The 54,830-nt window shown below is 46.9% G+C and carries 45 protein-coding genes; 43 read left to right on the forward strand and 2 right to left on the reverse strand.

Annotated elements, in window-relative coordinates:
• Positions 1 to 536 precede the first annotated feature (536 nt).
• The 24 genes from B5F27_RS07565 (at position 537) to B5F27_RS07675 (ending at position 31,305) form a co-directional block, all read left to right on the forward strand.
• Positions 537 to 962, forward strand: a complete 426-nt coding sequence (locus B5F27_RS07565; RefSeq protein ID WP_087365992.1) for a helix-turn-helix transcriptional regulator — start codon at positions 537 to 539, stop codon at positions 960 to 962.
• Between the two features lie 478 nt (positions 963 to 1,440).
• A complete protein-coding gene (locus B5F27_RS07570) occupies positions 1,441 to 2,136 on the forward strand; it encodes a sigma-70 family RNA polymerase sigma factor (protein WP_087365995.1) in 696 nt (231 codons plus the stop codon).
• Between the two features lie 4 nt (positions 2,137 to 2,140).
• Complete coding sequence (locus B5F27_RS07575; protein ID WP_087365998.1) at positions 2,141 to 2,365, forward strand: DUF6870 family protein; 225 nt, start codon at positions 2,141 to 2,143, stop codon at positions 2,363 to 2,365.
• A gap of 463 nt (positions 2,366 to 2,828) precedes the next feature.
• Entirely contained in the window at positions 2,829 to 2,981 is a 153-nt protein-coding gene (locus B5F27_RS16785; protein WP_158098209.1) for a hypothetical protein, read from the forward strand.
• A 20-nt stretch (positions 2,982 to 3,001) separates the two neighbouring features.
• Entirely contained in the window at positions 3,002 to 3,913 is a 912-nt protein-coding gene (locus tag B5F27_RS07580; RefSeq protein WP_087366001.1) for a DUF6017 domain-containing protein, read from the forward strand.
• An 81-nt stretch (positions 3,914 to 3,994) separates the two neighbouring features.
• Positions 3,995 to 4,495 carry a PcfB family protein gene (locus tag B5F27_RS07585; RefSeq protein WP_087366004.1) on the forward strand — a complete coding sequence of 167 codons (501 nt, stop codon included), beginning with the start codon at positions 3,995 to 3,997 and terminating at the stop codon, positions 4,493 to 4,495.
• Complete coding sequence (locus B5F27_RS07590; RefSeq protein ID WP_242962123.1) at positions 4,492 to 6,402, forward strand: type IV secretory system conjugative DNA transfer family protein; 1,911 nt, start codon at positions 4,492 to 4,494, stop codon at positions 6,400 to 6,402. The genes B5F27_RS07585 and B5F27_RS07590 overlap by 4 nt, the downstream gene beginning before the upstream one ends.
• 26 nt (positions 6,403 to 6,428) lie before the next feature.
• Positions 6,429 to 7,100 (forward strand): sigma factor-like helix-turn-helix DNA-binding protein, encoded by a 672-nt coding sequence (locus B5F27_RS07595; RefSeq protein WP_087366009.1) that lies wholly within the window; start codon positions 6,429 to 6,431, stop codon positions 7,098 to 7,100.
• Positions 7,101 to 7,355: 255 nt separating this feature from the next.
• Positions 7,356 to 7,568, forward strand: coding sequence for a Maff2 family protein (locus B5F27_RS07600; protein WP_087366012.1), 213 nt, complete (start codon positions 7,356 to 7,358; stop codon positions 7,566 to 7,568).
• 20 nt (positions 7,569 to 7,588) lie between these two features.
• The gene (locus B5F27_RS07605) at positions 7,589 to 8,461 is read left to right on the forward strand and encodes a CD0415/CD1112 family protein (RefSeq protein ID WP_087366016.1); all 873 of its coding nucleotides are present in this window, start codon (positions 7,589 to 7,591) and stop codon (positions 8,459 to 8,461) included.
• Positions 8,462 to 8,544: 83 nt separating this feature from the next.
• Entirely contained in the window at positions 8,545 to 8,946 is a 402-nt protein-coding gene (locus B5F27_RS07610) for a PrgI family protein (protein WP_087366019.1), read from the forward strand.
• Positions 8,849 to 11,344, forward strand: a complete 2,496-nt coding sequence (locus B5F27_RS07615; RefSeq protein ID WP_087366022.1) for a conjugal transfer protein TraE — start codon at positions 8,849 to 8,851, stop codon at positions 11,342 to 11,344. Before B5F27_RS07610 ends, B5F27_RS07615 begins: the two co-directional genes overlap by 98 nt.
• Positions 11,345 to 11,355: 11 nt before the next feature.
• Positions 11,356 to 11,934, forward strand: coding sequence for a hypothetical protein (locus B5F27_RS07620; RefSeq protein ID WP_087366024.1), 579 nt, complete (start codon positions 11,356 to 11,358; stop codon positions 11,932 to 11,934).
• 31 nt (positions 11,935 to 11,965) lie between these two features.
• A complete protein-coding gene (locus B5F27_RS07625; RefSeq protein ID WP_087366027.1) occupies positions 11,966 to 15,016 on the forward strand; it encodes an NlpC/P60 family protein in 3,051 nt (1,016 codons plus the stop codon).
• 19 nt (positions 15,017 to 15,035) lie between these two features.
• A complete protein-coding gene (locus B5F27_RS07630; RefSeq protein ID WP_087366030.1) occupies positions 15,036 to 15,377 on the forward strand; it encodes a DUF4315 family protein in 342 nt (113 codons plus the stop codon).
• Between the two features lie 4 nt (positions 15,378 to 15,381).
• Positions 15,382 to 16,041 (forward strand): DUF4366 domain-containing protein, encoded by a 660-nt coding sequence (locus B5F27_RS07635; protein WP_087366033.1) that lies wholly within the window; start codon positions 15,382 to 15,384, stop codon positions 16,039 to 16,041.
• Positions 16,042 to 16,124: 83 nt separating this feature from the next.
• Positions 16,125 to 18,233, forward strand: a complete 2,109-nt coding sequence (locus B5F27_RS07640) for a DNA topoisomerase 3 (RefSeq protein ID WP_087366037.1) — start codon at positions 16,125 to 16,127, stop codon at positions 18,231 to 18,233.
• Positions 18,234 to 19,175: 942 nt separating this feature from the next.
• Positions 19,176 to 19,517 carry a TnpV protein gene (locus B5F27_RS07645; RefSeq protein WP_242962124.1) on the forward strand — a complete coding sequence of 114 codons (342 nt, stop codon included), beginning with the start codon at positions 19,176 to 19,178 and terminating at the stop codon, positions 19,515 to 19,517.
• 1,736 nt (positions 19,518 to 21,253) lie between these two features.
• Positions 21,254 to 27,166 carry a helicase-related protein gene (locus B5F27_RS07650; protein ID WP_242962126.1) on the forward strand — a complete coding sequence of 1,971 codons (5,913 nt, stop codon included), beginning with the start codon at positions 21,254 to 21,256 and terminating at the stop codon, positions 27,164 to 27,166.
• 81 nt (positions 27,167 to 27,247) lie between these two features.
• Positions 27,248 to 27,736, forward strand: a complete 489-nt coding sequence (locus tag B5F27_RS07655; protein WP_087366125.1) for an XF1762 family protein — start codon at positions 27,248 to 27,250, stop codon at positions 27,734 to 27,736.
• Positions 27,702 to 28,970: a YodL domain-containing protein gene (locus B5F27_RS07660; RefSeq protein ID WP_087366046.1), complete on the forward strand. Its 1,269-nt coding sequence runs from the start codon at positions 27,702 to 27,704 to the stop codon at positions 28,968 to 28,970. The genes B5F27_RS07655 and B5F27_RS07660 overlap by 35 nt, the downstream gene beginning before the upstream one ends.
• Entirely contained in the window at positions 28,967 to 29,197 is a 231-nt protein-coding gene (locus tag B5F27_RS07665) for a transposon-transfer assisting family protein (protein ID WP_087366049.1), read from the forward strand. The genes B5F27_RS07660 and B5F27_RS07665 overlap by 4 nt, the downstream gene beginning before the upstream one ends.
• The gene (locus tag B5F27_RS07670) at positions 29,194 to 30,042 is read left to right on the forward strand and encodes a YodL domain-containing protein (protein WP_087366052.1); all 849 of its coding nucleotides are present in this window, start codon (positions 29,194 to 29,196) and stop codon (positions 30,040 to 30,042) included. Before B5F27_RS07665 ends, B5F27_RS07670 begins: the two co-directional genes overlap by 4 nt.
• Before the next feature lie 270 nt (positions 30,043 to 30,312).
• Positions 30,313 to 31,305, forward strand: coding sequence for a hypothetical protein (locus B5F27_RS07675; RefSeq protein WP_087366055.1), 993 nt, complete (start codon positions 30,313 to 30,315; stop codon positions 31,303 to 31,305).
• A gap of 88 nt (positions 31,306 to 31,393) precedes the next feature.
• On the opposite strand, the gene B5F27_RS07680 is transcribed toward B5F27_RS07675, so the two are convergent.
• Together B5F27_RS07680 and mobC are read right to left on the reverse strand one after the other, a co-directional pair.
• On the reverse strand, positions 31,394 to 33,037 hold the full coding sequence (locus B5F27_RS07680; protein ID WP_087366058.1) for a relaxase/mobilization nuclease domain-containing protein: 1,644 nt from the start codon (positions 33,035 to 33,037) through the stop codon (positions 31,394 to 31,396).
• Positions 33,009 to 33,413: a plasmid mobilization relaxosome protein MobC gene (gene mobC, locus B5F27_RS07685; RefSeq protein WP_087366061.1), complete on the reverse strand. Its 405-nt coding sequence runs from the start codon at positions 33,411 to 33,413 to the stop codon at positions 33,009 to 33,011. Before mobC ends, B5F27_RS07680 begins: the two co-directional genes overlap by 29 nt.
• A 435-nt stretch (positions 33,414 to 33,848) precedes the next feature.
• On the opposite strand from mobC, the gene B5F27_RS07695 reads away from it, so the two are divergent.
• From B5F27_RS07695 to B5F27_RS16790, 19 genes are all read left to right on the forward strand, one after another.
• Positions 33,849 to 34,154: a DUF6870 family protein gene (locus B5F27_RS07695; protein ID WP_242962125.1), complete on the forward strand. Its 306-nt coding sequence runs from the start codon at positions 33,849 to 33,851 to the stop codon at positions 34,152 to 34,154.
• A gap of 131 nt (positions 34,155 to 34,285) precedes the next feature.
• The gene (locus tag B5F27_RS07700; protein WP_087366068.1) at positions 34,286 to 36,007 is read left to right on the forward strand and encodes a recombinase family protein; all 1,722 of its coding nucleotides are present in this window, start codon (positions 34,286 to 34,288) and stop codon (positions 36,005 to 36,007) included.
• Positions 35,997 to 37,610 (forward strand): recombinase family protein, encoded by a 1,614-nt coding sequence (locus tag B5F27_RS07705; RefSeq protein ID WP_087366071.1) that lies wholly within the window; start codon positions 35,997 to 35,999, stop codon positions 37,608 to 37,610. The genes B5F27_RS07700 and B5F27_RS07705 overlap by 11 nt, the downstream gene beginning before the upstream one ends.
• Before the next feature lie 29 nt (positions 37,611 to 37,639).
• A complete protein-coding gene (locus tag B5F27_RS07710) occupies positions 37,640 to 39,277 on the forward strand; it encodes a recombinase family protein (RefSeq protein WP_158098211.1) in 1,638 nt (545 codons plus the stop codon).
• Entirely contained in the window at positions 39,274 to 40,914 is a 1,641-nt protein-coding gene (locus B5F27_RS07715) for a recombinase family protein (RefSeq protein WP_158098212.1), read from the forward strand. The genes B5F27_RS07710 and B5F27_RS07715 overlap by 4 nt, the downstream gene beginning before the upstream one ends.
• Positions 40,915 to 41,106: 192 nt before the next feature.
• Positions 41,107 to 41,610 (forward strand): glycosyltransferase, encoded by a 504-nt coding sequence (locus B5F27_RS07720; RefSeq protein WP_343214635.1) that lies wholly within the window; start codon positions 41,107 to 41,109, stop codon positions 41,608 to 41,610.
• A 35-nt stretch (positions 41,611 to 41,645) separates the two neighbouring features.
• The gene (locus B5F27_RS07725) at positions 41,646 to 42,833 is read left to right on the forward strand and encodes a glycosyltransferase (protein WP_343214636.1); all 1,188 of its coding nucleotides are present in this window, start codon (positions 41,646 to 41,648) and stop codon (positions 42,831 to 42,833) included.
• A gap of 28 nt (positions 42,834 to 42,861) precedes the next feature.
• On the forward strand, positions 42,862 to 44,049 hold the full coding sequence (locus B5F27_RS07730; protein WP_087366085.1) for a radical SAM protein: 1,188 nt from the start codon (positions 42,862 to 42,864) through the stop codon (positions 44,047 to 44,049).
• A complete protein-coding gene (locus tag B5F27_RS07735) occupies positions 44,049 to 44,636 on the forward strand; it encodes a hypothetical protein (RefSeq protein ID WP_087366088.1) in 588 nt (195 codons plus the stop codon). Before B5F27_RS07730 ends, B5F27_RS07735 begins: the two co-directional genes overlap by 1 nt.
• A gap of 64 nt (positions 44,637 to 44,700) precedes the next feature.
• Positions 44,701 to 45,348, forward strand: coding sequence for a glycosyltransferase family 4 protein (locus tag B5F27_RS07740; RefSeq protein ID WP_087366091.1), 648 nt, complete (start codon positions 44,701 to 44,703; stop codon positions 45,346 to 45,348).
• A 26-nt stretch (positions 45,349 to 45,374) separates the two neighbouring features.
• On the forward strand, positions 45,375 to 46,544 hold the full coding sequence (locus tag B5F27_RS07745; RefSeq protein ID WP_087366095.1) for a polysaccharide pyruvyl transferase family protein: 1,170 nt from the start codon (positions 45,375 to 45,377) through the stop codon (positions 46,542 to 46,544).
• Between the two features lie 15 nt (positions 46,545 to 46,559).
• A complete protein-coding gene (locus B5F27_RS07750; protein WP_087366098.1) occupies positions 46,560 to 47,594 on the forward strand; it encodes an acyltransferase in 1,035 nt (344 codons plus the stop codon).
• A gap of 202 nt (positions 47,595 to 47,796) precedes the next feature.
• Positions 47,797 to 48,795, forward strand: a complete 999-nt coding sequence (locus B5F27_RS07760; protein ID WP_144066495.1) for a Coenzyme F420 hydrogenase/dehydrogenase, beta subunit C-terminal domain — start codon at positions 47,797 to 47,799, stop codon at positions 48,793 to 48,795.
• Positions 48,796 to 48,891: 96 nt separating this feature from the next.
• On the forward strand, positions 48,892 to 50,223 hold the full coding sequence (locus tag B5F27_RS16515; protein WP_144066496.1) for a hypothetical protein: 1,332 nt from the start codon (positions 48,892 to 48,894) through the stop codon (positions 50,221 to 50,223).
• Positions 50,189 to 51,094, forward strand: a complete 906-nt coding sequence (locus B5F27_RS07765) for a glycosyltransferase family 2 protein (protein WP_158098214.1) — start codon at positions 50,189 to 50,191, stop codon at positions 51,092 to 51,094. Before B5F27_RS16515 ends, B5F27_RS07765 begins: the two co-directional genes overlap by 35 nt.
• Positions 51,091 to 52,086 (forward strand): DUF6625 family protein, encoded by a 996-nt coding sequence (locus tag B5F27_RS07770; RefSeq protein WP_087366114.1) that lies wholly within the window; start codon positions 51,091 to 51,093, stop codon positions 52,084 to 52,086. Before B5F27_RS07765 ends, B5F27_RS07770 begins: the two co-directional genes overlap by 4 nt.
• Positions 52,087 to 53,634, forward strand: a complete 1,548-nt coding sequence (gene murJ / locus B5F27_RS07775; protein ID WP_087366117.1) for a murein biosynthesis integral membrane protein MurJ — start codon at positions 52,087 to 52,089, stop codon at positions 53,632 to 53,634.
• Between the two features lie 90 nt (positions 53,635 to 53,724).
• Complete coding sequence (locus B5F27_RS07780; protein ID WP_158098215.1) at positions 53,725 to 54,270, forward strand: acyltransferase family protein; 546 nt, start codon at positions 53,725 to 53,727, stop codon at positions 54,268 to 54,270.
• 56 nt (positions 54,271 to 54,326) lie between these two features.
• On the forward strand, positions 54,327 to 54,731 hold the full coding sequence (locus B5F27_RS16790; RefSeq protein ID WP_158098216.1) for a hypothetical protein: 405 nt from the start codon (positions 54,327 to 54,329) through the stop codon (positions 54,729 to 54,731).
• The last annotated feature ends 99 nt before the right edge of the window (positions 54,732 to 54,830 follow it).

Genomic DNA, 54,830 nt, shown 5'->3' on the forward strand with positions numbered 1-54,830 from the left:
AGATGGTGCGCGTAACCATTATAGAGGAATTTCCCTGAGATGTCGCTTTACAGCGTGAAAGTGTCGCTAAAACTCCGTGCAGGTGTCGCTCAGCGTCCGATTTTTGCATATGATATAATAAAAAATACACACATCCTCAATATGATGTGAAGGACACATTCGCTATATCAGATTTTACCAGTTATGCACACATGTAAAACGCGATAAATTTACAAGACGGGAAGTGAAACCGAACAAACAGTTAAAAAAATAGAAAATACAGAATAGAATTTATACTAGCAATCGTTACATAGAGTACGGTATTTGATTTTATTGTTGGGGCGAATGTAAGCATTTTTGGAGTATTTCGACCAATGGTAGAATTATGCCTATTTTAGTGTAACCTTTGCTTTTTTGATGAACATTATACATCATTTTAGAGCCAAGGCTTATAGAAGTTTCGTTGCAGAAAGAAATGAATGCAGAAACTACCTATTTGTTTTGACTCTTTTTGTTTATTGGAAAAGCCTCCAAGGGCGGGAAGGAGGTGACGGTATTTGAAACAGACAAAGAATCCTGATCTGGAAGAGACAGGAAAAAAGATGAAGAAACTGCGGAAACAAGCCGGTCTGACACAAGAACAACTGGCTGAAAAGGTTGGCGGCACCTGTACAAATACCGTTATCTCCCGCTATGAGCGGGGCATTGTCGAAATGGGTATCCAGACAATGTACGACATAGCGGAGGCGCTAAAGGTAACCCCAGAGCAATTGATGCCGGAACGGCTCATACATAGGCTAGGCAACGCTTGCAGCGGTTCGCTAGATCCACCATGCGCATATCAGCCACCGACATTACAGCATCTATCAGATGACGATTTCAATGAATTGCTATCCCAGCTTGATAGCGAAAACAAGGAGAAAGTAAGAGAATATATGAAAATGTTGCTATTTTGTCAGCAGCATACCACACAAACTGCGTGAGCCACACTTAGAAGCAATTTCTTGGTATGGCTCTTTTTTGTTGCCATTTTTCGTGACTGTCAAATCTTTATCTTCAAATTAGACATATATGTCCAGCGCTAATTTCAAATTAGACATATCGGTTGAGGCAATCCTTTCGTGCCATTGATACAATATCTTTGTAAAGAGCCAGCTTGACCTGTTTGGCTCACAATAGCTTGTAAAAGTAAGTCGAAATATCTGGTGCATGAAAGGGGATGGTTCCCATGATGATTTAAGGCTCCGCTTGGAGCAACATCGGACAAGTTAGTTTACAAATACAAACAGTGAGCCTCTTTATGTAGAGGAAAGCATCGCTGGTATAAGGCAGCAAGAGGAGTTCTTAGGCTCCCGTTAAAAAAAACGGGCGCGCCTGAGATCATTCTTGCTGCCTTTCTTCGTTTGCGATCAACGTAAGCACCAGGCCGCCCGTGCCGCAAGGCAGGAAGGATGGTCTTTTATGCTTACACTGAAAAATCTGAAGTCTATGGTAGAGAATGTACCTAGCAAGAAGGCTGCTGTGCCGGGCATCCGGCAGTTGGAGGAATCCGAGGCAAGAATCCTTGTCCGGGAGATGGTTTCAGATATGCTGATCACGGTTTATCAGAACGGGTATGTAGCTTGCCGCAGAGGCCGGGAATCAACCGTGTTCCGGCTCCATGACTGTGGCGGCTATACATACTGTGGTGCATTGGCAGAGAATGAAGAAACGGTGGCCCAGGATGTTTTTGAGAACGAAAACTGGTATATCCGCCTGTATCTGGAAGCAGAAGATCGCCTGAATGCCAACTATGAGAGGAAACAGCGTTACCATCAGATTTCGCTGGATGGCCTATATGCTGACCGTTGCAGCAATATGGGTGATTTCACCTGGGACGGTCTGACTGACCTGATCGAGCGGGAGAATGTGAGGCAGGTTAAGAAGTTTCTGGGTCACATGACGCCGAAGCAGCGGCATGTAATCATCCTCTATTTTATCGAGCAAAGGGGCACGAAGGACATCGCGTCCGAACTTGGCGTTTCCTACCAGGCGGTCAGCGACATGATTAAGAAAGCCATTACCCGTGTTCGCCGGAGAGAAGGAATCAATGCGGTTGGCATCCCGCGTGGGGTCTATAACCGCTGTGCCAGGAAGTGGGGTGAGGAGGATGACTAGCAACATGAAGCCTGCGGATGCTGAAAAACTGGTGGACATCAGCAGCATCCGGGTCGATCTAGGCATGCCCTATGAGGAACGGGTCAAATCCTATCTCAGCCAGATCGGCAATCCCTACCGCTACTTGGATCACGGTTTTACCGTTACCTGTTCGTTTGCCGGGGAATGCTCACTTGAGGACTGCCTGACCAGCTACCTCAGTGAAAAGTACGGGATGCAGAAAGCCTGATATTCCTTTATCCAGCCTGCCGCCTGTGAGTGAAATCATCACTTGCAGGCGGCTTTTTTTCATTTGGCAGCGGATATAGGCGTCTAAAAGCTCTTTTGCAAGTTTTCAAATTTATCTGACGCAGATAGCTTGAAAAACTCCATTAAAGAATCCGAGAAGTGAAGGGAAAGGCATTAAGCCACTCCCTTCACAGTACCTTGAAAATTGAATAGCCTGCCCAGATAGATACCTGGCACTGAATATGCATTCTGCGTGTCTTGCCAGGAAAATACGTCGCGGGAATCGGGATAGGAACGGGTCTGGGATGAGCACAGGCAAACACCCAAATGTAAACTACTGACAACAGTAGATACCATGTGGCGGGGAGGTTCATTTTGCCGGCCCCGCCATATGAATGTGCCGTTGTCATTCCGGCAGGAGCATTTGCCGGAAACTGCCATGACACAAAATCAAAGGAAGGGATGTGAACGATATGGTGAAATGGATGATCGGCCTGGCGGTTCTGCTGCTGGTGTTGGTCATGTTTTGCTGTGTCCGCGCTGCGACACTGGCGGACGGCCAGATGAAACAGATCATGCAGGGCAGAAAAAAGAGGGAGGACCAGGATTATGAGTAACATGGAATTTTGGCGATAAAATGGATCGCGTAAGAAAACTGCCGGATTTGCCCTATTTCTATGGCGCAGGTGCAGAGCAGTTTGCGTTTTACCGCATCCCGAAGGCTTTCTTTACAGAGCCGGCGTTGTGCGAAATCTCCCTGGAAGCCAAACTCCTGTATGGCCTGATGCTGGACAGGCTTGCCCTCTCGGCCAGGAATGGCTGGGTGGATGAGGAAAACCGTGTGTTTATCTACTACACGGTGGACAGCATTATGGAAGATTTGAACTGCGGCAACAAGAAGGCGGTGAAGCTGCTCAATGAACTGGACAGTGAATATGGCCTGATTGAGCGCAAACGCCAGGGACAGGGCAAACCGACGCGCATCTATGTGAAGAACTTTTCAACACTGCTCCAGAACCGACATTTCCAGAAGTGTCAAAATGACACTTCTAAAAGTGTTAAAACGACATCTCTAGATATGTTAGAACGACATTCTAATAAGACTAATATAAATAATACTGAGTTTAACAAGATCAATCCTATCTATCCGCCGGAAAGCGACGATGGATATGATGGATTGGATGAGTACAAACAGTATCGGGATTATTTTTTGGATCAGTTGGAGTTTGATGTTCTGTTGGCCAACCACCCATATGATGGAGAGGTGCTCAACGAAATTCTGGAGCTGCTTGTGGAGACGGTCTGCTCCAAGCGACAGTATCTTCATGTCTGCGGCGAGGACAAGCCCGCTGAAGTGGTAAAAAGCCGTCTGATGAAATTGACCAGCGACCATATTGAGTACGTTTTAGATTGTCTCAAATCAAACACCACGGCGATCAAAAACATCAAACGCTACTTACTGGCTACCCTGTACAATGCGCCGGTTACCATCAGCAGCTATTACAGCGCCCTTGTCAACCATGATCTCTACGGCAGAAAAGAGGAATAGTAGTCAAGGTCATATCATGAGTTTGCAGCTTTTATTCAGGTAAACAGGAAAAATTCCCGGAACGAGGAGGTGATAAACCAAATGCAGGAGGAAACCACGGAAAAAACCATCTCTCTTTGTATCAAGGGGGCAAAGGTGACAGAGGGCGTTCTGAAGGCGGTGCTTAAAAAGCTGGTTTCGGAAATGAATCAGCAGAAATCGTCGATCAGACGGTGCAGCTCGGTCACCCGGCGGGGCAAGCAGAGCCTGAAACAGATGATGAAGGAGGGAAGTCAGCTTACCAACATTGAGATTACGGACAACAATATCAAATCCTTTGAGCGCGTGGCCCGAAAATACGGCATTGACTACAGCCTGAAAAAAGACAGTTCCACATCCCCGCCCCGGTATTTGGTCTTTTTCCGCGCCAGGGATGTGGATGTTATGACCGCTGCCTTTAAGGAGTATGCGGGCATCTCGGCAGAAAAGGAGAAAAAGCCGAAGATGTCCATCCGCAAGAAACTTCAGATTGCCAAAGACCGCGTCGCGAAGCACCGTGAACGCGAAAAATCTCACAAGAAAGAGAGGGGACAGGAACGATGAGCAGGAAAATCAGGCGGGGGGCTATGCCGGCTCGCAAGCCGCGTAAAAAAGCACCCTCCAACCAGACCGGGGGCAGCGCCTGGGGGCAGAAACTGGCATCCGCTGTCCGGGAAAAGTTACAGGGCGTTCAGGTCAAAAAGCTGCTTCCCAAACTTATCCCATTTGCGATTGTGTTCTATCTGATCGACAAAAGCGCATGGCTGTACCGTCACTGTACAGGGGATTCTGCTATTACCCGGCTGATGGTTCTGCTTCAGAACTTTGGCCTGGCGTTCCAAAACCCGCTACCCAGTATCCACCTGATGGACATGGGAGCCGGCGTGATCGCCGCAGCCGCATTTTATGCGATCCTTTACTTCCGGCATAAAAACGCCAAAAAATACCGTCCCGGTGAGGAATACGGCTCCGCCCGATGGGGCGGGCCGAAGGACATTGAGCCGTACATTGACCCAGTGTTTGAGAATAACATCATCCTGACCCAGACGGAACGACTGACCATGAGCAGCCGCCCGAAGAATCCGAAATACGCCAGGAACAAAAACGTGATTGTGATCGGTGGTTCCGGTTCTGGCAAGACGCGCTTCTATGTGAAGCCGAATTTGATGCAGATGCCGAAAAACGTGTCCTATGTGGTCACGGACCCGAAAGGCACCATCATCATCGAGTGCGGGAAAATGCTGGTCAATGAGGGGTATGTGGTAAAAGTCCTGAATACCATCAACTTCCGTAAATCCATGCACTATAACCCCTTCCACTATATCCGCAGTGAGAAGGATATTCTCAAACTGGTCAACACCATCATTGCCAACACCAAGGGGGAGGGTGAAAAATCTTCCGAGGATTTCTGGATCAAGGCAGAGCGGCTGCTGTATACGGCGCTCATCGGCTATATTTGGTATGAGGCCCCGGAGGAGGAGCAGAACTTCTCCACGCTGCTGGAATTCATCAATGCGTCTGAAACCCGTGAGGATGATGAATCGTTCAAAAATGCTGTAGATGAGTTGTTTGAGGAATTGGAGGCAGACAACCCGGAGCATTTTGCTGTCAGGCAGTATAAGAAATATAAACTGGCTGCCGGCAAGACGGCGAAATCCATCCTGATTTCCTGCGGTGCCAGGTTGGCCCCATTTGATATCCAGGAACTGCGTGACCTGATGTCCTACGATGAATTGGAGCTGGATATGCTGGGGGAGCGACGAACAGCGATGTTCGTCATTATCAGCGATACGGACGATACCTTCAATTTTGTGGTCGCCATCATGTACACCCAGCTTTTCAACCTTCTGTGTGATAAGGCGGATGATGAGCACGGCGGCCGGCTTCCGTACCATGTCCGGCTCCTGCTCGATGAGTTTGCCAATATTGGCTCAATCCCGAAATTTGATAAGTTGATTGCCACCATCCGAAGCCGTGAAATATCGGCTTCTATTATTTTGCAGTCTCAGAGCCAGCTCAAGACGATCTATAAGGACGCCGCGGAAACCATCACCGGCAACTGCGACACCATGTTGTTTTTGGGCGGCAAGGAAAGCTCGACCCTGAAGGAAATCAGCGAGACGCTGGGCAAGGAAACCATAGATTTGCTCAACACATCGGATACCCGCGGGCAGAGCCAGTCGTATGGCATGAATTATCAAAAAACCGGGAAAGAGCTGATGAGTCGAGATGAACTTTCGGTTATGGATGGAAACAAGTGCATCCTGCAACTGCGCGGCGTCCGGCCTTTCCTGAGCAATAAGTACGACATCACACAGCATAAACGATACAGGGAATTGTCCGATTATGACAAGAAAAACGCCTTTGACGTGGAACAGTATCTGAAACACACGCTGCGGATGGGCGTGGAGGAAGAATTTGAAGTCTTTGACGTGGAGGTGACACAGACTGATCTGGATTCTGCCGGTTGACGGCAGTGAAAAGGAGGAACTTCGCGATGAAACGTCCGTATCCGGTAAATTTGTTATCGGCAATCAGATTAAATGAAATCTGCGGCACAGCGATGGATTATGCCACGCTTATCGCAGACCAGCAGGCAGGGTTGGCCAATCTGCTGGATCAGCTCACCGAGCGGGAACGCTTTGTCCTGGACAAGCATTACCGCGAAGGCGCTTCCATGAAAGCGCTGGCTGACCAACACCATGTCAACGAGAACCGCATCCGGCAGATTATTCGCCATGCGGTCAAGAAATGCCAGGTGAAGGAACTGCTTCTCTATGTGGCAGACGGCTTTGCGGCCAGGACAAACGCCCTCACAGAGCAGGCCGCACAGGCGGAACGGCTTTATTGCCAGCATTTGAGCATGGAAGGAGTCCATCTCTATCGGCTGGAAGCCGGCGCATTGGATTTGCCTGTCAAGGTTTTGCACACACTGGACCGCGCCAGCGTTCACGCAATCCGCGATCTGGTGATCCTGTCCCAGTACGAAGCCGGTTTGTGCCGGATTCGTATGCTGGGGGCAGCCTCGGAGAGGCAGATCATAACGCGCCTGCAATCGGCAGGACTGTTGCCAGCGCAGTATGAAAGAATCCCTGGCTGTCCCTGCTGTATGAAACCTGACCGGGAACTTGCGGCTTTTCGCAATCTCACCCGGTTTGCCGACAACTGAAAAATCTTCATCCATCTGACCGTCTGCTTACCAGGCGGTCTTTTCTTTTGAGCGGGAGGAAGATATGACTACTATCTATCCGGCGCGGGCACCGCCTGCATACTCTGCAAACACAAAACCAGAACACCACCAATAAAAAACAAAGAAAGGGGAAATCGGAACGCGGGGCCGCTTGGCAAACAAGCGGAAATGCTGGTTTTGTGCGATGAATAACTGAAGATCTCATCCCCGACCTTATGTTCCGATAAACAAATTATGGAATTCTTTAGCTCTGCTGTTACGATTCTCCAGACCCTGGTGGTCGCCATCGGTGCCGGCCTCGGCGTGTGGGGCGTTATCAACCTGATGGAAGGTTACGGAAACGACAACCCTGGTGCAAAAAGCCAGGGTATGAAACAACTCATGGCCGGCGGTGGCGTGATTCTCATCGGCACCCAGTTGATCCCGCTTCTGGGCAGCCTGTTCTGATGATGTAAGGGGGACAGTCCATGTTCGATAGCATTTTTGATGCAATCGAAGAATGGATGCGGGATCTCCTGACGGGTATGGTGACTTCCAACCTGACCACCATGTTCACCGATGTCAATGAAAAGACCGGCGAAATTGCCACGCAGGTGGGAATGACACCACAAGGGTGGAACAGCAGCATATACAACATGGTACAAAGCCTGTCCAATTCGGTGATCGTACCCATAGCCGGGATCATCATTACGATGGTCCTGTGCTATGAATTGATTTCCATGCTGACGGAACGGAACAACCTGCACGATGTGGATACCTGGATGTTTTTCAAGTATTTCTTCAAAATGTGGGTCGCGGTGTTTCTGGTCAGCAATACCTGGACAATCACGATGGCAGTCTTTGATGTGGGACAAAGCGTGGTCAACAGCGCCGCGGGGACAATCAGCGGCAGCACGGCCATTGATATATCGTCCTTTACATCCACCATCAGCACCACGATGGAATCGATGGAACTGGGCGAACTATTTGTCTTGATGCTGGAAACCTTTATCCTCAGCTTCTGTATGAAGGTCATGTCCGTCCTCATCATGGTGATCATGTTCGGGCGTATGATCGAGATTTACCTTTACACTTCGGTTGCACCCATTCCATTTGCCACCATGTCCAACCGGGAATGGGGACAGATGGGAACCAATTATTTCCGGGGGCTTTTCGCCCTGGCGTTTCAAGCGTTCCTGATGATGGTCTGCGTGGGTATCTATGCCGCGCTGGTCGCCTCCATTGAGCTGACCGACAATGTTCACTCGGCCCTGTTTGGGGTTGCGGCCTATACCATCATCCTGTGTTTCAGCCTTCTGAAAACCGGATCGTTAAGTAAGCAAATTTTCAACACCCACTAGACGGGAAAAACTCAAAGGAAAGGAGCGGGTTACAGGGGCGGCTCATTCCCGGCAAAAAACGCCCGCTGTTACCCCAATTGATTATGGCCTATGTAACAGTCCCCAAAGACCTGGCAAGGGTCAAAAATAAGGTGGCCTTTAACCTGACGCTGCGCCAGATCATCTGCATTGTGATTGGTGCTGCGCTGGGGCTGCCGTTTTATTTCCTGACGCGGGACACCATCGGAACCAGCGGCGCGGCCACCGGGATGGTGCTGCTCATGCTGCCGGAATTTCTCTTTGCCATGTATGAAAAAGACGGGATGCACATGGAAAAGATTCTCCAGAACTACATCCGGGTTCGGTTCCAGCGTCCGGCCATCCGCCAGTATGAGACAGCCAATCTGTATGAGGAGGCGGCCTATCCGTACAAGGTGCCGGAGAACAAGCCGCAAACGAAAGGAGGGCTGCACCGTGGTAAAAAAGAAAAAGTCCCGCCCCGCTAAACCGGTAAGGGCAGATGCAAAAAGCGCCCGGTTTCCGCTGAAAGGCAAGGCAAAGCGGATTTCCGTCCAGGATTCCATTGCCTATAAGGAAATGGGCAAGGACGGTATCTGCCGTATGGCCGACCATATCTACTCCAAGACCATCCGCTTTTACGACATCAACTACCAGTTGGCCCAGAATGACGATAAGAGCGCCATTTTTGAAAACTGGTGTGATTTCCTCAATTACTTCGACAGCAGCATCCAGTTCCAACTGTCCTTTATCAACCAGAAGAGCAGCATGAAGGAGTATGAGAAGGTCATCCAGATCGAACCGCAGAACGACGCCTTCGATGATGTGCGCATGGAATACGCGCAGATGCTGCATAACCAGTTGGCAAAAGGAAACAATGGTCTGCTTAAATCTAAGTATATCACATTTTCCATTGAAGCGGACAACCTGGCAATGGCCAGGCCGAAACTGGAGCGCATCGAGACGGATATTCTGAACAACTTCAAGGTCTTGGGCGTGACCGCCTATCCCCTGAATGGGGTGGAACGTCTGAAAGTCCTGTATGAGACGTTGAACCCGGAAACCGAAACGCCGTTTACCTTCACCTACGACCAGGTTTTGAAAACCGGCCTGGGGACAAAGGATTTCATTGCACCGACCAGTTTCCTGTTCAAATCCGGCAAGGATTTCATGATGGGCGATACCTATGGCGCAGTATCCTATCTTCAAATTCTGGCCCCGGAACTGACCGACAAAATGCTGGCCGAGTTTTTGGATGTTGACAAAAACCTGATTGTCACCATGCACGTTCAATCCCTGGATCAGTTGAAGGCGATCAAATTGATCAAGAGCAAAGTGACCGACATCAACCGCATGAAGATCGAGGAGCAGAAGAAAGCCGTCCGCTCCGGGTATGATATGGAAATTATTCCGTCCGACCTGGCTACCTATGGCGGCGACGCCAAGAAACTGCTGGATGATCTTCAGTCCCGCAATGAGCGGATGTTCCTGGTCACGGTGCTGTTTTTGAATACAGCCAAGACCCGGCAGGAACTGGACAACGCGGTGTTCCAGGTGGCGGGCATTGCGCAGAAATACAACTGCGCGCTGCGCCGGCTGGACTATATGCAGGAAGATGGCCTGATGAGCAGCCTGCCGCTGGGGTTCAACCACATCCCGATCAGGCGGGCACTGACCACCACGGCCGCGGCCATTTTTGTCCCGTTCACCACCCAGGAACTGTTCATGGGCGGCGAATCGCTCTACTACGGCCTGAACGCCTTGTCCAACAACATCATCATGGTGGATCGCAAAAAGCTGAAGAACCCCAACGGCCTGATTCTCGGCACACCCGGTTCGGGCAAATCCTTCGCGGCAAAGCGGGAAATCACCAATGCGTTCTTTGTGACAAAGGACGATATTATCATCGGAGACCCGGAGGGAGAATATTTCCCGCTGGTTCATGCGTTGGGCGGACAGGTTATCCATATTTCTGCCACCAGCCACGACTACATCAACCCGATGGACATCAACATGGATTATTCGGATGACGATAACCCGCTGGGTGTGAAGTCCGACTTCATCCTGTCCCTGTGCGAGCTAATTATGGGATCGCGCAATGGGATTGAGGCGGAGGAAAAATCGGTCATTGACCGCTGCCTGCCGCTGGTGTACCAAAAATACTTTGAGAACCCGGTGCCGGAGAATATGCCGGTGCTTGGTGATTTGTATGCCTGCCTGCGCAGCCAGAAGGAGCCGCAGGCACAGCGGATTGCCACGGCGCTGGAAATCTACGTCAATGGCTCGCTGAAAGTGTTCAATCACCAGACCAACGTAAAGCTGGATAACCGGATTGTCTGCTATGACATCAAGGAACTGGGCAAGCAGTTGAAAAAACTGGGAATGCTCATTATTCAGGACCAGGTGTGGAACCGTGTCACCATCAACCGTTCGGAGCACAGAGCAACGCGGTATTACATTGACGAGTTCCACCTTTTGCTGAAGGAGGAGCAGACGGCGGCCTATTCGGTAGAGATCTGGAAGCGGTTCCGTAAATGGGGCGGGATTCCGACCGGCATCACGCAGAACATCAAGGATTTGCTGGCCAGCCGAGAAATTGAGAACATCATGGAAAACAGCGATTTTATCCTGATGCTCAACCAGGCGGCCGGTGACCGGCAGGTTCTCGCCAAGCAGTTGAATATCAGCCCGTACCAGCTCTCCTATGTGACCAACAGCGGTGCGGGTGAGGGGCTTCTGTTCTATGGCAATACCATCATCCCGTTCAAAGATCACTTCGATAAGACGCTCAAACTCTATGCGATCATGTCCACCCGTCCAGAGGACGTCGCCGCAAGGCAGATGGCCGAATCCAAAGAGGAGGTGTCAGTACGGATACCAATGTAAGGTGCCGGGTGATGGAGTTGATTTTCGTTTTCTCTATTACCCTGTTTACAATCCGCCTGTATTTCTTGATGGGAATGTTCCAATACAGATTGGGCGGAAAAATCAGTTGTCGGCCTCTCGGAAGCCTGTATTCGCAGGCCGATGGGAGGCTTTTTTCAAAAAGTTTAGGAGGTTATTACACGATGAGCAAAAATAAAAAACCGAGACCCATGCCGGGCAATAAAAACCGGAAGCCCTGTGTGCGCGCAGCCCGTATGTCCAATGATGAATCGGACGCCCGGCTGGAAGAAGCCCTGGCTCAACTGTATGCAGCGGCACATCGCACCGAGCCGTTCGATACGGGACAGGCAAGGCAGCCTGAAAAAATCCCGATCCCCACACTGGAGGGGGATGGCGAAGAAGTTTTCGGTCAGATGGTGGACGATCTGCTCTGCATGGCGTCTCTGGCGGATGGACTGTACAGCGTTCTGGTTTCCCTTGCCGACAGACGGGTATGCCAGAAACTGGCGCTGAACCAGGGCGGTGAACTGCTTCGGGAAGCGGCTGCAATCCTGGAAAAATGGCAGCGGTATTCGCTGCCGGAAGCGTAAGAGGAAGCCGGCGGCGAGGAGGTGAGAAATAATGCCAGGAAAACGCTATGAAGCGCAAGATAAGCGTGTCCAGAAAATGACCCGTGACGGCTTAACGGAAGAAAACCTGCATAGTGGCGAGCGCAAACGGATCAGCAGCCGCACACAAGATGCCCCACTTGTGCGGGATGTCGCAAATGCCCCAGTAAGGCCCATGCTGGACAGTGGGCAGACCCACGCCCAGCAAGACAAAAAGCAGCCATCTCATCCGTATACCCAGGATGAAGCGGGTTACGCACAGCCGGGTGGCACCACATATCAAATGCGGCAAGATACCGGTCAGCCTGTAGTGGACGCGGTTCAGAATGAGGCGCGTTTGTCTCCAGAGCCCCCGGGTGATGACTTTGGGCGTTCAACTCATGAAATCCTCGGACGAGATGACCAGCCAACGTCTGTAAATCACGCCCGCGCCCAGCTTTATCGTGAAGGCACCGCAAATGCTGCGGTGGAAACCGCTGGAAGGAAGCAGAACGCAACCAATTCTACAAAAAGGGATTCTGCTCCATTCAGAGTTGATGCAGGTCAACCGCATTCAGCGATTGATGGCGGCATAACAGTGGGCGCTGAAAATGCCGATCGTACCGCCCTGCCCCCATCGCAGATGCAGCAAACTCAAGTGCCAGATGGCTTCATGCAGATAGAAGCGGAAACGGTACAAAATCAGGCAGTTACCCCTATTGCCATTCCCGCTGTACAAGGTGTTGATACCGAACAACCCAAGGCGGTTTACAGTCAGGATGCGCAGGAGCCGGATGGCAATGAACCAATTGACCAGTCCGATCTGGGCCAAGGCAATCATGCGGGTCGGCTAACAGAACATTCTGCCAGAATGGCAGAGGTTCGGGGGAGTTCCACAGGCCGGGCTGCTTTGCAGACGGCGGCTGAAATGCGGCACAATCGCAGGAAAAAGCAGGTACAGGATGGATACCGCAAATACCATGATGAGGGTGTAAAGCAGGATGACGTCGAGGATGATGTCAAGCCTGCTCAGGACAATCCCTCCAATGCGGGTGAGGAATCGTCCCCCAAAGTGCAGGACGCAGAAAATTCCACAACCCAAGCTACCCATGAGCCGGAAACAAAGGCTGCTGAATCTGATGGTGCTGCACAAACTGCGGATATTCCACCGCCGGACAGTGCAACGCCAGACGATGCGTCCAAACCCAAGCACCGTGTTGATGAAAACCCGTATAAAGCTGCAGTTCACCAGGATACCCACCATCTGACAGATGAACCCGGTGCCGATGTCGGCGGGGATTTCAGGCCAAAGGCAAAAGGACAGCGCGTTACCCGGGAATCCCAGCAAAAGTATGGCGCACCAAATCGTGATGCTTCAGATTCGTCTCCCAATGAAGATACTAGCCAGCAAAAGGTAAAAAGGGACGGGGGCAATCGGGAACACCCAAACTCGCAAAGAGGAAAGCGGACAAACCAGTCTGAATCCCAGGAAGCGCCAGGGTCAGTCAAGAAAAAGTCCAGCCGTTTATCCTTTGATGATGAGGAAAACGGGATGGTTCGCGGTGCTGGCATGGGCATTGGCCGCAAGGCTGCTTCTGCTGCCGCCGGTGCGGTGGCTGGCTACGCCCACACCAAAGTTCACAGTGTTGAACGGGAAAACAGCGCGGTGGAGGGCGCACACAAAGCCGAGATTCTTGGGGAGAGCGGTATCCATAAGGTGGTGAGCCGGGTCAGTCAACACCGTAAGGATCAAAAGTCAAAACGACACAAAGAAATTAACTCTGCCAGGAAGGAAAAACGGCTGCATTTTACCCCTACGGATTCGGCGGCTGCCACCGGCGAAAAGGCGGCGCAGACAGCCGCGGCAAAGACTGCGGCGAAGGAGGCACAAGACAAGACATCCATCCTGAACCGCTTTTGGCAGAAAAAACGGTATAAGGAAGCCTACGCCGCCGCCAGAAATGGCAAAACGGCGGCCGGTGCTGCCGTAAAAGCTACGCAGGCAGCGGGCAGTAAGGCCAAGGCGACCATTCAGACCTTCTTCCGCAAAAACAAAGGCATTTTTATTGGGGCCGGTGTCATTGCGCTATTCGTGCTGATCTTCGGTGCCATCCTGTCCAGTTGTACCGCGATGATGCAGGGGACGCAGAACACGTTCATTTCTTCCACCTATCCCAGCCAGGATGCGGACATCTATGCCGCTGAAAATGCGTATTTGGCTCTGGAAGAAGAACTCAACGAGCAGATCAACAATATGGAATCGACCCATCCCGGTTACGATGAGTACAACTATCAGATTGATGAAATCTCGCACAACCCGTATCAACTGATTTCCTATCTGACGGCCAAGTATGAGGAATTTACCTATGCCCAGGTGGCCGGTGAGGTGGAGAGCCTGTTCACCCAGCAATATGAGCTGATTGTCGATGAGGTCATTGAAATCCGCACCCGCACCGTAACTGACCCAGAGACGGGGGAAGAGACAGAGGAGGAGTATGAATACCGCATTTTAAACATTACCCTGATCAACCACGGGTTTGATGCCGTCGCCCGCGGCAATATGGACAGCGACCAGTCCGGCCGCTATACCTTATATAATGCGACCTATGGCAACAGAAATTATCTGTTCGATACGGCCACACTGCCAACCTATACGGGAGACGAAGGCGGGTTCGGCTATGAAATCCCGGCAGAAGCCCTGACGGATGAGAGATTTGCGCGGATGATTGCTGAAGCGGAAAAGTATCTTGGCTACCCGTATGTTTGGGGCGGCAGTTCGCCCTCCACCAGTTTTGATTGCAGCGGCTTTGTCTGCTGGGTCATCAATAACTGTGGGAATGGCTGGAATGTGGGGCGGACAACGGCCAATGGCCTGCGCTCCTACTGTGCGTATGTCTCGCCAGAGGAGGCAAAACCGGGCGACCTGATCTTTTTCCAGGGCACCTACAACACAACCGGCGCATCCCATGTGGGCATCTATGTGGGCAACGGGATGATGATTCATTGTGGAGATCCGGTGCAGTACACAAGCGTTCAAACTTCCTACTGGCAGAGCCATTTCCTTGCCTACGGCAGAATTCAATGAGTAAAGGAGTGACGATGATATGAGCAAAAAATTGAGCCGTTATCTCGAGGATATTGAGAAAACGGAAAAGAAAATGGCGGAACTGAAAGCGCACCTGGAGGCGGTGCGCCAGTCCCAGAAGGCGGACGAGGACGCCGAGATTGTCCGCAGCATCCGCAGCATGAATGTGAAGGGCTGGGATTTGCTCCGCCTTCTGGACAGCATTCAGAACGGCACGGTGGAGCTGCGGCCGGTGGAACCTGCGGGCAATTCCGGTGCGCTGAATGAGGACGATACACCTGAAACCTTGCCGGATTTCGATGAAGAAGACACCGGCCTTGACAACCAGACGCCGGATGAGGCGTTAGAAAGTGAGGAATGAAACCATGAAAAAGATGAAACTGCTGACGCTGCTGACCACCCTGTGTATGGCGCTGACGCTTTTCCCGGTGACGGCGTTTGCCTATGCGGAGCCGGAACCGACCCCCACGCCGGAAGCAACCCCGGAGCCGGTGATCGAGGAAACGACGCCGGAGGGCACCCCGTTTTCGATCCCCGGCAACGGGGAAATCCTGGACGATATTACCGATGATCACACCAAGGATTTTCTGACCGTGACAACGGCCAACGGCAATACATTCTTCCTGGTCATTGATCGCAGCCAAAATACAGAAAATGTGTATATGCTCTCGATGATCGACGAGCTTGACCTTCAGGATTTCATTGAAGAAAGTGAACAGGAAGAACCCGCGCAGGCCGGCGTGGTGCTGGAGGAACCTGTGCCCACGCCGGAACCGGTCCCGACAGAGGAGCCGGAAGAAGTGGAAGAACCCGCGTCCAATGGGATGCCGGTTTTTCTCATCGTTATCATGCTGACCGCCGTGGCCGGTGTGGGGGCATATTTCTACTTTAAGATTTATAAACCCCAGCACGAGCAGGACAATTCCGAAAGCGAGAATATGGAGATCAGCGACGGCCTGGAAACCGTCAACGAGGATGAACCGGCAGACACCGATGAGGATGCCGGTTCGGATGAAACCCAGTAATATATAAGCGTGAACACAGCGTAAACACCTGGAGGGCGGCCCGCTTTTGGGCTGCCCTCCTTCCATTTTAGGAGGATGAGACTATGATTTTAGTGATCGCGGAAAAGCCCAGTGTATCGGGCAGCCTGTCCAAAGTGATCGGCGCGGCCAACCGTAAAAAGGGCTATTTTGAGGGCAACGGGTATCTGGTCAGTTGGTGCCTGGGCCACCTGGCAGAATATGTGGAACCCCAGGTCTATGACAAAAAGTATGAGCGTTGGCACTATGAAGATTTGCCCATCTTCCCGGATCATTGGCAGCTTGCGGTAGCAGAAGCGAAAAAAGAGCAATTTGAGGTGCTTTCCATCCTGATGAACCGGCCTGATCTTGAATACATCATCAATGCCTGCGATGCCGGACGCGAAGGTGAATCCATCTTCCGCAGGGTATATACCCTGGCGGGGAGTAAAGCCCCTGTCAAACGGCTTTGGATTTCCAGCATGGAGGATGCAGCCATCCGGGAAGGGTTTGCACACCTGAAGGACAGTAGGGCTTATGACAATCTCTTCCAGGCGGCGGAGTGCCGCGTCCGCGCCGATTGGCTGGTGGGAATGAACGCCACACGGGCCTATACCACCAAATACTTTAAGCGGCTGGTGATCGGGCGGGTGCAGACTCCGACCCTGGCTATGCTGGTGGAACGCCAGCATAAAATCGACGGTTTTTTGCGGGAACCCTATTATAAGGTATCGCTGAGCAGTGACGGGCTGACGGTCGCTTCGGACATAATCAAGGAAGAAGCCGATGCAGAAAACCTTGTACAGATCTGCCAGGGCAAACCGGCCACTGTGACCAAACTGGAGAAAACAAAGAAAACAGCCAAACCGCCCCGGCTCTATGACCTGACCACCCTGCAAAGGGAGGCAAACCGCTATTTTGGCTACACGGCCCAGGAAACGCTGGACGCCCTTCAGGAACTGTATGAGGGTAAACTCGTGACCTACCCCCGGACAGACAGCCAGTATATCACGGAGGATATGGCAAGTACAGTTCAGACGCTGCTTGCTGATCTGCCGGAAGTTTTGCCCTTTCTCTCCAATGCACCTGACGGGGCGCGAGTCAGCTGTCTGGTGGACAATGCCAAGGTGACCGACCACCACGCGATTTTGCCGACCCAGGAGGCGGTACGGGCTGACCTTTCCCAACTGGCCGAAAAACAGAAAAATATCTTCTATCTGGTGTGCCAGCGGCTCGCCCAGGCAGTTTTACCCGACTGCATCTATGAGGAGACGGATGTCGAAGTGCTGTGTGCGGAAACTACGTTTAAGGCCAAAGGCAAGATTGTGTTGGAGCCTGGGTATCAGGCCATCGAGGATGCGTTCCGTACCTATTATAATAAGGTAGGGGAAAATAAAGAGAACGCGAAAATTCCCGCTTCTCTGACCGAGGGTATGGAACTTGCATCGGTACAGGCCGGTAAGAGCCGGCACTTCACCTCTCCGCCCAAGGCATACACCGAAGATACTCTGCTCTCGGCTATGGAGACAGCCGGCAACAAAGAGTTTGACGCCGACACCGAGAAGAAGGGTCTGGGTACGCCTGCTACGCGGGCCAACATCATCGAAAAGCTGGTACATTCCGGCTACGCAGCCCGGAAAGGCAAACAGATCGTTCCCACTAAAGACGGCATGGAGATGATCGCCGTGATCCCGGACTATCTGAAATCGGCGGCGCTGACAGCCGAGTGGGAGAACCGCCTACTGGGTGTTGAGCGGGGGAAAATGTCGGCGGACGCTTTCTTGCACGACATCTGTAAACTGGTGTCAAAGGTGCTGGAGGGATGCGACGCCATCCCGGAAGCGGAACGCCAGCGGTTTGATGCGCGGGTCAGTGTTGGCAACTGCCCACTCTGCGGCAAGCCGGTGTATGAGAGCGTGAAAAACTTCTACTGCTCCGACAAATCCTGCCGCTTTGCGCTCTGGAAGGAGAATCGTTTCCTCGCCAACATGAAAAAGACCATCGACAAAAAGATGGCGGCCGATCTGCTGAAAACCGGCAAAACCCATGTCACTGACCTCTATTCGGCCAAGAAAAATGCTACCTTCGCCGCTGATCTGGTCATGCAGATGGAAAACGGCCGGCCCGCATTTTCTCTTTCGTTCCCGAAACCCTACTCCAGCAAGAAAGGAAAAGCGGCGGGCCAAAAGAAGTAACCTTGCATACTCCCGGTGGGCGGTAGGATGGCCTGCCGGGATTTCTTTTTTGCATAAGACAGGAGGCAACTATGGCACAAATACAATCCATTCAGGCGTTGGCTGAATCCCACGCCCAGGAAGTCAGCCGGTCGCCCCGCGACTGGATGGGGTATCTGGATACCGCCGCAAGGCTGTACCGTTACTCGTTCCAGGAAAATCTCCTGATCCACGCCCAGCGCCCCGGTGCAACCGCCTGTGCGGAGTTGGAGCTGTGGAACAGCAAGATGAACCGCTGGGTCAACCGCGGCGCCAAGGGCATTGCGCTGTTGGACGATACCGGTCCAAGGCTTCGGCTTCGGTATGTCTTTGACGTTTCCGATACACACCCGGTCAAAGGGGCAAGAGACCCCTACCTGTGGGAAATGCGGGAGACGCACCAGGCCGCCATTCTTTCCCACCTGGCAGACGCCTATGGCCTGGACGAATCGGCAGATACCCTGCCGCTGGCCCTGATGGCGATTGCCAGGCAGGTGAGTGAGGAAAATCTCGAAGAAGCGATGGAAGGACTGGTCTATGAAAAAGGCGGCACATTCCTCGAGGAACTGGATGAAGATAACATCCGGGTTGAATTCCGCAATATGCTGGAATACAGCATCTACTATACGCTCTGCCGCCGCTGCGGTCTTGACCCGATGGAGGAACTGGAGGAATCCGACTTTATCCCGGTGACGGATTTCAACCGGCTTTCGGTTCTGACCTTTCTGGGAAACGCCACCAGCAGCCTCTCCGAGCCGGTTCTGCGGGATATTGGCCGGGAGATGCGCCGGATCGAACAGGAAAATTTGGCGCAGCAGCTTGAAAAATCCGTGGACAGCTTGTATACTGTAAATGAAAGATTTAGCGCATTAAAGCGCGAAAGCGAAGAGCCACAAACACAACCAACTGAAGGAGGATATGAGCATGGAACTGACGTATCATCGCAAGGGAGAGTATCTGTTTCCGAACCTGGCCGTACAGGAGGAGCCGGTGCAACTGGGCAAGTACGGGATGCTGCGCAGGACGTATCTGAAGGAGAACAAGCAGAACTGGTATCAGAGTATGCTGTTGACAGGCAAACTGAACCGGCACCTGCTGGAGATCGAGAAGGCCGCCGAGGATCGGATGGACGTGCTGATGGCGGGGCTGCTGAAACAGTACCCGGCCCCGGACAAGGAGAAGGATCAACTGGCATGGACGGCGCACATGAACAGCCTGCAGGCGATGGCCGAGGAGACCATACTGACGGAATTGGTGTACAACTGATTCCTGAGACAACCGAACAGGATTTGAGTGAAGCAGAGGAAGAAATCGCCTCTGCTTTATCTTTGCCCGAATTGCCGACGGTGGAGAGACAGCGCCGCGTCATTGAGGAACGGCAGGCGGCGCTGTATGCGGGGGAGATTGGCATTCCCGCAGCCGTGGTGGACGAAGTATTACGCAGTGGCGGCAATCGGGACAGAAGCCAGCTCCGGCTGATTTATAACTTTATGACCGACCCGACGACGGAGGAATCCGCGGAGTTTGTGAAGCGTGAATACGGCGTTGGAGGCAAGGGCTTTTCCATCGACGGACGGGACTATGCGGTCTGGTGGGATGAACTGGGGATGCAGATCGCCGCCGGTCATACCGTGAAGGACAAAATCTCGGAGAAGGCGTTTCTCTCTTGGTCGGATGTGAGCGCCCGGATTGGGCAACTGCTCGCTCAAGGCGAGTATGCACCCCAGGTGGTGCTGGACGCAGCGCGGGGCAACGCACTCAAGGAACACGCCGAGGTCTTAATCTATATGGAACGTGATCTGGCCGATGGCGTGGTGGAACGATTCTTTGATGATTTATCCGTATTTCAAGGCGGATTCCCCGAAGTGACGGAGCGCCTGGCTCAACATTTGGATTCCCCCGAGTATGTGGCAGACCTGAACCAGCGTCTGGAACGATTGGCGTCTGCCTACGCCGAAGATGCGTTCCTGATCCGGTTCCGCCATTATGCGCCGGATCGCGTGTTGCAGCAGTTTCAAAAGTTCGCCCGCGAGGCTGTGCCGTATCAGGCGCGGGATGGATTTGCCTGGCAAGAGCATGACCGCTTTATCACCGAAGATGAAGTGGACGCCTTCCTGACGCGGGGCGGGCCTTATTCGGATGGACGTTTGACGGTTTATGCGTACTTTATCGGTGTGCACACGGATCAGGAAAAGGCCGACTTCCTCCGCCACCAGTATGGGGAAGGCGGGAGCAGCCACGCGCTGGCCGGAGCAGATGATTCCCATGCGGATTACGGGACAAAGGGGATTGCGCTGGCGCGGGGAAGCTATACCGCACCCTATGCGCAAACCTTTCTGAAATGGCCGAAGGCGGCGCTTCGGGTAGATCAGTTGATTCAGCAGAAGGAATACTTAAAGCCGGGCGATTATACGCGGATGCCGGCATATGAGCGGGAAGGGATGACAAACCGTATCCTGCAATTTTACAGTGGGCTTCCACAAGAAGTCGAGCGTCCCTTCATCGATACCTTTTTCCATGAAGAAGCGAGAAAAGAACTGCCGGAAACGCTTACTGATGCCGATAAGACGGAAGCACTGTTGACCGCAATGGATCAGGCACTGGCAGCGCTGCCTCTGGATTTTGACCGCTACGAGGAACGGGCCGAGATTCTGGCCCAGGTGCATCAGTATGTGGACGGCACCTTTACCATCTTCCCGGAGCCGAAAAAAGAACCGGATTTGAACAGCATTTCCGGCCGGCAGCTTTCCCTGTTTGACTTTATGGACAGCAGTGAGCCGGCAAGCGACAAGGAGGAAACGCCCGCCCATGCCCCGGCATCGTCCGAAGCACAGGTGGCGGTAAGTGCCGGTGATGGGCAAGAAGAACCCGTGCAAAATGGCGTTGTGGCCCGTTACCATTCTACCACGGCCATGCAGGACGGCTATACCGAAGAAATTGCCATCATCCGGTACCCCAATGGGAAATTCTACAACCATTATGGCTTTGATGAGGAACTGGGAATGGGAGCCGCTACGGCAGGCCCGTTTGATTCTCTGGAAGATGCCCGGCAAGCCCTTCAGGCCCATCGCCCTGATGCGCAGGAAGTGGAGGTGCAGGAGCAAAAGACGGAACGGGAAACGCAGCCTTTGGAGCCAATACTGCTGCAAACCCAAGACGAGTACAACGCCGTTAAGGAAAAATACCCCAATTCCCTGGTAGGCTTTGAACTGGATGGGCATTACCTGTTCTTGGGCGAAGATGCCAAACAGGTGTCCGGGATTCTCGACAGCAAACTTCTGGAAAAACCACTGGAACAGGGCGGCCATGTCATGGTGACGGGTTTCCCCGCCAACCAGTGGGTGTATTATTCCCGTCAGCTCTGGAGTAAAGGCGAAAATGTCTGCCTGTATGGCGAACAGAAGGACGGTACCCATCTTCAGATCAAATATCTGAGTGGGAAAGATTATCTGCCCATTGATGCGACAGTACATATTGACGGCAGGGAGTTCCGCGTGGATGCGGTGGACTTTGAACGGGGTAAAGTCAGTTTGCAGGACATGACGATGGCCAGAGAGGCGCGGTATCCGTTATTCCGGGAGGAACCGGTCGAGTTTGTCCGCGCACTCTACGAGCAGGAGGAACCCCAATTTGATTTTGCCACGGAGGAACAGGTATTCATTGCGATCCAGCAATCCCGGTATGCCTATGAGGATTTCTCCGGCGAACAGATGGACGTGATCTATGCGGCTGGCCAGAAGAATCTGAACCTTCTGCCCATGCTGAACCCGGACTTTTCTGTGGAACAGATGCAACTGATCGCAGATATAGAGGAGCGGGCACGCAAAAATGAGCGCGTCGCCTATGACGGGATGCTTCTCCCTCTGACCGGCCATGTTATGACACCGGAAGAAATCAACGCGGCACGGAAAGAAAATCGCCTGCCGTTGGAGCCGTTTACCCAAACCGATGAGCCAACGGAAGAATCGGCTATAACTGCCCAACCAGTCGTGACCCAGGAAAAGCGCAATTTCCACATCACCGACGATGACCTGGGTGCGGGCGGCCCGAAAGCCAAGTTCCGGGCCAACATGGACGCTATCCATCTGCTGAAAACGCTGGAAGCAGAAGGTCGGCTCGCCACGGCGGAGGAACAGGAAGTGCTATCCCGCTTTGTCGGCTGGGGTGGCATCTCCCAGGCATTTGACCCGGACAACGCCAGTTGGGCGAAGGAGTATGCCGAGGTAAAAGCGGCGTTGACCCCGGAAGAATACCGGGAAGCCCGGGCTTCCACCCTCAATGCCTTTTATACTTCGCCCACTGTGATCAAGGCGATGTATGCCGCACTGGAACAGATGGAGCTGCGAACCGGCAACGTGCTGGAACCTGCTTGTGGGATTGGCAACTTTATGGGGCTGGTGCCGCAGAGTATGGAAGGACTGAAAATGTATGGCGTGGAGCTGGACAGCATTTCCGGCCGGATTGCCCGGCAACTGTACCAGAAAAACCAGATCGCCGTCCAGGGCTTTGAAACAATGGAGTTCCCGGACAGTTTCTTTGACTGTGCGATTGGCAATGTACCCTTTGGCGATTACAAAGTGCTGGACAAGCGGTATGACCGCTATAATTTCCTGATTCACGATTACTTTATTGCCCGCAGCCTTGACCTGGTACGCCCTGGCGGTGTGGTGGCGGTGATCACTTCCTCCGGCACAATGGACAAGCAGAACGATTCCGTCCGCCATTACCTGGCGGCGCGGGCCGACCTTCTGGGAGCCATCCGGCTGCCGGATAACGCCTTTATGCGCAACGCCAACACTGGCGTGGTGGCGGATATTCTGTTTTTCCAGAAACGCGACCGGGTTGCATTGGAGGAACCGGACTGGGTGCATCTTGGCACCACTGAGGAAGGCTATACGGTCAACTCGTACTTTGCCAGCCACCCGGAGATGGTTTTGGGTACGTTTTCAACGGAAAACACCCAGTACGGAAAGCAAGAGGTGACGGTAAAACCCATCGAGGGCGCTGTGCTGGCTGACCAGTTGAAAGCGGCTATCTCCCACATTCAGGGAACGATCACTGAGCCGGAACTGGAGGAATCCGAGCTGGAGGGCGTGGATACGTCCATACCGGCAGACCCGGAGGTGAAGAATTTCAGCTTCGCCAATGTGGACGGCCGCGTGTATTACCGTGAAAATTCCCGGATGAATCTCATGGAGCTGCCGGCAACGACAACCGAACGGGTGCTGGGGATGATTGAACTTAGGGACTTGACCCAAAATCTGCTCAATTTGCAGATGGAAAACTGCTCCGATGCAGAACTGACCATCGCCCAGGACAAACTGAACCGGGCCTATGATTCCTTTACGGCGCAATACGGCCTAATCAGCAGCAACGCCAATCGCCGCGCCTTTTCGCAGGACAGCAGCTACTGCCTGCTGGCTTCCTTGGAAATTCTGGACGAAGAAGGCAAACTGAAGCGGAAAGCCGACATCTTTACAAAGCGTACCATTCGCCGACCGGAGGCTGTGACCAGCGTGGACACGGCCAGCGAGGCGCTGGCGGTATCCATCGGGGAACGTGCCAAGGTGGATGTGCCCTTTATGGCGCAGTTGGCGGGGAAAACCGAGGACGAAATCACCGAGGAACTGGCAGGCGTGATTTTCAAAAATCCGCTGACTGACCAGTGGGAAATGTCGGATGAATACCTTTCCGGCAACGTCCGCGAAAAGCTGGCTGTGGCCCGCCAGTTTGCAGAGAATCACCCGGAATTTGCCATCAATGTGGCCTATCTGGAACGGGTACAGCCCAAAGACCTGGATGCGTCTGAAATTGAGGTGCGCCTTGGCGCAACCTGGATCAAGCCGGAATATGTCCAGGAATTCATGCAGGAGACGTTCCACACACCCTGGTATATGGCTGGGAGAGTCATTTCCGTCTCTTATTCCGATGTGACCGGCGCATGGAATGTATCGGGCAAAAGCCGGGATGTAAACAATCCGCTGGTCAATGCCACCTTCGGCACCACCCGCGCCAATGCGTACCGGTTGTTGGAAGATGCCCTGAACCTGCGGGATACCAAAATCTATGATACGGAGCGTGATATAGACGGGAATGAGCATCGGGTGCTTAACAAAAATGAGACGATGCTGGCCCAGCAGAAACAGGACGCCATCAAGGAGGCATTCAAGGAATGGATTTTCCGGGATATGGATCGCCGGGAAGATTTGGTGCAGACCTACAACCGGATGTTCAACAGCGTCCGTCCCCGTGAATACGACGGTTCGCACATCCGTTTTGTCGGGATGACGCCGGAGATCACCCTGATGCAGCACCAGAAAAATGCAGTAGCCCATATCCTGTATGGCGGGAATACCCTGCTGGCCCACTGTGTCGGCGCTGGCAAGACCTTCCAGATGATCGCTGCCGGCATGGAGAGCAAACGTCTGGGCCTGGCGCAGAAATGCCTGTATGTAGTGCCCAACCATCTGACAGAGCAATGGGGCAGCGACTTTTTGCGCCTGTATCCCGGCGCGAATATCCTGGTGGCAACCAAGAAGGACTTCGAACCGGCCAACCGTAAAAAGTTCTGCTCCCGCATCGCCACGGGCAACTATGACGCCATTATCATCGGCCACAGCCAGTTTGAGCGTATCCCGCTGTCCAGGGAACGGCAGATTGCCACGATTGAACGCCAGATTGACGATATTACGGCGGCCATTGCGGATGCCAAAGACAAGGCTGGGGGAAACTTCACCGTCAAGCAGATGGAAAAGACCAAGAAAACGCTGGAAGTACGCTTGAAAAAGCTGAACGACCAGACGCGCAAGGACGATGTGGTCACCTTTGAACAACTGGGCGTTGACCGGCTGTTTGTGGACGAAAGCCATTTTTACAAAAATATGTTCCTCTACACAAAAATGCGGAACGTGGCCGGCATCTCCCAGACGGACGCACAGAAAAGCTCGGATATGTTTATGAAGTGCCAATATCTGGATGAGATCACCGGCAGCCGGGGGATTACCTTTGCGACCGGTACCCCCATCAGCAACTCGATGGTGGAACTCTACACCATCATGCGGTATCTGCAATATGACACCCTTCAGAAGATGGGGCTGGGGCATTTCGATTCCTGGGCCGCCACGTTTGGAGAGACGGTGACGGCGATTGAGCTGGCACCGGAAGGAACGGGCTACCGTGCGAAAACGCGGTTTGCCCGTTTTTTTAATCTCCCGGAACTGATTTCGGTATTCAAAGAGGCGGCGGATGTCCGCACGGCGGATATGCTGCACCTGCTGGTGCCGGAAGCGGAATATGTCAACGTGGTCTTAAAGCCCAGTGAAATCCAGCAGGACATGGTTTCCAGTTTTGCCGACCGGGCGGAAGCCGTTCGCGCAGGTTCAGTTGACCCCAGGACCGATAACATGCTCAAGATCACAAACGATGGGCGGAAATGCGCGCTGGATCAGCGGCTGTTAAACGACCTTCTCCCGGATGAGCCGGACAGTAAGGTAAATCACTGTGTCGAAAATGCCTTTTCTATCTGGCAGGAAACCAGCGACATTCGAGCCACCCAGTTGATTTTCTGTGACCTGTCCACGCCGAAAGGCGACGGCAGTTTTAATGTCTACGATGATGTGCGGGATAAACTGGTGGCAAAGGGCGTTCCGAAGGAAGAAGTTGCTTTTATCCATGAGGCGACGACCGAAACCAAAAAGGCGGAGCTGTTTGCCAAGGTTCGCGCCGGTCAGGTGCGTATCCTGCTCGGCTCTACGCCCAAACTCGGCGCTGGAACCAACATCCAGGATCGGCTGATTGCGCTGCATCATCTGGACTGCCCCTGGAAACCCTCTGACCTGGAACAGCAGGAAGGGCGAATTTTACGTCAGGGCAACCAGAACAAGAAGGTAAAAATTTATCGTTATGTCACCGAAAATACGTTTGATGCATACATGTGGCAGCTTTTGGAGAATAAGCAGAAGTTCATCAGCCAGATCATGACGTCCAAATCCCCTGTGCGGTCTGCGGAAGATGTGGACGATACGGCGCTTTCCTACGCGGAAATTAAGGCGCTGGCAACAGGCAATCCGTACATCAAAGAAAAGATGGATTTGGACATTCAGGTGAGTAAGCTGAAACTTCTCAAAGCCAACCACACCAGCCAGATTTACCGTCTGGAATCGGACATTGCCAAGCGTTACCCGATGGAGATCACCGCCACGAAAGAGCGCGTGGCCGGGCTGAAAGTTGACCTGGAGGCGGTAAAACCGTATCTCAACCAGGACAAAGATGAGTTTGTCATTACCATTGGGGAAAAGACCTATATGGACAAGAAAGAGGCCGGCACGGCGATTCTGGCGGCCTGTGCCGGCTTAAAAGCCGTCAATACGGCAGGGCAGATCGGTGAATATCACGGGTTCGCTCTGGTAGCGAGCTATGATACTTTCAACCAGACATTTATGCTCACTGTTAAGCGGCAATGCAGCTATACCATTGAGGTCGGCAAAGACCCGCTGGGCAATATCCAGCGTATCAACAATGCTCTGGCGGGTATTGAGAAAAAGCTGCCGGAGGCAGAGTCCAAACTGGCAACCTTGCAGGCGCAGTTGGAGTCTGCCAGGGAGGAGGTCAGGAGACCTTTCCCGCAAGCTGCGGAGTTGGAGGAAAAGTCGGCGCGGCTGGCAGAACTCAATGCACTTTTGAACATGGATGAGCGCGGCGGCAGCGAGGCCGTTGGGCTGGATGAGACATCGGATGCTATGGAAACTGTGACACCAGCCCGGAAACAGCCGGAGGTTGGGCAAGAAGTGACCGAGCCCGATCGCCCCGCCAGGGGTGGGTCTGTTCTCGATAGGCTCCACGAGAAACAGACGGCACATAAGGAGGAGCAGGGAGCCAAAACTGCACCGAAAAAGACGCAGGCGCAGGAACTATAAACCGTTGTGGCACCGCCAGAGGGAGACAGCTTGTGAATCCCCCTGGCGGTGTCCTTTTTGTGAAGGGGAGATGATATGGATTTGTTGAAATTAGTACCGATAACTCTGCGTCAGGCAAACGCTTTTGTCCAGGCATTTCACCGGCACCATAAACCATCCGTGGGGCACAAATTCTCGATTGGTGTTTCGGATGGAGAAAAGCTGGTCGGTGTAGCGATCTGCGGCCGGCCAGTCAGCCGGCGCTTGGACGATGGTTTAACGCTGGAAGTCAATCGTGTCTGCACGGATGGGACAAAGAATGCTTGCAGTATGCTGTATGGCGCATCCTGCCGCGCTGCAAAGGCGATGGGTTACCGCAGAGTGATTACCTATATTCTCGAAAGTGAACCCGGTACATCCTTAAAAGCTGCTGGCTTTCATTGTGAAGGCCGTGCCGGTGGCCTGGAGTGGAACGGAAACCGCAAACCCAAAGACGCGGATCAATACCCGCATGAGATGAAAACACGATGGTCCAAAGAAATGGAGGTGGCAACAAATGCCGGAAAAACAGGAGAGGTTGCATCAATTTAATCCAACGGAATCGGTGGTAATGACTTCCGGCCAGCAAGCACAAAAGATGGTGGAGGAAGCGAAAAAACGGTTTTGGCTCAATCCAGAAGAGGAAAACCTGATTGTCACCTATGCTCAAAAATATGATGATCCAAGTCTGGCGAGCTATCTGATTCATAAATTGGAACAGGCGGTGTATAACACTGATCCTGTGGCAGTTACCAGGGCATTACAGGAAGCCAGAGATGAGATTGACAAATTTCCTGACCGGGAGATCGGCCTTTCGGAAATGCACGAATATGGATACCGGAAGGATGATATGTACCCACTGTCGCAGGATAAGGCGCTGGAGATGCACAGGCTTGGCTTTAAGGTATACTGTTTGCAGCCGGACGGAACCGCAGGCACGTTTTCAAGCCGGGAGATGATCGAGGAACATAACGGCATCTTCGGCATCCGTAAAGCCGACTGGGATTATGAGATGGAGCACCTGGATGACGAGTACACGGAGGATACGGCGTATCTTCACCCGCAAATGAGCGTCTTAGAGAAGGATGAAGCACTGCGGCTCTTTGATGCCGGTGAGACAATTTATCTGATTACCACCAACCCGATCCCTGTTGCGGCGACCATCCGTTTGGAAATCGAATATGGCTCTGACTATTTTCAAATTTCCACCGAGGCATTGGAGAATGTTAGACGGCTTCAAACGGAAATGCAGGCACATCCTGAGCTGCAAAGCCTGCGGGAAGCAAAGCTGTTGTTGGAGAATGAGGACAGATATGGTGTTTATCAACTCCGAATTTACAGCCCTGTTACGGAAAAGCTGCTATGTCAGGGAATGGATGCCCTGAAATACCAGGGAAATTCAGTTGAGCGTGAAAATTACAATCTCGTCTATACAAATCATCTCTATCCGGCTGATACGCTGGAAAGTATCTACGCCAGGTTTCACCAGGATCGCCAGCCGGATTTTGATGGCCCGTCCCTCATGGTCAGCGATGTGATTGTGATGAACAGGGAGGGGGTACGGAGCGCGTACTATGTGGACAATCTGGGATTCCGGGAGTTAAAAGACTTTCTGCCGGCCCTTGAAAATCCTGCTCAAAGACAGCGCCAGGCAGTGGAAGGAAAAGAAAAAAAGAAATCTGTGCTTCAAAAATTGCATTCCCATCAGGCAAAACAAAAATCCCAAAAGCAAGCCAATCGTCACCAAAAGTCGCATACGCAAAAGAGAGGTGAGCAAGAGTTATGAAAGTGATTCCGTTTGAACAAGACGAATACATTGTCATGGCGATGTTTGAAGCAGAAAATCGTCAGGCCACAATGCAGCAGATCGAAGAAATCCTGCCATTCATTCAGGATGATACAGAACTGGTGAGGATTGTGACAGGCACCATAGAAAAGATGAAGCGAATGCCGGATGCACAATTTGCACAGCTTGATCTGGAACCTTACCGCAAGGAGGACGGTGACGAGTGACCCTCAACCAGTTTGCAGTATATCAGGTCAGGGAAGAAGCGGCATACCGGCCCCTGCGTTTCCGTTCCTATGATGAGTTACTGCAAAAAGGCTACCGTGTTGATGTAAGCAATTACCATCAGGTCTACCTTTCTCAACTGGCCCCAGGTGATACTGCTGAAACGATTTGTCGGCGCTTCACCGGCAAACTGCCGCATACTTTCAAAGGGCATACCATCAGTGTCGGTGATGTGATTGTTTTGAACCGGACTGGAGAAATATGTGCCTATTTTGTGGATAAGGGCAGACTGATCGCACTTGCCGGTTTCCTACGGCCTAACTCCTCCGGCACTCTCGTTTCGATGGACACAAGTAACTACCGAATAGATGGTAAGCCAGGCACCTGGCTGGCCTGTGACGATGTGATTGTTGATGGTCGGCACTTCTTCCTGATGCAGAACGAGCAGATGAAGAACGCAGCCGCCTGTGCGGTGGTGGACGAAAACGGCAAACTCGTTGTCGATGCGGCGCAAAAATTTGATGAAGATACACTTCGTCAGATCAACGAACATCTTCACCCTCCGCAAGCGGTTCAACAGGAGCCGGCAAAGAAGCCGCCGCTTGAAACTTGGCAGAAGGCATTTGAGAATGGAGAGTACCTTCGTGCAGCCGAGATGTCTGAGGAGCAGAGTTACTCCTTCATTGATGGGCGGATCAACAATTTGCCACCGAAAAAAGAAAAAGAAGGCAAGCGGCCTTCGGTGTTGAAACGTCTCCACGAGAAGCAGGCAGCCATTGCGGTACGTTCTGGAAAACTTGCACCGCAGATGGGACTTGAGCAGGAGGCAGAGAGAAACCGTAAATGAGGATAGCACCTGGCCAAATGGCTGGGTGCTTTTTCTTATTGTGAAGAAGGTGCGTATTCAAATATTTTTTACATTGCAGTCATGAATAGTGACTTGAATACGATGAGGTGCGATAGGATAATAGGATTATAAAAAATGTTAATTCGTCAAGTTTTCCAGTTGGCGGATTTGGGCAGAGTTGAATTTGCAACGCATTTGTGGTAGACTAAAGCCATAATAGGTGTGGTGTACTCTATAGCCTAAATTTCTGCACAGAGAGGATGTGAAGGCGTGGAAGTAGAAACTCAGCTTGCAAAATTGATTCAGGTGACCAATGAAAAAGCCAAATACGATACGCAAGTCAAGAAACTTTTGGCAAATGAAGCGATTCTTGCTTGGATACTGAAAACCTGTACAGAGGAGTTTGCTTCATACAGCCCCAACGAAATCATAAAATGTATCGAGGGGAAGCCGGAAATTTCTGAGAAGGCCGTTCACAGCGATGAACTGGATGCAGAGGAAGCTGCGGAATTGACAAGCAGCGACAAAAGCGTTGAGGGTTCCAACACGGAAGATGCGAGCATCAAGGAGCATACCATTTACTATGATGTCCGTGTGAATGCCAGTGCGCCGGGCAATGGTCAGCCAATTCAGTTGATTATCAATGTTGAAGCCCAACTGGACACGGCTCCTGGATATCCGATTGAAAAACGGGCAATCTACTACTGCTGTCGGTTGATCTCCGCACAGTATGGAACGGTATTCAACCATTCGGAGTATGGGAAGATTCGCAAGGTCTACTCGATTTGGTTTTGCCCCAATTCCGCCAAGAAGCGTGAAAACACCATCAAGAAGATTTCCTTGGAAGAATCTTCTATGTATGGGGAACTTGAATCCCGTAAATCTGATACCGACTTACTTCAGGCGATCATCGTAAATCTGGGTGACCCTGATCAGCCGGTGGATAGTCGGATTCTGCGGTTGATGAATGTGCTACTTTCAAATAAGAAAGACGTACAGACGAAACAAAAAGTGATGCAGGATGAATTCCATATAGCCATGACGATGGAACTGGAAAGCGAGGTGTCTGAATTGTGTAACTTGAGCCAGGGGATCTATAATGAAGGAATCAATGTTGGTCTTGATAAGGGAATCGAGGGGGCGGTTGAGCTTCTTAGAGAGGCCGGTTTTGGCGATCAGGACATCATTGAAAAAATTATGAGCAAGTATCATTTAACTTTGGAAGCGGCGAAGAAATATGTACTTCTTCCCACCGCCGGCTGATCGGAACATCGATATTTGATTACGATGCCAGCACGCAGCTAACAATTTTGTTGGTTGCGTGCTGGCACTTTCTTTTTGCTTAAAAAGTTTAGTCAAGGGTGTGCTGCTCTGTGCGTACCGTTTCTTTTGCAGAGCCTTTGCCGAGAATAGCCTCCACATTGGAGCAGATCGTTTTCATCTCACTGGCATAATCCTTAAAGTAGTCGTAAGTCTCCTGCTGTGCCTTTTTCTGAATAGTCAGATTCTCCTTCTCCTGCTTCAGTGATTTCATAGAAGGAATCTTGCCGTCCGGGAACTGCGATTTCAAAAATTTCAAAGCAGTTTCATATAGTTCGATTTCGGTTTGGTGTTCCTGCCGGAATCTTTTTTTGTTTGGAGCTTTGAGCATTTCACGGTGAACATCCTTGCTTGCGAGATATTGCCCCGTATAGTGTATAAGCTGGTTGACGGATTTTAGTCTATCTTCCGTGTGGCGAAGCGCCTTCCTGGCATCTTTTCGCTTTGCGATCAGATCATCATAGGCGGATTGCAGTTCCTCTCTGGAATTGAAGCCGTTCTCCTGAACATAGGCGATGGTCTTTGCCATCTGTTGGAGATTAGAGACTTTCACCTTCTGCGCATAGGCTCGGCTCTGCTGCGCCTTCACATTATTCTGAAGATCAACGACCAGTCGCAAATCCGTCTTGATGAAAAGAATTTTGGCATACTCCGGGATAACCCCACCGAACGCTTTGAGAATGTCGGCATTATCGGATGTTTCAGGTGAGGAAGGCACATGTGCCTGACCAGCATTTTGCAGGTTTTGTGCAAAGACCTTCATCAAATAATCCCGGTCATACGCTGCACCCAACGACCGTCCAGTAATATTTTTTGTCCGTTCCGGGTGCATGTAGCTGAATCGCCCACGTTTATCGGTTACCCGGATTTTATATTTCTCCCAAAGGGTGGTACAAAATTGTACCAGCGTTGTGGAAGAACGCGCCACATCGTCAATGGCATCCCGCAGGTATTGCTTTTCTGTTTGAAATTTTGTCTTTGCCGGCGTCAGACCGAAAGCAATGACTTCCTGGTTAGTCGTATCCAATTCTTTCTGGCCGCGCTGCTGCGCCCAGTATTCCCGTTCCGTAACCTTTGCTTTGGCAGGTGACAGCAGATCGATCTGGTGCAGTTTTTCCCGTTGACATATTGTCATCAGGGATTTCTGCATATGTGTCAGGTAATCTCTGGTCTGGTGGTGCTTGTAGCCAGCCCGGCTGTCGCAGGGACGTTCCATAAACTCTTGCGGTTCCACATCCAACTTACGCAAACTGTTGATGACGATATGTACATGGATATTCCCGCTTCCGTGGCTTCCATCCGCGTGTGTACAGACCAGCGTCTGGTGGCCGGGGAAATTTTTCTTTGCATATTCGATGCCAATAGCCTGCGCACGTTCTGGGGTCAGGCCACGGTCGATCTGATCCTGCGGGTCAAAGCTGATGATATAGTGATGTGCTTTGATCTCTCCGGGCGTTTGGTTTTTGTGATATAGCTCGTTTAATTCCCGGCATTCTTCCGCGTAGGTGAAGGGATCGCAGTTGATTCCGTCCAGGATATAGCCGTGCCGCCGGATCATTTTCCCGTTTTCATCGAGAACGGGCTTCATGCTGTTTTCATTGTGTTCAAATAAGAGATAGAACAGAGCATCGTTGTAGTTGGCATTTTTACTTGTAGTGTGTTTTAAGATTGCCATGAATTTCACCCACCATCCTTGTCACGTCCACCTGCATCTGGACAATGGCGTCCAATGCCCTTTCCAGCTCTGCGGTTACTGCCTGGGAGTGCAGGCCGCCGGTATTAAAGTGTTTTGCAATTTGATTGATGTTATTGGACAGGTTGCTGAGCAGCCAACTGATTTTTTTCATTTCTTCCCGAAGCTCTGGAAATTCAGCCGTTACCTTGTGTGTGACCATAATCTTTCCGCCCAACAGACTCTTGCGAATGTACTCAGAGCGGGATAGACCCGCAGCGGCAGCTTTCTTCATCACCAGCTCTAACTCGATGTCAGTCAGGCGAAGGGTGATGATGTGCTGATGGTTTAATTCTTTCTCTTTTTTTGGCCTTGCCATAACGCCGTACCTCCTTAACTTGAAATTTGCCGCAGGCAGAAATCACGGGAACCGTGCCCTGTGCCGGAGTTCATCCGCCGCGCTGCGACCATTCTGGAATGGGAGCCAATCGCAAAATCGCCAGATTTGCCGGAGCCGAGGGAATGGGGAGCCGGAATCCCCATCAAGTATGCCCGGAATCGAAACCCGCGAAAGCGGGTTTTCGTATTACAGGGCGTATCTTGCTTTCGTGCTACCGGCCCCGTTGAAAATTGGCAAATTACTACGTTGCCCCTTCACTTCTCGGAGAAGATCATAAAAGTTGACAAGTCGTTCGCTTATGAAAAGGCGAAACAGCTTGTAGAAAGGCCACTGATTGTCTGAATTATGAAAGGGGGCAGAATGTCTTGCGCCCTGACAATGGTACGAGCAATGCAGGTAAGAAGGGAGCGGCCTATGAAAAATGCAAAAATCAGGAGATTTGAAACTGTGGATACGGCTGAAACGGAAATCACGCCAAAGCAATTAGCGGCAATGCGGAATGTGGATGTCCGCACCGTTGATAAAAGCACGTTGGTAGATATTGCAGATGTGGAAATTGACATGGCACTGCCTGACAGGGAGCGGATACAGGACTTTATCCGGCAGATCAAAAATCCATACTGCTATCTGGATCATGGGATCGTAGTGAAAGTCAGCTTTGCCGGAAAGCGCAGCATGGAGGAATCCATTGTTCACTATATCAACACGATGGAAGGATGAAAGCATTAAAGCTAAGGTTTCACACTTTAAATCGAAAAAGCACTGGACGATGCACAGAATATCTGGTATAATAGTCAGCGGGTAAGAAAATATTTACAAGAATCAGTGAGCCTTTCATCTCTCTGACTATCATGCACGATTGTATTGTGCTGTTATGTCAAGGAGGTGGAAGGCTTTTGTTGTCTTTAGGCAGAAGAACCGATGAGAAAACATATCGGACAGGATTATACTACCGTCTTTCCAAAGAGGACGGGGACAAGGTGGAGAGCGACAGCATCGTCAACCAGCGGGCGATGATTCGGGACTATGTCCGCACAAGAAAAGAATTTTGTGTTGTGGATGAGTATGTGGATGACGGCTACTCCGGTTCCAACTTTGAAAGGCCGGATTTCAAACGGCTGTATGAGGATTTGCAAAGTGGCGCGGTAAATTGTGTGATTGTCAAAGATCTATCGCGCTTTGGTAGAAATTACATCGAGGTCGGAAGATACCTGGAGCGGCTCTTTCCCTTGATGGGGGTACGGCTGATTGCGATTAACGACAATTATGACAGCGCCGACGAGCATAGAAACAGCGATGCCATCATCGTCCCGATCAAAAACCTGATGAACGATGCATATTGCCGCGATATGTCTGTAAAAATCAAAACCCAGTTGGAGGCCAAACGGAAACGGGGCGAGTATGTCGGCAATTTTGTGGTATACGGTTACCGCAAGGATGTAAAGAATCGGAATCGCCTGGTGGTAGATGAAGAAGCAGCGGAAATCGTGAAGCAGATTTTTACATGGAAGCTGGAGGGGATGAGCGACCAGGGGATCGCAGACAAATTGAATGGAATCGGTGTTGCCTCCCCACTGGAATATAAGTTGCAGAATGGGTCGCACATTTCTGAAAACTTCAAGCGAAACGAAACTGCGGCTTGGTCATCCAAAGCGGTGTTCCGCATCCTGCACAATGAGATTTATACAGGCACATTGGTACAGGGCAAGCAGAAAAAACTGGATTACCGTTCCAAGGAGATTTCTTCCATCCCGGCGGGAAGCTGGGTTCGCGTCGAGCATACGCACGAAGCCATCATTGACAGGGACCAGTTTGAACTGGTACAGGAACTTCTTCAGAAGGATACGCGGATTGCTCCAGGAAAAACAGAAGTGGAACTTTTTTCCGGCTATGTGCAATGTGGGGACTGCGGCAACAAAATGATTCGCCATTCCTCCACGTCGGGAGGAAAACACTATCTTTCCTATATTTGCAAAACCTACAAGGCGGATCGCAGCTGCTCGACCCATCATATCCGGCATGACCGGTTATACGGAATTGTTTTGGAGGCGGTTAAAAAACAGGTCAGCCTGGCCGTTGATATTGACCACCTGATGCAAACAATTTCTGATCTGCCGGTTCAAAAACGGCGTGTGGTTCGGTTGGACCGCCAGATGGAACAACTGCAAGAGGAAGTGGAACGGTTCAAACGGATTAAGCAAAATCTCTATGAAGATTATGCCGAAGGGGTCCTGAGCCGTAAAGAGTATTTGGAATATGCAGAACTGTATGCCGGTAAAATTGCTGACCGGCAGGAGGCCATGAAAGAACTGTCCAGGCAGCGCCAGGAAGCCCTTGGCGAGCAGACCGACAGCCAGTGGATTCAGCTTTTTAAGAAATATCGGAATATTACAGTGTTGACGCGGCCGGTCGTTGTGGAACTGCTCGATAAGATTGTTGTGTTTGAGGATGGACGGGTAGAAGTCTGTTTCAAATACCAGGATGCGTTCCAGGAATTTTCGGATGTCATAACAGTATATCTTGCAAACGACAGTCTGCCCGCTGAAGAAGGAGGGAGAAGCTATGCCGGTTAAAGTAGAGCTGCTTCGATTAGGCGGAACCTCCGCTCCTGCGAATTGGAAAGAAAAGAAGTCTTTTCGTACAGCGGTTTATATCAGTGCGAGTCGATGGGATCAAACCGTAGAGGATTCCAGCCAACTGCTTTCCAGACAGTCTGAACTGTGCCGCGCTTTTTTAAGAGAACACAGGGAATTCAAAAAGGTAGAGACTTATGCAGACCGCAACAGCAGTCGGGAAACCAATCGGGAATGGAACCGGCTGCTGGATGATGTGGAGTGTAGAAAAGTGGATGCCGTGCTTGTGACTTCTATTGCGCAGATTGAAGCCTCCTGCGGCATGGCTTGCTACCATGTGGGCCGCTTCTTCTATCCCGCCGGTATCCGCTTTGTCGCGGTTGAGGACGGCTTTGACAGTTACCAGGACGATCTGGAGTTGTATTTGAAACGATATGCAAACCGCTACGCTTCCTTTTTGGGAGCGCAGCGCCATGAAAGGCGTTTCAACAGAAATAAGGTGACCAGCGTTTCCGTACCGTATGGATATATTTATGTGGCGGGTGGGACGCCGGAAATTGTCATTGATGAAGAAACGGCTCCCTTCGTCAAAGAACTTTTTGCGCTTGCCTTACAGCATACCACTGTCACAGAAATGGCAAGACATATGACGGAGATCGGCGCACCTACGCCGGCAGCTCGCAGGCGTGCCCTATATGGGCAGAAGGTATCTGGAAGTGAATATTGGAAAAGCTCTGTGGTGAAAACGATTCTGAAAAATCCCTGCTATACAGGGGATTATGTGACGGGAAGGACGAAAGAGCGGTTCCTTGATGGCGTCAATCATTTTGAAAATGTGCCGTGTGAGGATTGGTTGGTTATCAAAAATCACCATGAACCGCTTATCGACCGCGAAACGTATGAAAAGTCTATTTCCATTATGGACAGTCGTCGGTTTGAAAATCATCGGGATAAGGCCAGTGCCCAGAATCCATTCCGAAATATGTTTGTTTGCGGACATTGCGGGTCAGTGATGACCTGCAATCGGGCTGGCAGCAAAAGCGGCAGGGCGTATGCGAGGATTCGCTGTGACGCGATCCGCTTTAATAAGGAGAGCCGGTGTGAAGCCTACGATGTGCGGATGGATGAAACGATAACCAAGCTCCGCGGGGAGCTGGCGGCAGAAATTTGTAAGGCAAACGAGGCGGCCAGTTTATTCCCGCAAATGGTTGGGAGTGCGTGGTATCAGGAAACTTTATCCCAACTCAAGGCGCGAAACAGTACAGCGGCAGCCAAAATACTGGATCGTTCCTTAACCAAAAGGGAAAGAGATGATCTATATAAGGAATTGCTGCGCCAGAAAGAAAAACTTCAAAATTTTGAAACCGCCTTTAGTTTGGACAATCCCTGGGTAAGCCTGTTTACGGGGATTGGAGATGCAGCAACGATTGAATTTGACCGGCAGCAGGTGCGGGCAATTTTCCAAAAGATTGAAATATATAGAAATGGAGAAATAAAAGTCCATTTTGTCCATGAAGAGTGGCGGGCATACATAGATGTGTACCTGGCGAAAGTTGGAGAGAAAGGCGGTGTAGATAAATGGGTAGACGAAACCGAACAATAAAATCAGAAGAGCGTGTGGAGGCAAGACGGTTGGATCAGGAATGGCGTACCGCCATTTATGCGAGACTGTCGATGGAAAATAACGGTCTCGAGGATGAGCGGTCGCTGGACAATCAAATCCGGTATGTGGAGGAGTATATTCAAAAGCACCCCTCCCTAAAACTCGTGGATGTCTATGTTGATAATGGATTCAGCGGTACGAATTTTTCGCGCGCCCAGTTTTTACGATTGATGGATGACCTTAAAGTTGGGCGGATTAACTGCATTGTAGTCAAAGACTTATCGCGCTTTGGTAGAAATTATCTGGAAGCTGGATATTACCTTGAAAAGATCTTCCCGTTCCTGAACATACGGTTCATTGCCATCAACGACAATTATGACAGTATGGATGAAACCAAGAAGGATAGCCTGATCGTTCCCATTAAAAATCTTGTGAATGACATTTATTCCAAGGACTTGTCCCGCAAAATCAGCGGTACAATGCGTATGAAGGAAAAGAAAGGCGAAATCTGGTACGGTGTGCCGGCTTACGGATATTGGAGAAAACCGGATCAGCCTTTCCGCATGGAAACGGATGAAGAAACAGCGCCGTATATAAGGCTCATGTTTCAGTGGACGTTGTCTGGTATGAGCTATGCAGAAATTGCATTCCGGCTCAATCAGCTTCAAGCTATTACGCCCACGATGCGTTTGGCGCAAAGAGGACATTATAAAGAGGAAAGCGCTCGCCTTCATACAACATGGGCGGTCACTTCGGTAAAGACCATCTTGCACAATCCAGTTTATATGGGGGATACCATATACAATCGCAGTTACCAGTGCGTCAGAGACGGAACCGCACATGCAAAGCGCCCAAGGGATCAATGGTTTGTGATTCCCAAAACACATGAAGCGCTGGTTAGCCGCAAAGATTTTGAAAAGGTTGCACAACTCCTTGATAAACGAAATGAGGCCCAGGCAAAGAAAATCAAGAACAATGCGGAAGTACGGGCTACTTCGCCTGACGTTTTAAGCGGGCTGTTCTACTGCGCCGACTGCGGAAGGAAAATGTTTTATTATCGGGATATTCGCAAAGGGAAGGTGAAGTTCTGTAATTATTACTGTAGCGGTTACCGCTATGGCACCAGAGAAGTGAGCAAATGTGAAAAAATCGAAATCCCGGATCGGCTTGTCCGGCTGCTCGTTTTAGACCAAATCCGCTTGCAAATTCAGGCCGGCTGTAGGGTTATGGAATTGAAAAGGCTGGCGGCAAAGTCGGATAAGGTTACCGCGCAGAAAAATGTGCTTCAAGAGCGAGTGAACGCATTGAACCAGAAAATGGTGGCCCTGTCCGCAAAGCGCCACCGCTTATATGAGGATTTTGCAGATGGCGTTCTGACAGAGGAGGACTATAAAGAAATCAAGAGTAAATATGATGGAAACTTTAATCGGGTCAGCAGCGAGTTGTTGACGACTGAAAAGCAGTTGACAGCGTTACAAAATATTGAAAAGCCGGATCGGGATTTTCAAGCACTGGTCAATCGGGTTGGAAATGCAGAACGGCTTTCTTACGAGCTGGCCCACGAAATGATTGAGCGCATCGAATTTGGTCAGGAGAAAGTTCTCCACATCACATTTCGCCATCATGATTGGGTTCAAGAATTGCTGGAAATGGAGGGAAAGATTTGATTGCGTTATATATCAGGCTGTCTTTATCGGATACAGATTTGGATGAGAAAAAGGAAGAAAGCAACAGCGTTGTAAACCAAAGAAGTTTACTGCGTGATTTTGTAAAAGAACATCCAGAGTTTTCCGGCGAGGAAGTGGAAGAATTTGTAGACGATGGATATAGCGGCACCAATTTTGAGCGCCCGGCATTTCAAAGGATGATTGAACTTGTGAAACAAAGGATCATCACGACGGTCATCGTAAAAGATTTTTCAAGGTTTGGGCGTGACTATATAGAAGTCGGCGATTATATGGAACGTATTTTTCCCTTTATGGGAGTTCGTTTCCTTTCGGTCGGGGACGCATATGACAGCGATTTGCACCAGGTGGGCGATGATAAAGATTTGGAGATTATTATGAAAAATATCATCAACACCTATTACAGCCGGGACTTGTCCAATAAAATAACATCCACTATATGGTCGCGAAGGGCCAGAGGTGAATTTGTATATAGTGGACGTCCATTCGGATATTTAACTGATCCGAAAAACTCCGGGAATATTGTGATTGACCCTACGGCTGGGAAATACGTCCGATTGATGTTCGACCTTGCCCTGGAAGGCAAGGAAACCGGTCAGATTGCAGACGAACTGAACAAGAGAAATATTCCCACCTGCGGAGTCTATAATCATGAAAATAATATAGCGGGAAAAAGCAGAAGCTGCGGCAGAAGCAAATGTGAAAAATATTTCTGGGACGCACAGAAAGTAGCCAGGATAATTTCCGATCGGGTATATGCGGGAATTTATGTCTCAGCAAAGTCGCGGGTTATTGTTCCAGGGTTTAAGAAACGGCGCAAAACAACACCGGATGAAATTGTCACTATCCACAATCATCATGCAGCGATTGTGACGGAAGAGGAATTTGATAAAGCACAGGAGATATTTCAGCCGAAAAGAATCAATTATGCAGCTCCGTATAAACGGAATCCACTCGGAGGAAAGATTGTCTGCGGCAACTGTGGCCACATTATGCAGTATAACGAACGTAAAATTATTGACTGCTTTTATATTTGTACCCTACAGATGAAAACGAGGAAGGATGTGGGATGCTTCAAGGATAGAGTCAATGAAACCCCAATCAATAATTTGGTTTTTCGTGAATTGAAAAAGTGGTTCCAGATTTTACATTCTATGGATACGCAGCTCAAAGAGCGGGAGCAAAAGACCTGGGAGGAAATCCAGATTCTTGGCAAAAAAATCGGCACCGCGCAAGCAAAAGTGAAAAGTCTGCAATCCAAGAAAGTATCATTATATGAAGAGTATAGCGACGGAAAAATTTCTAAGGAGTATTTTTTATCCGCAAAGGCTCAGCTCACGGATCAAATAAATGTATGGAGAAATACCTTAAATGAATTGCACGGTAAGGACGCCGCTTTGCGAAAAAGCCGTAACAAGCACCAACCGGAGTTTCAAGAACTGATTCAAAAGGTCAACCTGTTTGAAAATGAAATCATATTAACGAGAACTATGACCGATACTTTTCTGGAAAGGGTTGTGGTGTATGACCAATATCATATTGAAATCCAGTGGAAATGGAACGATCTGATTCAAGAATTGGGACTCCAACCGGCTGAACAGCCGGAGAAAAAAGAATAATAGAATATCTGAACAGAATCCCCCAAGTAGCTTTGCGCAACGGCTGCTTGGGGGATTTTTTTATTGGCAGAGACATTTTGGGACGATATGCTATCCAGTCCCCATAAGGTGTCATGTGTTGAACTGCCGGTGTTCCTCAAAATTTATTTTGATTTTTTCCCGTTCCCATCTTGACAAATTCATCTTTTGTACTTGGGACGGATCGTGCCAGAAAAAGGAGAACACTATTTGATCCAAGCATTCAAGCAGCTTGAGACAGATAAGAAGTTGGTTATTGCTGGTGGAGCATCTGATACAGACGATTACATGAAGCAGTTGAAGGAACTGGCATCAGACAATAACCGTATTATTTTTACCGGTTTTGTACAGGGAGAACTGCTTCAAGAGTTATACAGCAATGCCTACGTTTATGTTTTACCAAGCGATCTGGAGGGAATGCCGCTTAGCTTGCTTGAAGCGATGAGTTTTGGAAACTGCTGCTTAACAAGTGACATTCCAGAATGTACCGAAGTGATAGGGCATCATGGCTTTTCTTTCAAAAAGGGAAATGTGGAAGATTTAAAAGAAAAGTTGCAGGAGCTTTGCAAGCAAGAGTCAACCGTTCAGGATTATCAAGAAAAAGCCTCAGATTATATTTGCAGAAAATATGATTGGGATGTTATCGTGCAGAAAACACTGATGCTGTATCAAGAATAAAGCAAAATTATCAAAGGTGTTATATGAAAGTTCTTATGATTAACAAGTTTCTCTACCCCAATGGGGGAAGCGAAACATACATATTTAAATTAGGAGACTATTTAAAAAGCCAGGGACATGAAGTTCAATACTTTGGCATGGAGCATAAAGGACGGTGTGTTGGCAACCGCGTCAATGCTTACACCAGTGATATGGATTTTCATGGCGGCTCGAAGTTGTCAAAACTTACTTATCCTGTCAAGACAATTTACAGCAAAGAAGCGCGGGTTCAACTACGCAAAGTTCTGGATGATTTCCAGCCGGATGTCTGCCACTTGAATAATTTCAACTATCAGTTGACTCCCTCCATCATTTTGGAAATCGTGAAATGGCGCAAAGAGACCGGTAAAAATTGCAAGATTGTTTTCACGGCACATGACTATCAGCTGGTATGTCCAAACCATATGCTGAATAATCCAAATAACCATGAGAACTGCGAGAAGTGCCTTGGCGGTCACTTTATGAACTGCGTGAAAGGCAAGTGCATTCACGGCTCTACCGCGAAATCTGCCATCGGCATGATGGAAGCGGAGTTCTGGAAGCTGAAGGGTACATACAAGTACATTGATACAATGATCTGCTGCTCTGAGTTCATGAAGAGCAAGATGGACAGCAACCCAATGTTTGAGACCAAAACCGTGGCAATGCACAACTTCATCGACAAGGTGGAGTGGAAAGAAGTAGAAAAGAAGGACTATGTTCTCTATTTTGGCCGCTTCTCTGAGGAAAAAGGTATTGGGACACTCATTAAGGTCTGCAAAGAACTGCCGGATGTGCAGTTCATCTTTGCAGGCACCGGCCCATTAGAAGACAGCATCAAGGGTGTGAGCAATATTCAGGATGTAGGTTTCCAGAAGGGGGAAGCGCTGGAAAAGCTCATCCGGGAAGCAAGATTCTCGGTTTATCCGTCTGAGTGGTATGAGAACTGTCCGTTCTCTGTGATGGAATCCCAGATGTACGGCACACCAGTTTTGGGAGCAAACATCGGTGGTATCCCGGAGCTGATCCAGGTTGGTAAAACTGGTGAGTTATTTGAGAGCGGTAGCGAGGAAGACCTGAAAAAGAAAATTCAGAAGCTCTGGGATGATAAAGAGCGGTGTACTAAATATAGTGAAAACTGCAGAGATATCAAATTTGATACTGTTGACAAGTATTACAAGAAGATCATGAAGATCTACAGATAAAAGAGTAAAAGAGAGGTTGAGGATTAAAATGTCCAATAATAGTGAAAAGAAACTGAACGGTACGGTCATCGTTACTTATCGTTGCAACGCTCGCTGCTCGATGTGTAATCGTTATAAAGCACCTTCCAAGCCGGAAGAGGAAATCAGCATTGAAACCATCAAGAAGCTGCCTCGGATGTACTTTACGAATATTACAGGCGGCGAACCGTTTATCCGTACAGATCTGAAAGAGATTGTGCGTGAACTTTACAAAAAGTCTGACCGCATTGTAATCTCAACCAATGGATTCTTTACCGACCGCATTGTTGACCTCTGCAAGGAGTTCCCTCAGATTGGTATTCGTATCTCCATTGAAGGTTTGGAAAAGACCAATAATGAGATTCGCGGTCTGCAGAATGGCTATCAGCGCGGCTACCAGACGTTGAAAACACTGCGCGAAATGGGCATGAAGGATGTCGGCTTTGGCATGACGGTTCAGGATAAAAACGCTCCTGATCTGGTTCCACTGTATAACATTTCCAATGAAATGGGGATGGAGTTTGCTACCGCTTCGCTGCATAACAGCTTCTACTTTGTTGAGGCGAAGAATATCATCCATGACCGTCCGATGGTGGCGAAAAACTTTGAAAATCTGATTAATGAGCTTCTGCGTAGCAATAGTCCCAAAAAGTGGTTTCGCGCTTACTTTAACCATGGCTTGATCAATTACATTTATGGTCAGAAGCGGCTGCTGCCCTGTGACATGAGTTTTGATACCTTCTTCATTGATCCGTATGGCGATGTTATGCCCTGCAACGGTACCAAGGACAAGGAAGTCATGGGCAACTTGAACACCCAGAGCTGGGACGAGCTGTGGAATAGCCCGCAAGCTGAAGAAGTTCGTAAAAAGGTTCGCTGCTGCGATCGTGATTGCTGGATGATTGGTTCTGTCAGTCCGGCAATGCACAAGTACATCTGGAAGCCGGCCACCTGGGTTCTGATCCACAAGTTCAAGGCGCTCTTTACCAAGCATCCTTATAGTATGTATGAGCTGAAGATCTGCCGCGATTACCGTGATGGTAAGGTTACTAAAGAAGAACTGGATAAGTGCAGTACCTGTGATATGAATTGTGTGGTTAACAATGGTCTGAGTGAAGCTAGTCAGGAACAGTTAAAGCATAAGACCGGCGAAGAGATTGTGGATGCAGATATCGCACGGCAGATGGAGAAAAATTGATGAATATCCTTTATATCGCTTATTCATGCAACCCTTTTGCTGGGAGTGAAGATAAAATCGGTTGGTGTGTTCCTTATGAAAGTTCCAAAACAAATAGAGTTTATGTGATTACAAAAGAAGAACAGCGTGAACCGGTTGAAAAGTATTTGCAGAGCCACACACTTGAAAATATAGAGTTTTATTTTGTTGATATTCCAAACTTTTATAAAAAAATTTTCCGAGGATTTATGTATTCGGGAAGATTAAATGTGTGGAATAGGAGAGCTTTTCCACTTGCAAAGAAAATTTGTGTTGACAAAAAAATTGATATCATTCATCAAATTACGCCGATTGAGTTTCGTGCGATTGGAGACTATGGCAAAATAGAAAAAGCTAAATTTGTTTGTGGCCCGCTTGGCGGAGGGGAATCATTGCCGAAGGGGTTAAAAGACTATGCGAAGGGACATGAAATGATTGAAATTGTTCGTGCAGGGATTAATCGTTGGTATCGTTTTAAGTTGAGAGTTACAGGCAAACTAAATCGTTGTGATTATATTATGTTTGCGAATAAAGAAACACAGGAATTCCTAACAGGGAGACAGGGTTAAACTGTCTATAGGAATTACTCTTTAACAATGAACTTAAATAGGCTGAACAGAAAAGGAAATGTAAATGGAGAATTACAATATGTGTAATGAGCCTATAACTGAAGTTGCAGTAGATATAAATGATATTAAGGATACTGGCAATGAGAAGGATAAAAATGGAAAATGTGTCTTCTTGGTTGCCGGAAGAATGATATACCGAAAGGGATTGGATTTTCTTTTCGACGCATTGATGAGAGTTCCACAGAAAACAAAATATCAAGTTAGAGTTGTTGGTGATGGGCCTGAACTTGAACATTTGCGTAGACGTTGTGAAGAAAATTCCAATTTGTCTGAGCATGTATGTTGTATAGGAGCTATTCCATATATGCAAATGGAAGAAGAATATGCAAGAGCAAATGTTTTTATTATGCCAAGCATACGAGAAACAACAGGTACAGTCTTGCTTGAGGCAATGTCAAAAGGCATTCCGGTTATTACCATTAATAAATTTGGCGGGGCAATTTTATTTGACGAGAACACAGGTTGGCTTTATGATGGTTATACAAAAGAGGAATATATTGAAAATCTGAAAAAGGCAATCCTTGAGTGTATTATCAATCCAGACGAAGTGATAAGACGCGGGATGAATGCACGAAAGAAGGCTGAAAACTATACCTGGCAGAAAAAAAACGAAAAGTATCAAAAAATATATGAAGACTTGCTGAAAAAGTGAGTTTGAAGTATAGGAGAGAAGCTAGTATGGTTGGAGTATGCATAAAGTACATGCATGAAAATTATGGCGGTATACTACAAGCGTATGCAACCGTTAGTTATTTGGAAAACCAAAATATTGAGTATGAGTTGATTCGATATACTCGTAAGAAAACTGTGACGGAAACGTTGAAAGATATACCGCGGCTTTTTAATGCTGTATGGCTTAATAGCAGATATGAGGGTATTGAAAGAAAAATAAGTTTAAAAAAATATCCTCAATATGCAAAAAACGATGAAGTCCGTATGAAAGCATTTGCAAATTTCAAAAAATGGGCATTCAAAAGTTTTTCAGAGGAGTATGTTGGGTATGCTGCACTGTGTGAAGGTGGAAAAAAGTATTCAGCAGTAATAACTGGAAGCGATCAGTTATGGAGTCCGGCGGGATTGCCAACGAATTATTATAATTTGATGTTTGTTCCTGATAATACATTGAAAATTTCGATTGCCTCTAGTTTTGGAGTAAAGAAAATTCCATGGTATCAAAAGAAAAGAACAGCACACTACTTAAAACGCATTGAGTATATTAGTATGCGCGAAAATCGAGGAAGTGAAATCGTTAAGGAACTGACTGGACGGGATGTTCCTACGATTTTAGATCCGGTTTTCTTTTTGAGCAAAAAAGAGTGGCTGGAGAGAATTCCTAATAAAAAAGAAATTGATGAACCATATATTTTTGCATATTTTCTTGGGGCTACACAGGAACATCGGAACGCAGTAAAAAAATTAGCAAGTGATAAAGGAATGAAGATTGTTGCGCTTCGGCATATGGATCAGTATGTGGAAGAGGATGAACACTTTGGCGATTTTGCTCCGTATGATGTAAGTCCGGAAAGGTTTTTGAATTTTTTGCGGAATGCAGAGTATATCTGTACGGATTCTTTCCATGGCACTGCTTTTTCTATTCTTAATGAAAAGCAATTTATAGTATTTAACAGATATGCTGAGAATGCAAGCTTTTCAAAAAATTCTCGGATAGATACTCTGTGTATGAATTTTGGCCTAGAAGATCGGCGTTATAAAGGGGGAATGAATTTATCGGACATTATAAAAACTGACATTGATTATAAAGCTGTAAGTGAGAAATATAAAAAGATTAAGTCTGTAACGGACGAGTATCTCAACACCGTTTTGCGTGAAATTAAAAAGCGTGCTTAAAAGGAGCAATTATTTATGGCGGTAAGCAGTCATAACAGATATAGAAATTTGGACGGGCTAAAAGTTATTGCTGCTTTTGGCATTGTTGCTATGCATGTGTCATCTAATATGGGGCATCCCATTACATCTGAATTTATGACAAATGTTATAGGAAGTATGACACATTTTGTGAAATTATTTTTGATTTTAAGCGGCTTTGGTATGTGTTGTGGATATTATGAACAGTTTAAAAATGGCGAAATTAACCTTCAAAAGTTCTATATACGCCGTTTTGAAAAAAATCTTCCATTTTTTGCACTTCTCGTATTAATTGATGCGTTTTACAGTATAAAAACAGTTTTGTGGAGAGATGTACTCGCTTCTCTTACAATGGCCTTTAATTTGATGCCTTCGCATGATATGTCTGTGGTTGGTGTTGGCTGGACATTAGGAGTCATATTTGTCTTTTACTTTATGTTCCCATTTTATGTTTTTTTGCTTTCCACAAAAAAAAGAGCATGGGCTACTGTCATTATTTGCCTTATTTTAAATTGGTGCTGTTGTAATTACTATGAATCCATAGGTGAAACAGATGGTGCCAACTTTTTGTTTTTATCAGTGTACTTTGTAGTTGGGGGCGTTTTGTATCTCTATAGAGATTCCATTCAAGAAAAAGTAAGTAGAGTCCCCACATTTGCGGTACTACTGGTAACGGTTTTTATAACAGTGGCATGGTATTTAATTCCGGCAAATGAATTCTCTGCTCCTTTTACGTTGAAAACCGTTATCCTCTTTTCGATGTGGATGGTATTGGCTATATCGCATCCGATGAAATTGTTGGCAAATGGCATTACAAAGACGTTAAGTCAAGTAAGTTTGGAAGTGTATCTTTCTCATATGATGATATTTCGAGTCGTTGAAAAAGTCGGAATTGCAAACCGAATCAATAACGGGAATATCGCATACGTTGTAATATTGTTCTTAACACTTATATTAACAATTATTTTTGCTTTAATTGCTAAAAAGATGATTGATATTTGTTTTAGAAAACTAAAGAAGTCGGAGAGATAAATAGTGATTGAGATTACTGAGAAAATAAATTGCTGTGGTTGTACAGCGTGCTTTAATATATGTCCCAAAAAGTGTATATCGATGCAACCGGATGAAGAAGGTTTTTTATATCCAGTAGTTGATAAAAAGAAATGTGTAAACTGTGGTCTATGTGAAAAAGTATGTCCGATATTAAATTATAAGCCGATTGAAAAAAACACCGGTGGCATACATTGTCCGCACGAAAAATCAGAGTGATCTGATGCAAAGTACATCAGGTGGCTTTTCGACTCCGCTTGCTCAGTGGTTTTTTAGTAAGGGTGGGAGCGTTTGGACTGCGAGTTATGACGATAACTGGAATGTTGTACATAGAGAATTTACTGAAGATGGAATTGAATTCTCAAAAACAAGAGGATCAAAATATGTCCAAAGCTATTTGGGAGATACATATAAAAAAATCCTAGATGAGTTAAAAAGAAATCAGTGGGTTTGTTTTATTGGTACAACTTGTCAGGTGTATGGATTAAAGCAGTTTTTAAAAAAAGATTATGAAAAGTTGATAACAGTGGATTTGGTGTGCCATGGAACACCATCACCTAAACTGTGGAAAAAATATCTGGATTTTCAAACTAAAAAGTACGATTCGAAAATAACAGAGATCAATTTCAGAAATAAAACGTATGGATATCATAGTGGCACAATGATGCTTAGATTTGAAAATGGAAAGAAATATACAGGAAGCGCAAGAGTTGATTATATGCTTAAGAGCTTTTTTTCGGAAATTTCTTCTCGACCTTCTTGTTATTCTTGCAAATTCAAAAATGTAAGTAGAGTTAGTGATTATACAGTATTTGATTGTTGGCATATGGGTGAACTTCTTGGAAGAAAAGATGACGATAAGGGATATACAAATCTTTTGGTTCATACAGACAAGGGAAGTGAGATTTTAAAAGAAATTTCTAGTGCTTATGAAATTTTCCCAGTGAACATTCAAAAAGCGATAGGGTTGGATGGGATTATGGTTTGCAATTCGGCGATTCCAAATAAAAATAGACAGTATTTTTATGCAAATCTTGATGAACATGATCTGCCAGATCATATTAGAAAATATATAAAAATCACAAAAAAGGATGAATTGTTGGAGTCGATAAAAGGAATGGCATATAAAATGAAAGTAATAGAATTGCTCAGAAAAATAAAAAATATGAAAAAAAGAGGATGAGCAATTCTGGAGAAAAAAATTGGTGCTCTATACTGACGTAATAATTTCATAAAACGAATGCTTAATATAGTAATATGCTAAAGCAAAGGAAATATCATGGTGCATGATGTAATTTTATTGATTATATGCTATTTGCTTGTATTTCAATATCAACTAATACAAGTAATCCCCTTTTTTGGCTATATTGATGAACTAGTAACAATTTTTTTTGGTGCTTACTTTATTGGGTGTTGCCTAAAAAGCAGAGAAATTAACAAATATCATGCAACTATTGTATGCTGTATGATAGGTATTATAGTCATTGGAATAATTGGTGGAATAAGATCACAATTGCAAGAAAATCCTAAGATTATTTTGGCGGATATATTTTATTGCTTTAAAGTCTTTATTGCGTTTTTGGGTGCAGATAAGTTTGCAAAAAGCTGTAATATGAGAAGGGTCATAAAGTATCTTGCACCGCCAATTTGTTTACTAGTCGTAGTTTCAGCAGTGTGTGCCATTATTAACCAATTTGTAGATATTGGAATGAGTTCTGGTATAACATTACAATTCCCTATAAAAAACTATGCTTTTATATTTTCTAGTAATGGCGTACCCATACCGGGAGTATATTCAATGTATGCATATATGTACTTGATTATTCTAACCGTAAAAGCAAAATATGAATATGAAAATTTTAGACTAAGAAAAAGAAATAATTTTTATTTAGGATGTACATTGTTTAGTTTAATATGTACATTGCAAAGTAGAGCATTCGCATTTTCATTAATATATGTAGTTTTATATTATTTGATAATAATAAAGCAGATAAAACGAAGACGAGTTTTTGAAAAGCTAACAGAAATTATTAAATTAAGATATTTATTGGTTCTAGGTTTTGCAGTTGCATTTCTTGGAAGGTACAAATTTGTTTATTTCTTTATTGATGGTGTAAATACAGCACGCTATGCCTTTTGGAAATATGGTTTAAAAACAATGGCACAGTACTTCCCGATAGGATCTGGATTTGCAACCTTTGGAACATATCAGGCGTTTATAAATTACAGCTTTTTATATACACTATACGGAATGAATGAAGTTTATGGATTAGCTGAAGATGATGGATCAATGGCAGCTGATGGATATTGGCCTGCAATTATTGCACAGTTCGGTGTTTTGGGAACAATATTGATGGTAATACTGTTATTTGATTTGTTTAAGTATATTATAAGAAAATGTGGAAAAAATCCGTATTCAATGTTAGCTGGGATTATGGTGTGTATTATTTCACTTATCTCGAGCATTGCAACATCTGCTTTTTTCCATTTTACAACAATTGGATTGTATTGCATTCTAATTTTAAATTTTGATGAAGAATATAATCATTTTTGGAATTTTGAGAAAGAAGAAAACAATGGAACGAGTAACAGTCTTTACCCCTACATATAATAGAAGAGAATCTTTACCGCGTGTGTTTAAAAGTTTAAAACAGCAAACATTTAAAGATTTTATTTGGATTATTGTCGATGATGGATCGACTGATGACACAAAAAGTCTTGTAGATGAGTTTAAAAAGGAAGCAAATTTTAAAATTAATTATATTTATGAGGAAAATGCAGGTAAGCATTCAGCAATAAATAGAGCATTAAAGGAAACTACATCGGAGTTATTTTTAATTGCAGACTCGGATGATTCTTTCAAAGAAAATGCGCTAGAGGTATTTATTAATACATGGGAATCAATACCAAAGGAAGAAAGAAGTCAATATAAGGGCGTTATTGCAAAATGTTATAATGCTGAGGATGGAACACCGATCGGGACTTACCCGCAATACATGTTTGACAGTAATGATTTGGACGCATATTTTGTTCAAAGGCTATGCTTTGAAAAGTGGAACATAGTTCGTACTGATGTGATGAAAGAAATCCCTTTTCCAGAACCGGATGAAAAACTTAAGTTTTACCCTGAGTCTGTTGTATGGTGGAGAATGGCAAGAAAGTATAAGACTCGCTATATAGATGAAAATATAAGAGCTTATTATCACGACCAGGAAAATTCTGTGATTAAACAAAGTGCCGGACGTGCGCGAGAAACAATATACTTATGGCGTTATTATATAAATGAAGCCATGGATTATTTCTGGAAATATCCAAAGGCTTTTATCAAAGCTTATATTGGATATAGTCGAGATAATATTCGGATTGGGCGAAAGTATAAAGATGCTATATCTTCAATCAATGGAGTGTACAGAAAGGTGATCGTTACTTGCGGATATCCTGTAGGATATTTACTAGCGTTAAAGAAAGGAATTTGCAAATGAGTAAACAGGCTTCGATATGTTATGTAGTACCGTACTTTGGAAAATTGCCTTCTGGCTTTAAAATGTGGCTTCTTTCATGTAGCACAAACAACACGATTGATTGGATTTTATATACAGATGATCGCACTGCATATGAGTATCCTGATAATGTAAAAGTTCATTATTGTTCGTATGAGGATATAAAGAATAAAATTCAAAAGTGTTATGAATTTAAGATCAGCATTAGCCGTCCTTGGAAATTGTGTGATTTTCGCCCTGCATATGGGGAAATATTTGCAGAAGATCTGAAAAAATATGACTTTTGGGGTCACTGTGACATGGATCTAATATGGGGTGATATCCGAAAATTTATAACAGAAGATATTTTAATGCGATATGACAAAATAGGATTTCAAGGACATTCAACGTTGTACAGAAATACACAGGAAGTTAATAGCAGATACAGAATTCATGTGGATGGTATAGTAGACTATAAGGAAGCATTTACAAGCGATGATGGACAATTTTTTGATGAGGTCGTCATGACAAATCTGTATAAGGCTTTGAATATTCCACAGTATACAGGAACTAATTTTGCCCATTTGGACAGATTTACGACAAGTTTTTATTTACTGTATTTACCCGAAGAAGATGGATATAAGAATAATAGGCAAGTATTTACTTGGGAAAGTGGGAAAATTATAAGAAATTATTTAGATGGGACAAATGTTAAAAGAGAAGAATATATGTACATTCATCTTTTCTCTAGACCTATTTCTTTTAAAGTAAAAAGCTATTCAAAAAATACTATTTATACAATTTATCCAGACTTAGTTAAAGAACTTGGGGAAAGTAAACTGGACTATAGATTTATTAACAAACATGGAACATGTAGTACAGTACATTTCTATGCGAAAGTGGCATGGTTTTATAGAAAGAAGATCACGGCTAAAAAAATAATTTTTTATCTTAGAAAGAAAACCAGACTGGCGGTAAAGAGAGGATTCAATTAAATGGTACAAAAAAGGGAGAAAAGCATTGCGACAAAAGTTGTTGAATTAATTTTGGCAGCGTTTATAGCAAAGGGATTGGGCTTTGTTCGAGAAATGGTTTTAGCCAATTATTATGGAACAAGCTATGTATCAGATGTTTTTGTTGCAGTTCAAAATATTCCCGCCATTATATTTACTGTGTTTGGTACGGCAGTTACAACAGGATTTATTCCTTTGTATACAGAAATAAAGATTCGGAAAAATAGGGATGCTGCTGAAAAATTTGCTAATAATGTATTTAATATTTTTCTTTTGATGTCAATCTTATTGACTACTTTAGGAATAGTTTTTTCACGGCAACTTGTCGAACTGTTTGCAGGAGGATTTCAGGGAGAGACCTTTGCACTGTGTAATCAATATGCCAAAATTATTATGCCGACATGTATTGCTATTATTTTGGTATATGTGTATAATGCTTATTTGCAAATCGAAGGTTATTTTAACCAAAATTCTTTGATGAATGTTCCATATAATTTAATTCAGATTATTTTTATTGTAATTGGATTTTATATTGGGAACGTATATATCCTTGCAGTTGGACTTCTTCTAGCATCATTTGGACAATTTATTTACTTAAAAATACTTATAAAGAAAAAAACTGACTTTCAACATAGGTACATATTGGATTTCCATGATACAAATATTAAACAAATGTTAATACTGGTTGGACCGGTTTTTGTTAGTACAGGCGTAAATCAGTTGAATTCAATTGTTGATCGTTCGATGGCATCTGGCTTGGTAGAGGGAAGTGTTTCTGCATTAAATTATTCAAGTGAAATTGCAAATATGGTGACTCAAGTTGTCATTTTAAGCTTGACAACAATTTTATATCCTAAAATGACAGAGTTGTTTGCAAGAAATGACAGGAAAGAAAAAAATTCATTTACTTTAACTTACATTAATGTGGTGTCATTACTGGTCCTACCATTAAGTGCTTTAATTTTTGCTTTTTCAAAAGAAATTGTGCAAATTTTATTTGGGCGAGGAGCGTTTGATGAGAAAACAGTTTTATTTGTGAGTCGGGCATTGAAAATTTATGCGCTTGGAATTGTTGGAGCATCGTTTAGAGATGTACTGAATAAAGTGTTTTACTCTATGAAAGACACAAAAACTCCAATGATTAATGGAATAATTGCAGTTGGTGTAAATATTGGACTGAATATTGTCCTTGTAAAAAGATTTGAGTATTTAGGTTTGGCTTTTGCAACATCTATTTCAGCTACTATCTGCACAATAGCACTTTTAATCCATATGTGTAAAAAAATGACAAATTTTAAATACCTTAAAGCAATAAATACGTTTACAAAGGCATTTTTTGCAATGATTTTTATGTATGTTGGAATTACTATTCTCATGCCACGAATTAATGAATTTCAAAATATTATAAAGTGCCTAATTGGTGGAACAGCTGGTTGTGTGATTTATTTGTTGGTTCTTTTTTTGCTAAAAGAAGAATTTATAACACAAATGGTTTTGAAAATGAAAATGAATTTGAAAAATAAAATTTAATTTTTGCCCGCACAATAAAAATTTACTTGAAAGCTGTTTTGACAGATTATATAAATTAAGCTCTAGTTTATGAGGATGAGGAGGGTATTTTTGAAAACGGAACAGAGAACAAGTTGGATTGATGTGCTAAAAGGACTAGGCATTATTTTAGTAGTTATAGGTCATGTAAATACAAAAGGTTTTCTAGTTCAATGGATTTATACTTTTCATATGCCGTTGTTTTTTGCCCTATCAGGATATATTTTAAAGAAATTTGGAAAGCGTAGTTCTTTTAAAGCTTTTTTTCTCAAACGTTCAAAAACAATCCTGTGGCCATTTGTTTTATTTAGGATCTTATTGTTTACGTATTGGGTTTTAATTGAATCTCATTTTAGATCTTTTGATATAGGGCCAATATGGTTCCTTATTGTGTTATACATATTAGAACTCATAGCGTATCCTATTTTTAATCACAACAGTAATAGATTCTTATGGATTTTTAGTGTGGATGGCCTGATTGCTGCAGTATGGCTTGGACTGTCATTTATATTACCAGTGTGTTTTTATACGATATGGCTTTTGCGAATAATCGATGGATTAGTATGGTATATACTAGGCTATGTATGGGGAATCGTTGAATGTGATATAAAAAAATAACGTTGACAAATAGCTGGAAAAAATTTTTAATTTCTGGATTTCTAGTGATTTCTATTATGATTGGATACTTTAACCCTGGGGTATCGATGTGGAGCAATTCCTATGGAAAGAGCTATGTGATTTATATATTTGGAGGTATTATAGGATCTTTGTGGCTTGGATTTGTATGCAAGTGGTTTATTGTAAAAAATAGTTTTCTCGAATATCTTGGCCAGAATACCATTACAATTTTAGCTGTACATGAACCGATTAAGAGAATTATATTAAAGCTTACAGAAATAATAATGCAGCATTTTGGTGTGGCTATTACTGTTGGAATGCTTCAAAATAATGTGTTTTATGCATTGATCATTGTAGCTGTAGTGGTTGCAATTAGCTTTACAGTCATATGCTGTTTGAAGCAGTTAAAAGCTTATATGCCAATAAAAATACGAAATAACTTCATGGCTTTTGTCAGGTAAATTGTTGACAATATAAAGGATAAGGAGGATAATTTTGAGAGCAGAGCAGAGCAGAGCAGAGCAGAGCAGAGCAGAGCAGAGCAGAGCAGAGCAGAGCAG

This window comes from Faecalibacterium sp. An192 (assembly GCF_002160175.1).
GTDB lineage: Bacteria > Bacillota > Clostridia > Oscillospirales > Ruminococcaceae > Faecalibacterium.

Excerpts from the sequence above, each read along its gene's own strand:
- B5F27_RS07650 (WP_242962126.1), top strand. The coding sequence starts at position 21,254 with ATGGGAGCCGCTACGGCAGGCCCGTTTGATTCTCTGGAAGATGCCCGG.
- B5F27_RS07735 (WP_087366088.1), top strand. The coding sequence starts at position 44,049 with ATGAATATCCTTTATATCGCTTATTCATGCAACCCTTTTGCTGGGAGT.
- B5F27_RS07600 (WP_087366012.1), top strand. The coding sequence starts at position 7,356 with ATGGAATTCTTTAGCTCTGCTGTTACGATTCTCCAGACCCTGGTGGTC.
- B5F27_RS07585 (WP_087366004.1), top strand. The coding sequence starts at position 3,995 with ATGCAGGAGGAAACCACGGAAAAAACCATCTCTCTTTGTATCAAGGGG.
- B5F27_RS16515 (WP_144066496.1), top strand. The coding sequence starts at position 48,892 with ATGGTGCATGATGTAATTTTATTGATTATATGCTATTTGCTTGTATTT.
- B5F27_RS07620 (WP_087366024.1), top strand. The coding sequence starts at position 11,356 with ATGGAGTTGATTTTCGTTTTCTCTATTACCCTGTTTACAATCCGCCTG.
- B5F27_RS07605 (WP_087366016.1), top strand. The coding sequence starts at position 7,589 with ATGTTCGATAGCATTTTTGATGCAATCGAAGAATGGATGCGGGATCTC.
- B5F27_RS07625 (WP_087366027.1), top strand. The coding sequence starts at position 11,966 with ATGCCAGGAAAACGCTATGAAGCGCAAGATAAGCGTGTCCAGAAAATG.
- B5F27_RS07595 (WP_087366009.1), top strand. The coding sequence starts at position 6,429 with ATGAAACGTCCGTATCCGGTAAATTTGTTATCGGCAATCAGATTAAAT.
- B5F27_RS07680 (WP_087366058.1), bottom strand. The coding sequence starts at position 33,037 with ATGGCAATCTTAAAACACACTACAAGTAAAAATGCCAACTACAACGAT.
- B5F27_RS07745 (WP_087366095.1), top strand. The coding sequence starts at position 45,375 with ATGGTTGGAGTATGCATAAAGTACATGCATGAAAATTATGGCGGTATA.
- B5F27_RS16790 (WP_158098216.1), top strand. The coding sequence starts at position 54,327 with ATGATTGGATACTTTAACCCTGGGGTATCGATGTGGAGCAATTCCTAT.
- B5F27_RS07695 (WP_242962125.1), top strand. The coding sequence starts at position 33,849 with ATGAAAAATGCAAAAATCAGGAGATTTGAAACTGTGGATACGGCTGAA.
- murJ (WP_087366117.1), top strand. The coding sequence starts at position 52,087 with ATGGTACAAAAAAGGGAGAAAAGCATTGCGACAAAAGTTGTTGAATTA.
- B5F27_RS07740 (WP_087366091.1), top strand. The coding sequence starts at position 44,701 with ATGGAGAATTACAATATGTGTAATGAGCCTATAACTGAAGTTGCAGTA.
- B5F27_RS07730 (WP_087366085.1), top strand. The coding sequence starts at position 42,862 with ATGTCCAATAATAGTGAAAAGAAACTGAACGGTACGGTCATCGTTACT.
- B5F27_RS07705 (WP_087366071.1), top strand. The coding sequence starts at position 35,997 with ATGCCGGTTAAAGTAGAGCTGCTTCGATTAGGCGGAACCTCCGCTCCT.
- B5F27_RS07765 (WP_158098214.1), top strand. The coding sequence starts at position 50,189 with ATGGAACGAGTAACAGTCTTTACCCCTACATATAATAGAAGAGAATCT.
- B5F27_RS07700 (WP_087366068.1), top strand. The coding sequence starts at position 34,286 with ATGCACGATTGTATTGTGCTGTTATGTCAAGGAGGTGGAAGGCTTTTG.
- B5F27_RS07640 (WP_087366037.1), top strand. The coding sequence starts at position 16,125 with ATGATTTTAGTGATCGCGGAAAAGCCCAGTGTATCGGGCAGCCTGTCC.
- B5F27_RS07590 (WP_242962123.1), top strand. The coding sequence starts at position 4,492 with ATGAGCAGGAAAATCAGGCGGGGGGCTATGCCGGCTCGCAAGCCGCGT.
- B5F27_RS07660 (WP_087366046.1), top strand. The coding sequence starts at position 27,702 with ATGCCGGAAAAACAGGAGAGGTTGCATCAATTTAATCCAACGGAATCG.
- B5F27_RS07580 (WP_087366001.1), top strand. The coding sequence starts at position 3,002 with ATGGATCGCGTAAGAAAACTGCCGGATTTGCCCTATTTCTATGGCGCA.
- B5F27_RS07750 (WP_087366098.1), top strand. The coding sequence starts at position 46,560 with ATGGCGGTAAGCAGTCATAACAGATATAGAAATTTGGACGGGCTAAAA.
- B5F27_RS07575 (WP_087365998.1), top strand. The coding sequence starts at position 2,141 with ATGAAGCCTGCGGATGCTGAAAAACTGGTGGACATCAGCAGCATCCGG.
- mobC (WP_087366061.1), bottom strand. The coding sequence starts at position 33,413 with ATGGCAAGGCCAAAAAAAGAGAAAGAATTAAACCATCAGCACATCATC.
- B5F27_RS07630 (WP_087366030.1), top strand. The coding sequence starts at position 15,036 with ATGAGCAAAAAATTGAGCCGTTATCTCGAGGATATTGAGAAAACGGAA.
- B5F27_RS07645 (WP_242962124.1), top strand. The coding sequence starts at position 19,176 with ATGGAACTGACGTATCATCGCAAGGGAGAGTATCTGTTTCCGAACCTG.
- B5F27_RS07610 (WP_087366019.1), top strand. The coding sequence starts at position 8,545 with ATGGCCTATGTAACAGTCCCCAAAGACCTGGCAAGGGTCAAAAATAAG.
- B5F27_RS07635 (WP_087366033.1), top strand. The coding sequence starts at position 15,382 with ATGAAAAAGATGAAACTGCTGACGCTGCTGACCACCCTGTGTATGGCG.
- B5F27_RS07665 (WP_087366049.1), top strand. The coding sequence starts at position 28,967 with ATGAAAGTGATTCCGTTTGAACAAGACGAATACATTGTCATGGCGATG.
- B5F27_RS07570 (WP_087365995.1), top strand. The coding sequence starts at position 1,441 with ATGCTTACACTGAAAAATCTGAAGTCTATGGTAGAGAATGTACCTAGC.
- B5F27_RS07615 (WP_087366022.1), top strand. The coding sequence starts at position 8,849 with ATGAGGAGGCGGCCTATCCGTACAAGGTGCCGGAGAACAAGCCGCAAA.
- B5F27_RS07770 (WP_087366114.1), top strand. The coding sequence starts at position 51,091 with ATGAGTAAACAGGCTTCGATATGTTATGTAGTACCGTACTTTGGAAAA.
- B5F27_RS07725 (WP_343214636.1), top strand. The coding sequence starts at position 41,646 with ATGATTAACAAGTTTCTCTACCCCAATGGGGGAAGCGAAACATACATA.